Origin of the sequence: Streptomyces cucumeris, assembly GCF_024295805.1 — a bacterium.
GTDB lineage: Bacteria > Actinomycetota > Actinomycetes > Streptomycetales > Streptomycetaceae > Streptomyces > Streptomyces cucumeris.
Genome location: NZ_JANCLX010000042.1, coordinates 1 through 57,671, shown reverse-complemented (window position 1 = coordinate 57,671; position 57,671 = coordinate 1). Strand labels below are relative to the sequence as shown.

50 protein-coding genes (1 of these 50 running past the window's edge) are annotated in these 57,671 nt (G+C 70.9%); 29 read left to right on the top strand and 21 right to left on the bottom strand.

The genetic code is table 11. The features are described 5' to 3' along the window. The 4 genes from NMK44_RS37070 to NMK44_RS37055 form a co-directional block, all read left to right on the top strand. A protein-coding gene (locus NMK44_RS37070) for an isocitrate/isopropylmalate family dehydrogenase (protein WP_254751693.1) crosses the window boundary here: on the top strand, positions 1–712 show its final stretch. 1,502 nt of this gene lie to the left of the window's left edge; the window shows 712 of its 2,214 coding nt (coding positions 1,503–2,214); its start codon lies beyond the left edge, outside the window; the stop codon is at positions 710–712. Then, positions 709–1,437 carry an RraA family protein gene (locus tag NMK44_RS37065; protein ID WP_254751691.1) on the top strand — a complete coding sequence of 243 codons (729 nt, stop codon included), beginning with the start codon at positions 709–711 and terminating at the stop codon, positions 1,435–1,437. Before NMK44_RS37070 ends, NMK44_RS37065 begins: the two co-directional genes overlap by 4 nt. Next, a complete protein-coding gene (locus tag NMK44_RS37060; RefSeq protein ID WP_254751689.1) occupies positions 1,424–2,314 on the top strand; it encodes a DUF6282 family protein in 891 nt (296 codons plus the stop codon). The genes NMK44_RS37065 and NMK44_RS37060 overlap by 14 nt, the downstream gene beginning before the upstream one ends. Before the next feature lie 216 nt (positions 2,315–2,530). Next, entirely contained in the window at positions 2,531–2,824 is a 294-nt protein-coding gene (locus NMK44_RS37055) for a hypothetical protein (RefSeq protein WP_254751687.1), read from the top strand. A gap of 82 nt (positions 2,825–2,906) precedes the next feature. Here NMK44_RS37055 and NMK44_RS37050 read toward each other — a convergent pair whose 3' ends face one another. From NMK44_RS37050 to NMK44_RS37040, 3 genes are all read right to left on the bottom strand, one after another. Next, positions 2,907–4,019: a prenyltransferase gene (locus NMK44_RS37050; RefSeq protein WP_254751685.1), complete on the bottom strand. Its 1,113-nt coding sequence runs from the start codon at positions 4,017–4,019 to the stop codon at positions 2,907–2,909. Then, a complete protein-coding gene (locus NMK44_RS37045) occupies positions 4,019–4,768 on the bottom strand; it encodes a class I SAM-dependent methyltransferase (protein WP_254751683.1) in 750 nt (249 codons plus the stop codon). The genes NMK44_RS37050 and NMK44_RS37045 overlap by 1 nt, the downstream gene beginning before the upstream one ends. Positions 4,769–4,867: 99 nt before the next feature. Then, a complete protein-coding gene (locus tag NMK44_RS37040; RefSeq protein ID WP_254751681.1) occupies positions 4,868–6,208 on the bottom strand; it encodes a glycosyltransferase family 4 protein in 1,341 nt (446 codons plus the stop codon). 483 nt (positions 6,209–6,691) lie between these two features. On the opposite strand from NMK44_RS37040, the gene NMK44_RS37035 reads away from it, so the two are divergent. After that, positions 6,692–7,309: a TetR family transcriptional regulator gene (locus tag NMK44_RS37035; protein ID WP_254751679.1), complete on the top strand. Its 618-nt coding sequence runs from the start codon at positions 6,692–6,694 to the stop codon at positions 7,307–7,309. A 269-nt stretch (positions 7,310–7,578) separates the two neighbouring features. Further along, on the top strand, positions 7,579–8,199 hold the full coding sequence (locus NMK44_RS37030; protein ID WP_254751677.1) for a LuxR C-terminal-related transcriptional regulator: 621 nt from the start codon (positions 7,579–7,581) through the stop codon (positions 8,197–8,199). A gap of 86 nt (positions 8,200–8,285) precedes the next feature. Here the strand turns inward: NMK44_RS37030 and NMK44_RS37025 are convergent, their stop codons facing one another. Beyond that, positions 8,286–8,522, bottom strand: coding sequence for a ferredoxin (locus tag NMK44_RS37025; protein ID WP_254751675.1), 237 nt, complete (start codon positions 8,520–8,522; stop codon positions 8,286–8,288). Next, entirely contained in the window at positions 8,522–9,988 is a 1,467-nt protein-coding gene (locus NMK44_RS37020; protein WP_254751673.1) for an aldehyde dehydrogenase, read from the bottom strand. Before NMK44_RS37020 ends, NMK44_RS37025 begins: the two co-directional genes overlap by 1 nt. A gap of 112 nt (positions 9,989–10,100) precedes the next feature. Here NMK44_RS37020 and NMK44_RS37015 point away from each other — a divergent pair, with 112 nt between their 5' ends. The 7 genes from NMK44_RS37015 (at position 10,101) to NMK44_RS36985 (ending at position 18,066) form a co-directional block, all read left to right on the top strand. Beyond that, complete coding sequence (locus NMK44_RS37015; RefSeq protein ID WP_254751671.1) at positions 10,101–11,183, top strand: Strvi_7410 family MBL fold metallo-hydrolase; 1,083 nt, start codon at positions 10,101–10,103, stop codon at positions 11,181–11,183. A gap of 186 nt (positions 11,184–11,369) precedes the next feature. After that, on the top strand, positions 11,370–11,783 hold the full coding sequence (locus NMK44_RS37010; RefSeq protein ID WP_254751669.1) for a hypothetical protein: 414 nt from the start codon (positions 11,370–11,372) through the stop codon (positions 11,781–11,783). A 419-nt stretch (positions 11,784–12,202) separates the two neighbouring features. After that, complete coding sequence (locus NMK44_RS37005) at positions 12,203–13,468, top strand: SCO2321 family membrane protein (protein WP_254751667.1); 1,266 nt, start codon at positions 12,203–12,205, stop codon at positions 13,466–13,468. A 119-nt stretch (positions 13,469–13,587) separates the two neighbouring features. Then, the gene (locus tag NMK44_RS37000) at positions 13,588–14,253 is read left to right on the top strand and encodes an SCO2322 family protein (RefSeq protein ID WP_254751717.1); all 666 of its coding nucleotides are present in this window, start codon (positions 13,588–13,590) and stop codon (positions 14,251–14,253) included. Continuing rightward, on the top strand, positions 14,250–15,524 hold the full coding sequence (locus tag NMK44_RS36995; protein ID WP_254751665.1) for an energy-coupling factor transporter transmembrane component T: 1,275 nt from the start codon (positions 14,250–14,252) through the stop codon (positions 15,522–15,524). The genes NMK44_RS37000 and NMK44_RS36995 overlap by 4 nt, the downstream gene beginning before the upstream one ends. Continuing rightward, a complete protein-coding gene (locus tag NMK44_RS36990) occupies positions 15,521–17,149 on the top strand; it encodes an ABC transporter ATP-binding protein (RefSeq protein ID WP_254751663.1) in 1,629 nt (542 codons plus the stop codon). The genes NMK44_RS36995 and NMK44_RS36990 overlap by 4 nt, the downstream gene beginning before the upstream one ends. After that, entirely contained in the window at positions 17,146–18,066 is a 921-nt protein-coding gene (locus NMK44_RS36985; protein ID WP_254751661.1) for an ECF transporter S component, read from the top strand. Before NMK44_RS36990 ends, NMK44_RS36985 begins: the two co-directional genes overlap by 4 nt. A 103-nt stretch (positions 18,067–18,169) precedes the next feature. Here the strand turns inward: NMK44_RS36985 and NMK44_RS36980 are convergent, their stop codons facing one another. The 6 genes from NMK44_RS36980 to NMK44_RS36955 form a co-directional block, all read right to left on the bottom strand. Continuing rightward, a complete protein-coding gene (locus NMK44_RS36980; protein WP_254751659.1) occupies positions 18,170–18,634 on the bottom strand; it encodes a hypothetical protein in 465 nt (154 codons plus the stop codon). A gap of 165 nt (positions 18,635–18,799) precedes the next feature. Beyond that, positions 18,800–19,546, bottom strand: a complete 747-nt coding sequence (locus NMK44_RS36975) for a barstar family protein (protein ID WP_254751657.1) — start codon at positions 19,544–19,546, stop codon at positions 18,800–18,802. Between the two features lie 7 nt (positions 19,547–19,553). Further along, positions 19,554–23,966: a DUF6531 domain-containing protein gene (locus NMK44_RS36970; protein WP_254751655.1), complete on the bottom strand. Its 4,413-nt coding sequence runs from the start codon at positions 23,964–23,966 to the stop codon at positions 19,554–19,556. After that, positions 23,963–24,520, bottom strand: a complete 558-nt coding sequence (locus tag NMK44_RS36965) for a hypothetical protein (protein ID WP_254751653.1) — start codon at positions 24,518–24,520, stop codon at positions 23,963–23,965. Before NMK44_RS36965 ends, NMK44_RS36970 begins: the two co-directional genes overlap by 4 nt. Continuing rightward, positions 24,510–24,842 (bottom strand): SseB family protein, encoded by a 333-nt coding sequence (locus NMK44_RS36960; protein WP_254751651.1) that lies wholly within the window; start codon positions 24,840–24,842, stop codon positions 24,510–24,512. Before NMK44_RS36960 ends, NMK44_RS36965 begins: the two co-directional genes overlap by 11 nt. Positions 24,843–25,189: 347 nt before the next feature. Then, positions 25,190–26,359 carry a steroid 3-ketoacyl-CoA thiolase gene (locus NMK44_RS36955; RefSeq protein ID WP_254751649.1) on the bottom strand — a complete coding sequence of 390 codons (1,170 nt, stop codon included), beginning with the start codon at positions 26,357–26,359 and terminating at the stop codon, positions 25,190–25,192. A gap of 240 nt (positions 26,360–26,599) precedes the next feature. Here NMK44_RS36955 and NMK44_RS36950 point away from each other — a divergent pair, with 240 nt between their 5' ends. Next, complete coding sequence (locus NMK44_RS36950; protein WP_254751647.1) at positions 26,600–27,832, top strand: cytochrome P450; 1,233 nt, start codon at positions 26,600–26,602, stop codon at positions 27,830–27,832. Between the two features lie 180 nt (positions 27,833–28,012). Here the strand turns inward: NMK44_RS36950 and NMK44_RS36945 are convergent, their stop codons facing one another. From NMK44_RS36945 to NMK44_RS36935, 3 genes are all read right to left on the bottom strand, one after another. After that, positions 28,013–28,648, bottom strand: coding sequence for a superoxide dismutase family protein (locus NMK44_RS36945; protein ID WP_254751645.1), 636 nt, complete (start codon positions 28,646–28,648; stop codon positions 28,013–28,015). Positions 28,649–28,744: 96 nt separating this feature from the next. Beyond that, a complete protein-coding gene (locus NMK44_RS36940) occupies positions 28,745–30,826 on the bottom strand; it encodes a bifunctional glycosyltransferase 87/phosphatase PAP2 family protein (protein ID WP_254751715.1) in 2,082 nt (693 codons plus the stop codon). Positions 30,827–31,127: 301 nt separating this feature from the next. Then, positions 31,128–31,931: an AraC family transcriptional regulator gene (locus NMK44_RS36935; RefSeq protein WP_254751713.1), complete on the bottom strand. Its 804-nt coding sequence runs from the start codon at positions 31,929–31,931 to the stop codon at positions 31,128–31,130. A 155-nt stretch (positions 31,932–32,086) separates the two neighbouring features. Between NMK44_RS36935 and NMK44_RS36930 the strand changes: the two genes are divergently transcribed. After that, positions 32,087–32,497, top strand: coding sequence for a DUF2000 domain-containing protein (locus NMK44_RS36930; protein WP_254751643.1), 411 nt, complete (start codon positions 32,087–32,089; stop codon positions 32,495–32,497). Positions 32,498–32,627: 130 nt separating this feature from the next. Here NMK44_RS36930 and NMK44_RS36925 read toward each other — a convergent pair whose 3' ends face one another. Further along, positions 32,628–35,999, bottom strand: a complete 3,372-nt coding sequence (locus NMK44_RS36925; RefSeq protein ID WP_254751641.1) for an outer membrane protein assembly factor BamB family protein — start codon at positions 35,997–35,999, stop codon at positions 32,628–32,630. 186 nt (positions 36,000–36,185) lie between these two features. On the opposite strand from NMK44_RS36925, the gene NMK44_RS36920 reads away from it, so the two are divergent. The 3 genes from NMK44_RS36920 (at position 36,186) to NMK44_RS36910 (ending at position 39,311) form a co-directional block, all read left to right on the top strand. Next, a complete protein-coding gene (locus tag NMK44_RS36920) occupies positions 36,186–36,515 on the top strand; it encodes an antibiotic biosynthesis monooxygenase family protein (RefSeq protein ID WP_254751639.1) in 330 nt (109 codons plus the stop codon). Between the two features lie 573 nt (positions 36,516–37,088). Beyond that, positions 37,089–38,282, top strand: a complete 1,194-nt coding sequence (locus tag NMK44_RS36915; RefSeq protein WP_254751637.1) for a helix-turn-helix domain-containing protein — start codon at positions 37,089–37,091, stop codon at positions 38,280–38,282. A 99-nt stretch (positions 38,283–38,381) separates the two neighbouring features. Next, complete coding sequence (locus NMK44_RS36910; RefSeq protein WP_254751635.1) at positions 38,382–39,311, top strand: NAD(P)H-binding protein; 930 nt, start codon at positions 38,382–38,384, stop codon at positions 39,309–39,311. A gap of 18 nt (positions 39,312–39,329) precedes the next feature. Here NMK44_RS36910 and NMK44_RS36905 read toward each other — a convergent pair whose 3' ends face one another. The 3 genes from NMK44_RS36905 to NMK44_RS36895 form a co-directional block, all read right to left on the bottom strand. After that, complete coding sequence (locus NMK44_RS36905; protein WP_254751633.1) at positions 39,330–39,647, bottom strand: hypothetical protein; 318 nt, start codon at positions 39,645–39,647, stop codon at positions 39,330–39,332. A gap of 175 nt (positions 39,648–39,822) precedes the next feature. Further along, on the bottom strand, positions 39,823–40,290 hold the full coding sequence (locus NMK44_RS36900; RefSeq protein WP_254751631.1) for a hypothetical protein: 468 nt from the start codon (positions 40,288–40,290) through the stop codon (positions 39,823–39,825). Next, positions 40,287–40,949 (bottom strand): hypothetical protein, encoded by a 663-nt coding sequence (locus tag NMK44_RS36895; RefSeq protein ID WP_254751629.1) that lies wholly within the window; start codon positions 40,947–40,949, stop codon positions 40,287–40,289. The genes NMK44_RS36900 and NMK44_RS36895 overlap by 4 nt, the downstream gene beginning before the upstream one ends. A 129-nt stretch (positions 40,950–41,078) precedes the next feature. Between NMK44_RS36895 and NMK44_RS36890 the strand changes: the two genes are divergently transcribed. Continuing rightward, positions 41,079–41,612, top strand: coding sequence for a GNAT family N-acetyltransferase (locus NMK44_RS36890; protein WP_254751627.1), 534 nt, complete (start codon positions 41,079–41,081; stop codon positions 41,610–41,612). 36 nt (positions 41,613–41,648) lie between these two features. Here the strand turns inward: NMK44_RS36890 and NMK44_RS36885 are convergent, their stop codons facing one another. Further along, positions 41,649–43,760 (bottom strand): MDR family MFS transporter, encoded by a 2,112-nt coding sequence (locus tag NMK44_RS36885; protein WP_254751625.1) that lies wholly within the window; start codon positions 43,758–43,760, stop codon positions 41,649–41,651. Between the two features lie 167 nt (positions 43,761–43,927). Between NMK44_RS36885 and NMK44_RS36880 the strand changes: the two genes are divergently transcribed. Further along, positions 43,928–44,869 (top strand): peptidoglycan-binding domain-containing protein, encoded by a 942-nt coding sequence (locus tag NMK44_RS36880; protein WP_254751623.1) that lies wholly within the window; start codon positions 43,928–43,930, stop codon positions 44,867–44,869. A 195-nt stretch (positions 44,870–45,064) separates the two neighbouring features. Next, complete coding sequence (locus tag NMK44_RS36875; RefSeq protein WP_254751621.1) at positions 45,065–45,727, top strand: HAD-IA family hydrolase; 663 nt, start codon at positions 45,065–45,067, stop codon at positions 45,725–45,727. 349 nt (positions 45,728–46,076) lie between these two features. On the opposite strand, the gene NMK44_RS36870 is transcribed toward NMK44_RS36875, so the two are convergent. Further along, a complete protein-coding gene (locus tag NMK44_RS36870) occupies positions 46,077–46,658 on the bottom strand; it encodes a TMEM165/GDT1 family protein (protein WP_254751619.1) in 582 nt (193 codons plus the stop codon). Positions 46,659–47,113: 455 nt separating this feature from the next. On the opposite strand from NMK44_RS36870, the gene NMK44_RS36865 reads away from it, so the two are divergent. The 6 genes from NMK44_RS36865 (at position 47,114) to NMK44_RS36840 (ending at position 54,113) form a co-directional block, all read left to right on the top strand. Next, positions 47,114–47,782, top strand: coding sequence for an HNH endonuclease family protein (locus tag NMK44_RS36865; RefSeq protein WP_254751617.1), 669 nt, complete (start codon positions 47,114–47,116; stop codon positions 47,780–47,782). Positions 47,783–47,887: 105 nt separating this feature from the next. Continuing rightward, positions 47,888–49,588, top strand: coding sequence for an alkaline phosphatase D family protein (locus tag NMK44_RS36860; protein WP_254751615.1), 1,701 nt, complete (start codon positions 47,888–47,890; stop codon positions 49,586–49,588). A 137-nt stretch (positions 49,589–49,725) separates the two neighbouring features. Continuing rightward, positions 49,726–51,696, top strand: a complete 1,971-nt coding sequence (locus NMK44_RS36855) for an FAD/NAD(P)-binding protein (RefSeq protein WP_254751711.1) — start codon at positions 49,726–49,728, stop codon at positions 51,694–51,696. 155 nt (positions 51,697–51,851) lie between these two features. After that, on the top strand, positions 51,852–52,331 hold the full coding sequence (locus NMK44_RS36850; protein WP_254751613.1) for a DoxX family protein: 480 nt from the start codon (positions 51,852–51,854) through the stop codon (positions 52,329–52,331). Positions 52,332–52,527: 196 nt separating this feature from the next. Next, positions 52,528–53,208: a DedA family protein gene (locus tag NMK44_RS36845; protein ID WP_254751611.1), complete on the top strand. Its 681-nt coding sequence runs from the start codon at positions 52,528–52,530 to the stop codon at positions 53,206–53,208. Positions 53,209–53,378: 170 nt separating this feature from the next. Then, positions 53,379–54,113, top strand: a complete 735-nt coding sequence (locus tag NMK44_RS36840; RefSeq protein ID WP_254751609.1) for a lytic transglycosylase domain-containing protein — start codon at positions 53,379–53,381, stop codon at positions 54,111–54,113. Here the strand turns inward: NMK44_RS36840 and NMK44_RS36835 are convergent. Beyond that, positions 54,094–54,876 (bottom strand): alpha/beta fold hydrolase, encoded by a 783-nt coding sequence (locus NMK44_RS36835; protein ID WP_254751602.1) that lies wholly within the window; start codon positions 54,874–54,876, stop codon positions 54,094–54,096. The two genes, NMK44_RS36840 and NMK44_RS36835, sit on opposite strands and share 20 nt — an antisense overlap. 493 nt (positions 54,877–55,369) lie before the next feature. Between NMK44_RS36835 and NMK44_RS36830 the strand changes: the two genes are divergently transcribed. Continuing rightward, positions 55,370–56,380: an MASE1 domain-containing protein gene (locus NMK44_RS36830; protein ID WP_254751596.1), complete on the top strand. Its 1,011-nt coding sequence runs from the start codon at positions 55,370–55,372 to the stop codon at positions 56,378–56,380. A 394-nt stretch (positions 56,381–56,774) separates the two neighbouring features. Then, positions 56,775–57,410 (top strand): histidine phosphatase family protein, encoded by a 636-nt coding sequence (locus NMK44_RS36825; RefSeq protein ID WP_254751594.1) that lies wholly within the window; start codon positions 56,775–56,777, stop codon positions 57,408–57,410. Positions 57,411–57,671: the final 261 nt, after the last annotated feature.

Sequence of the window (57,671 nt, the reverse complement as noted above, 5' to 3'; positions counted from 1 at the left end):
TGGCACTGCGTGGGGCTGCCGTGCCGAGGCCCAGGGCAGCACCGTGATCATGCTTCCCGGCCCGCCCCGCGAATGTCTGCCGATGCTGGAGAACGTGCTGCGCGACGGGCTGGTCCATATCCCCGGGCCGCCTGAGGTCACCACCGTCTTCCGCCGTACGCTCGGCATCATCGAGGCGGACGCCGCGGCCCTGGTCGACGAGCTGGTGCGAGAGAGCGGCGCAGCGGTCAAGCCCGCGTACCGCTGGCACTACCCCTACGTCGACATCCGGCTCGGCTGCCCGCCTCACGCCGCCGACGAACTCGCCAAGCGGCTGGACACGGCGCTGGCCGACTACATCGTCACGGCGCAGGACCGCACCGCTGTACAGGAGTTGGCGATGGTGCTGGACGAGCGCGGCCTCGTCCTGGACGTCGACGACCGGCTCACCGAGGGGGTCTTCAGCGCCGAGCTGGCCCGCGAACGCGTCACCGTCGGGACCGAGCGCCCGCTGAGCGTCACCCTCTCGGGGACCTGGGCAGGCGGGGACCGCACCAGCTACACCGGCACCGTCGCCCTCACCTGCACCGTGCGGGACGGGGCGGGTGAACACACCGGCACGCTGACCGTCCCCAACCGAGGGGCGGAAGTCACCACCTACTTCGCCCAGTTCGCCGCCTGGTCCCTCACCCGGCACCTCACGGGGCGCCACTCCACGGAGGAATCCGCATGACCACCACGACCGGCACCCCCGCGGCCGACCGCGACACATGCACCGAATCGCTGCATGAACGGCTGTCCCGCCTGGACACCGCCGCCCTCTCCGACGCCATGGACAGCCTGCGCACTCCGCCCTGCGTGCTGCCCGGCATCCGGTCCCGCACCGCTGGCTCCGTGGCCTGCGGACCTGCCTTCACCGTTCGCTACCGTGCCATCGACGACAGCACCACCTTTCACAACGCTGCCAACTACATCGACGACGTACCCGCCGGATCGGTCGTCGTCGTGGACAACGGCGGCAGCCGCACCTGCACCAACTGGGGTTCCCTGCTCAGCGCCGTCGCCCTGCACCGCCATATCGCCGGCACGGTCGTGCACGGCTCGGTGCGGGATGTGAAGGAGAGCCGCACCGCCGGATATCCGCTGTTCAGCACCGACGTGACGATGGTCAGCGGCAAGAACCGGGTGGCGTTGGACCGTACCGGCGTCGAGGTCGACATCTCCGGTACGCCCGTCGCCCCCGGCGACTGGATCTTCGCCGACGACAACGGCGCGCTGCGCATCCCCGCCGACCTCGTCGAGGAGGTCGTCCGGCGTGCGGAGGCCGTGGAGCGTACCGAGGGCCGTATCCGGGAAGCCGCGCTCGGCGGCAGCCGACTGGACGAGGCCCGCGCCCGCTTCGGCTACGCGCGCCCCTGGGAGGACGAGAAGGGTGGCGACGACCATGGCAGCGACTGAACTCACTGTGCAGTCCACGACACCGCCACCGCAGGACGCCCGCTTCATCGACGTCCACTATCACGTCGGCCCGGACGCCTACGTACGCCGGCACACCGCCGCCACCGCCGGTGCGGTCTACGCCGAGCACGGTGGCTGGGTCGTCCTGAAGAACCACCTCGGCTCGACCGCCGCTCAGGCGTGGGAAGCCCGTCAACAGGGACTGCCGGTCTCCGGCTCGATCGTTCTCAACGACCTGGCCGGCGGCTTCGACCCCCGGGCGGTGGAACAGGCCGTCATCCAGCACGGCGAGGACAGCGGACTGCGGCTGATCGTCCACCTTCCCACCGTCACCGGCCGCCCCCACCGCAGCCGGCTCACCCGCACCCCCGCTCATCCGCTCCTCGGCAACGGGCTCCGGCCGCTCACGGTCACCGATGACCGCCGCGTGCTGCGCACCGATGTGCGCGAACTGCTGCGCGTCGCACGGGATCTGCCGGTGGTGATCTCCACCGGCCACGCGAACGGCCACGAGGTGCGGCTGCTGGTGGACGAGGCCGTACGGATGGACCTGCCGAGGCTGATGCTCAATCAGCCGGCCAACCCCATGACCGGTCTGACCTGCAAGGACCTCATCGAGCTGGCCGATGTCGAGCAGGTCTGGACCGAACAGACCGCCCTCACCCATCTCCTTGAATACCAGGACTGGACGGACTTCGCCGATGTGCTGTCCGGCCTGCCCAGGGTCGTCTACAGCTCCGACCTCGGCCAGCCGTCCCAGATGGATATCGGGGCATGGCTGACGTGGAATCAAAGCATCTTCCATCGCCTCGGACTGACCGCCGAGCGGATCGCCGAGGTCACTCACACCGCGCCCCTGGAGATGCTGAGCCTGTGACCGCGCCTTCGGTCCGGACACCTCGACGTGTGACTGGACCTCCTCGGCCCCTCCCGGACCCGCCGCCATCCCTGATCCGGCACGGATCAGGGATGGCGGGAAACGGAGAAAGGTCACGGGCCGGCCAACTGGGCATCACGCCCGGCTGGCCGCCGTCGCGCGCCCTGCGGGCGCGGGTGGGGTTTGACTCCGGCCGGAGCGGCAATCCGACTCCGCATGTCGCGAAGCTACCGCTCCAGAAGCAATCAGGCCGCGACCGTCTTGGCGGTCGTCGCGGATATCACCGCGGTGATACTCGGCCTGTGGATCCTGTTCGCCCTCCTCGACGCCAACCGAGCCAACGATCTCGTCGACGTCGTCCATGATGCCGCCCAGTGGCTGGCAGGCTGGTCGCACGACCTGTTCACCATGGACACCGACTGGCTGCGGACCGTCCTCAACTACGGTCTCCCGGCCCTGGTCTACCTGTTCATCGGGCACACCCTGGCCGCCCGTATGCGCCGCGGCTGACCGCCGCGGCCGTCCCCCCGCGGGCGACCGACGCGACGCGGCCGGGGCTCCCCTGATCAGCCCCGGCGCCCGCGCCGCGCACTCAGCGGCAGCAGTCGGAGTCCAGCCCCCTGGGCAGTGACTCCCCGCCGAACACGGCCGTCGTCGCCTCGTCCCCGCCCAGCGCCGCCACGGCCAGCACCAGGGACCCGGCGGTCCAGGTGGTGCGCTCCTCGGGCCAGACGGCGTCGTCCTCGAAGACATAGCCGGTCCAGTACATCCCGTCCTCGGCGCGCAGCCGGGGATGGATCCACCGCAGGATGTCCACCGCGCGGTCGGACTCGCCCATCGCCCACAGGGCGAGCGCGAGTTCACAGCTCTCGCCGCCGGTGATCCAGGGGTTGGGGTGCACACAGCGCACCCCGAGCCCGGGCACCACGAAGCGGTCCCAGTCGCCCTCGATGCGCTCCTTGGCCGCCGCGCCGGTGAGCGCACCGCCGAGGACCGGGTAGTACCAGTCCATCGAGTAGCGGTTCTTGTCCAGGAACCGTTCGGGGTGGTGGCGTATGGCGTGGCCCAGCATCCCGGCCGACAGTTCCCAGTCCGGCTGGGGTTCCTCGCGGTGTTCCGCGATGGCCAGGGCGCAGCGCAGCGCCTGGTAGACGGAGGAGGAGCCGGTCAGCAGGGCGTCGGTGTCCGCGCTGCCGTCCTCGTTCCGGCGCCAGCCGATCTGGCCGCCGCTCTGCTGGAGGCCGAGCACGAACTCGACGGCCCGGAAGACGGTGGGCCACATCCGGTCGAGGAACACATCGTCGCCGGTGGTCAGGTAGTGGTGCCAGACGCCGACGGCCACGTAGGCGCAGAAGTTGCTCTCCCGGCCGCGGTCGGTGGGCGCGGTGGCGGCCACGCCGTCGGGGGTGTCGGGGTAGGCGGCGTACCAGGAGCCGTCCGTGTTCTGGTGGTCGGCGAGCCATCGGTAGGCGGCCTCGGCGCGGTCGTGCTCACCCGCCACGTCCAGGGCCATCGCGGCCTCGATGTGGTCCCACGGGTCGAGGTGATGGCCGCGGAACCACGGTATGGCGCCGTCGGCGCGCTGTACGTCGGCGATGGCGCGGACGGTGTGCAGCGTCTCCTCGGCGGTCAGCACACCGGGCAGCGCGAGCCGTTCGGTCCGGGGGCCGGGACGCGGGCCGCCGGAACGGGAGCCGTGTGCCATCACGCCCCCTCGATCGGGGTGCCCGCGTCGCCGGGGGTGTGCGGCTTGGTCGCGTACGCCACGAAGCTCTTGCCGATGAGCGGGTTCAGCGCGCGTTCGGCGGCCCGGGTGGCCAGCGGCTTCTTCATGATGTCCCACACCAGCAGCTTGTGGTACGCCCGCACCGGCAGCGCCTTGTCGTTGTCCACGCCGAAGGCGCACTTGAGCCACCAGTAGGGGCTGTGCAGGGCGTGGGCGTGGTGGGTGCCGTACGGCCGCAGCCCGGCCTCGCGCATCCGCTCCAGGAGCTGGTCGGCGCGGTAGATACGGATGTGGCCGCCCTCGACCTCGTGGTACGCGTCCGACAGCGCCCAGCACACCTTCTCGGGGCCGTAGCGCGGGACGGTCACGGCGATCCGGCCGCCGGGGCGCAGTACCCGCACCATCTCGGCGAGCACACCCTTGTCGTCCGGGATGTGCTCCATGACCTCGGAGATGATGACGACGTCGAAGCTGTCGTCGGGGAACGGCAGGGCGAGCGCGTCACCCTCCATGGCGGTCGCGGTGGCGCCGGCCGGGGCCTCTCCGGCCTCCTTCATGGCGGCGAACCACTTGGCGACCTCGCGTATCTCATCGGCGTTGCGGTCCAGCGCGACAACCCGCGCACCGCGCCGGTAACACTCGAAGGCGTGCCGTCCTGCGCCACAGCCCAGGTCGAGGACTCGGTCGCCTGGGGCGAGCGGGAAGCGGGAGAAGTCGACGGTCAGCACGGGGGTCTGCTTTCGTCCGGCGGGTTCACGGGCTTACGGGGGTCACGGCTTCGGGTGGTCGGCGTCGGGTGGTCGGCGTCGGCTGGTGAGTGGCGGGGGTCAGCGCCGGGCGCGGGCGGCGGAGGTGCGCGCGCCGATGGCCGCGCGGTAGTGCTCGGCGGTGCCGCGGGCGGCCTGTTCCCAGGTGAACCGGCGCAGCACCCGCTCACGTCCGGCCGTGCCGAGCCGGAGTCTGAGGTCGGCGTCGCCCAGCAGCCGGACCAGGGAGGCGGCAAGCGCTCCGGCGTCACCGGGCGGTACGGCCAGACAGGTCTCCCCGTCGGCTCCCGCGACCTCGGGGATCGCGCCGCCGGTGGTGGCGATCAGCGGGGTGCCGGTGGCCATGGCCTCGGCCGCGGGCAGCGAGAACCCCTCGTAGAGCGAGGGCACACAGGCGACCTGGGCACCGCGCACCAGGTCCACCAGTTCGGCGTCGCTGATGCCCTTGACGAACTCCACGGCGCCCTCGAGTCCGTAGCGGGCCATGGCGGCGGCCACCGGTCCCCGCTCGGGGCGTTTGCCGACGACCACCAGATGCGCTTCGGGGTGCTCGGTGCGGACCTTGGCGAGGGCCTCGACCAGGTAGACGAGTCCCTTGAGCGGGACGTCCGCGCTGGAGGTGGTGACGATGCGCCCGGGGACCACCGGGACCGCCGGGTCGGGCGAGAACAGCTCGGTGTCGGCGCCGATGTGCACCACATGGACCCGGCCCGGGTTCACCCCGAGGTGCTCGACGATCTCGCGGCGGGAGGAGCCGGAGACGGTGAGCACCGACGGCAGCCGCCGGGCCACCCGCTTCTGCATCCGGGTGAAGCCGTACCAGCGGCGCACCGACGCGCGGCGCTTCCAGCCCTCGGCGGCGTCCAGTTCCAGTTGGCGGTCCACGGTGATGGGGTGGTGGATGGTGGTCACCAGGGGGACACCGATCCGCTCCAGGCCCAGCAGTCCGTAGCCGAGGGTCTGGTTGTCGTGGACGACGTCGAAGTGGCCGCGGCGGGCGGCCAGATGGCGGCGGGCGCGCAGACTGAAGGTGAGCGGCTCAGGGAAGCCGCCGGTCCACATGGTGGAGACCTCCAGGGCGTCGATCCAGTCGCGGTACTCGGCGAGCGCCGGGGTGCGGAACGGATCGGGCTGGCGGTAGAGGTCCAGGCTCGGCAGCTCGGTGAGGGTCACGCCCTCCTGGGTGTCCACCACGGGGTAGGGCTGGGCGCCGATGACCTCGACGGTGTGGCCGAGCCGGGCCAGCTCCCGGGAGAGGTGGCGGACGTAGACGCCCTGGCCACCACAGAAGGGATTGCCCTTGTAGCTGAGCAGCGCGATGCGCAGCGGCCGGTCGGTGGCGGTGCGGGGATCCGCTCGAAGCGGGTCGGGCCCGATCTCCTGCGCGGCCTCTGCGGTCACTCGCGCCCCCTCCTAGGTGCAGTTCAGCGGGAGCGTAGCCGCTTCCGATTATCTAGAACAAGTTTCACTATCGGATCGCCCGAGAAGTCTCGAAGATACCTGGCTCCCGCGACTCCACCAGAGCCGGAACAGGTGATTCCTACCACTCGGTAACCGAGGGTACGGACCGTCTGTGCGGCGACCCGGTCGATACCGCCGCGAGCAGGACAAATACCCCCGCTCCTGGGAGGGGTCCACGGGAGGCACCCCGGCCCCGCGGAGCGCGGCGCGGCACACCCGGACGGCCCGCGCGCGACGGACACCACCCGGGCGGCAGCAACCTGCCTCAACTGCGCGGACACCGGCACGGCTGCCGCTCACCGCGCTAGCCTAGAACGAGTTCCAGTGAGGGTTCCGGTGGCTCGCAGTCCCGGGCCGGGCCTGCCATCATGCTCGGGTCCGGTTGGCCCCGACCCGCAGACGCAACACACCGAAGTGGGACATATGACCGCAGAAGTCAAGCCGGCCCCTCTGCAGCTGACCGAGCGGCAGGAGGCGCGCCGCCGCCGCATCCTGCACGCCAGTGCCCGGCTGGCCAGCCGCGGCGGCTTCGATGCGGTCCAGATGCGCGAGGTGGCCGAAAACTCCAGCGTCGCGCTCGGCACCCTCTACCGCTACTTCCCCTCCAAGGTCCATCTGCTGGTCGCGACCATGCAGGATCAGCTCCAGCACATGCACGAGGCACTGCGCAAGCGCCCCCCGACCGATCAGGACGCGGCGGCCCGGGTCGCCCAGACGCTGATGCGCGCCTTCCGGGCGCTCCAGCGCGAACCCCATCTGGCGGACGCCATGGTGCGGGCGCTCACCTTCGCCGACCGTTCGGTGAGCCCGGAAGTGGACACGGTCTCGCGGCTGACCACCGCAATCATCCTGGATGCCATGGGACTTGAGGGCCCGCCGACACCCGAGCAGCTCTCCGCGGTCCGGGTCATCGAGCACACCTGGCACTCGGCGCTGATCACCTGGCTGTCCGGACGGGCCTCGATCGCCCAGGTGAAGATCGACATCGAAACGGTGTGCCGTCTGATCGATCTCACGGCCCCCACTCCGTCATCCCGCTGATCCATCCCCACTCCCCCCATCTGCCTCGCATAGCACGTCAGAGCACTTCCGCACACCCTCGGTCCGCTTTCGCCACCGCGCGCCAGGGGCGCACGCCTGGCCTTTCGCGCCCCGGCGAGCTCCAGGGCGGTTGTTTGTGCGCCCGCGCGCTCCCCGTTGGCGCAAAACCTGCGTTCACGGCCCAGGCAATCCCGGTATTCATGAACGGCGCGCGACAGAGCGACAACGGCGCGCGACGAGAGCACATTTCACTGGGGGTGGAGAAGTCCGTGATCCGGGTACTTCTGGTGCATGAGTCCTGCCTGCTTCGATCCGCGCTGGCGGTACTGATACGGGCGGAACCAGACATCGAGGTCGCCGCGTCGAGCTGGCGTGACGCGCGCAGCAGAGCGCGTTCCTTACAGCCTCATGTCTGCGTGGTGGACACCGACTGCACCGGATCCGGCGCGGCGGCGCGCAAGGGCGAGATGAAGAACATCCTCGGCGCCGCCTCCGGTGAGGACGGTGCGTGCGAACTGCTGGTCCTGGCCAGCGCGGGGCGCCCGGGACCGCTGCGGCGCGCCCATGAGGCGCACGCCCTCGGCTACATCAACAAGAACGCCCCGCCGCAGCGGCTGCTGGACGGCCTCCGCCATGTGGCCAACAAACAGCGGTTCATCGACGACTCGCTCGGCTACGGCTTCCTCCAGGCGGCCGAGATCCCGCTGACCCAGCGCGAGCTGGGGGTCCTCTCGCTCGCCGCCGACGGTGCCTCGATCGCCGAGATCGCCCGGACCCTCCATCTGTCCAACGGGACGATCCGCAACTACCTGGCCGCCATCACGCGGAAGACCGGGGCGCGCAACCGCGTGGACGCCATCCGTATCTCGCACGCCGAGGGCTGGGTCTGAGGATCCCGGCCACGGCAACGGGCCGGATCCCGGTGGATCCGGCCCGCGCACTCCCCGCGCACGCCCCCCGCGGCTACTCGCCCGGGCTACTCGTCCGGAGGGAAGACCTGTTCACCGCCGTCGCGCTGCAGCCGGATGGCGATGGCCTCGACCGGACAGCCCTCGGCCGCCGCGAGCACCGCCTCGGACGCGTCGGCCTCCGCCGCCACCGGATGCGACTGCCGTGCCGTGTCCAGCCGGAAGCCGTCGGGCGCGGTGCTCGCACACAGCCCGGAGCCGATGCAGACCCCGCGGTCCACCTCGATCCGCCAGCGGTCGCCCATCAGACCGGCTCCCCGTCCCAGCCCTGCGGCAGGTGGATCATCTTGTGCTCCAGATAGGCGGCATAGCCCTCGGGCCCGAACTCCCGCCCCAGACCGGAGTTCTTGTAGCCGCCGAACGGGCCCAGCATGTCCAGGCTGAAGGTGTTGACGGAGTAGGTGCCGGTGCGGATCCGCCGGGCGAACGCGACCCCGCGGGCGGGGTCGGCCGTCCACACACTGCCCGACAGCCCGTAGTCGGAGTCATCGGCGATCCGGGCCGCCTCCTCCTCGTCCCCGTACGGCAGCAGACAGATCACCGGGCCGAAGATCTCCTCACGGGCGATCCGCATGGAGTTGGTGACGTCGCCGAAGAGGGTCGGCTCCACGTACCAGCCGGTCTTGTGCCCGGCCGGACGGCCGCCGCCGGTCAGCACCTTGGCGCCCTCGCGCTGGCCGAGCGCGATGTAGTCCAGCGAGCGCTGCCGCTGCCGCCGGGTGACCAGCGGGCCGATCTGGGTGGCGGGGTCCAGCGGATCACCGACGGCCAGGGCGGAGGCGGCCGCGGTGAGGCGTTCGGCGATCTCGTCGTAGTGGGCGCGCGGGGCGAGGATCCGGGTCTGGGCCACACACGCCTGGCCGTTGTTCATCCAGGCGTTGGGGACGATCCCGGCGACCGCCGCCTCGAGATCGGCGTCCGGCAGGATCACCGCCGCCGACTTGCCGCCCAGCTCCAGGGTCACCCGGGTCAGATGGCGTGCGGCCACCTCCATCACCCGCTTGCCCGCCGCCACCGATCCGGTGAACGACACCTTGTCCACGCCCGGATGCCCGACCAGGTACTCACTGACCTCGCGGTCCGCGGGGAGGATCGAGACCACTCCCTCGGGCACCCCCGCCTCGGTGAGGATCTCCGCCAGGACATAGGAGTCCAGCGGGGTCTCCGGTGAGGGCTTGAGGACGACCGCGCACCCGGCGAGCAGCGCCGGGGCCAGTTTCGCCGCCGCCACGAACTGCGGGACGTTCCACGGCACCACGGCCGCCACCACCCCGACCGGTTCGCGCCGTACCAGCAGCGGTCCCAGGCAGCCGTCCCGCCGTTCCTCGTGCACGGCGCCGCGCGCCACGGTGATCGCGGAGTCCCACACCATCATCGCGCCGAGCGCCTGGGCCAGCACGCTCCAGGAATAGGGGGAGCCGTTCTGGGAGCTGATGATCCGGGCCAGTTCCTCATGGCGCACCGCGATGGCGTCCTTGATCCGAGTGACCACCGCGATCCGTTCGTCGAGGGTCATCCGGGGCCATGGCCCCTCGTCGAAGGCGGTGCGCGCCGCGGCCACCGCCCGGTCCACATCCGCCCGCGAAGCGTGCGGCACCCGCCCGATGACCCGTTCGGTGTGCGGGGAGACCACCTCGATGGTCTCCGTGCCCGCCGGGTCGACCGGCGTCCCGCCGATGAAGAGCTGTCCGTGCTCGATGAGGTCGCCCATCGCTGCTGCCTCCCGCGGAACCGATCCGACCCGGTCTGACGATGCCTGCTCGATGCGTATTCTCGATCTGACGATGCATCAGAACTGATACCAGTTCTCGTTATAGTGGGCAATGGACGACGACGGGGGGACGCTCATGACGGCGCGGACGACCGGACCGGTGCGGGTCACCGACCACGGCGGCGGGGTCCACAGCATCGCGGTGCCCATCCCCGACAACCCCCTCGGCCACACCCTGGTCCACCTCCTGGACACCGACCGCGGTCCGGTCCTCATCGACACCGGCTGGGACGATCCGACCGCCTGGGACACCCTCACCGCCGGGCTGGCCGCATGCGGCACCTCCGTCACCGAGCTGCACGGCGTGCTGATCACCCACCACCACCCCGATCACCACGGGCTCTCCGCCCGGGTCCGGGAGGCGTCCGGCGCCTGGATCGCCATGCATCCGGCCGACGCCACGGTGGTACGCCGCACCCGCGACGCCGAACCCGCCCGCTGGCTGGACTACCTGGCCGCGAAGCTGGCCGCGGCCGGCGCCCCCGAGGACCACCTCGCCCCGCTGCGCGCCGCCCGTTCCTCCGGCCGCGCCACCACCTTCCCCGGCGAGCGGGCCGCCCTGCCCGACCGCGAGATCACCCCCGGCGCCCTCCTCGACCTGCCCGGCCGCCGGCTGCGCGCCGTGTGGACCCCGGGCCACACCCCCGGCCATGTCTGTCTGCACCTGGAGGAGCGGCACCCCGCGGGCACCCCGGGCCACGGGCGGCTGTTCTCCGGTGACCACCTGCTGCCCGGGATCAGTCCGCACATCGGCCTCTACGAGGATCCCGACGACGCCACGGTCACCGATCCCCTGGGCGACTACCTCATCTCGCTGAGGCGCGTCGCCGCCCTGGAACCGGCCGAGGTGCTCCCCGCCCACCAGCACCCCTTCACCGACGCCCCGGCCCGGGTGCGCGCCCTCCTCGACCACCACGAGGAGCGCCTCGCGGGCCTGCTCGCGCTGCTGAGCACCCCGCGCACCCCGTGGCAGCTCGCCGAGGTCATGGAGTGGAACCGCCCCTGGGCCGAGATCCCGTACACCTCCCGCAACATCGCCGTCTCCGAGGTCGAGGCCCATCTGCGCCATCTGGTCACCCGGGGCCGGGCCGAACCCGTCCCGGGCACCGACCCGGTGGGCTACCGGGCCGTATGAGAACCGGCACGTCCGCCCACCGGGTCAACACCCGCACTTCGGCCAGGAGTTGCCCGTGTCCGATGGGATCCGGCCAGAACGCCCGGTTCCTCCTCAGATGTTGCTCAATTCCCTGGGCCTCCGGATCGAAGCCGGAAAGGCTCGTTTCCGCACCCTCGACCGCCCCGACGACAGAGGAGAACGCACATGCCCCCGGCAGCGGAAGTGCTGGCCGTGGCCGTCCTGGTCGCCGAGGTCGTACTGATCGCCGTGGCCTGGTGCGCGGGGTCCCGCCGGGTGGCCGACCACGCCGCGAAACAGGGCCCCCGGCCCCATGTGCACGACCATCCGGCCCAGGCCGGGGCAGTGATGCTGGGCATCGCCACCCTGTCCACCGCCGTCGCGGCCGCGGTCCGGCTCGGCTCCTGGGAGACGACCTGGAGCAATCTGACCGATCTGCTCCTCCTCGGCATCGTCGCCGGGGGTATGGCCGGTCACTCGGTCATGGTGCTGGCCACCCGCGGCCAGCCGGACAGCGACAAACCGTGCTGGGCGCTCGCCGTCGCCACCGTGGTCGCCACCCTCGGCGGCGCCGTCTCGCCCGCCTGGGTCGTGGCCTGAACCGTCCGCACCGGCTCGCGCGCGGACGGACGCGGGCCCCGGCGCGGACGGACCGGACCGGAGATCCGGATTCCGGACAGCCCGGGGAAAGGGGGGCCGACCGGGCGGTTAAGGTATGCGGGAAAACTTCATGCGCGTCCGTTCGGGGGAAGCCGGTGGGAATCCGGCGCTGACCCGCAACCGTGACCGTACGGCGCCGCCTCGCGCGCGCCGTGCCCAGCCGGAGTACCTGGCCGGACGCACCGCAGGCTCCCGCCGCCGGACCACCGGCGGCGGCACCGTCGAGGTATGCGGAGCTGAGCCCGGTGCCGACGCGTCGCGGAGTGTCCGCGCGTGGCGGACGGCCGTGCGCGGCAGCGCGTACGCCGTCGTCCCCCACCTCGCCCCAGCGGCGACACTCACCGAGAGGCACCACAGCCATGATCGTACGCCGCAGCGTCGCGGCTCTGGCCGTCTCCGCCGCCCTGTGCGCGGCCGCCGCCCCCGCCGCGCTCGCCGATGGCAAGCCCTCCCCGAAGGCGTCCGGCGCCAAGCTGCCCGAAGGGCTGTACGGGACGGCGGACCCCAAGTTCGACGGGGTGTGGCGGCAGTCGCTCGCGCTGCTCGCGCAGGACGCGGTGGATGTCACCCCGGCGAAGTCGGCGGTGGACTGGCTGGCCGGGCAGCAGTGCGAGGACGGCGGCTTCGCCGCGTACCGGGCGGACACCGGCAAGGCGTGCGACCCGAAGAAGGGTGAGTTCGGCGACGCCACCGCCGCTGCCGTACAGGCGCTGGCTGCGGTGGGCGGACGCGCCAAGGCCGTCGAGAAGGGCATCGGCTGGCTGAAGCGCAACCAGAACGAGGACGGCGGCTGGGGTATGAACCCCGGCGCCCCCAGCGACGCCAACTCCACCTCCGCCGCGGTCGGTGCCTTCGCCGCCACCAGCGTGGACCCCGCCGAGGTCACCTCCGCGGAGAGCGGCAAGACCCCCTACGACGCGCTGATCGGCCTGCAGCTCGGCTGTGACGCCAAGGCGGACGAGCGCGGGGCGTTCACATACCAGAAGGCCAAGGGCGGCCCGGCCGTCAACGACCTGGCCACCGCGAGCGCGGCGCTGGCCGTGCGCGGCAGCGGGCTCGTCCCCGACGCCGAGGGCAAGGGCAAGGGCGGTGAGCCCGAGCCGCTGAGCTGCGGTGGCGACGCCAAGGACCGCACTCCGGAGCAGGCCGCCGAGGGCGCCGCGGCGTATCTCGCGAAGGCCATGGCCGGACACGGTGGCCACCTGATGTCCTCGATGCCCGGCGCCAAGGACCAGCCGGACTTCGGTGCCACCGCCGACGCGATCGTGGCGCTCTCCGCGGGCGGCCACCGCGCCTCCGCCGCCAAGCCGCTGACCTGGCTCCAGAGCAAGGACGGCGGAGCGGTGGCCTGGGCCAAGGGCAACCCGGGCGCGCTCGGCAAGCTGGTGCTCGCGGCCCACGCCGCCGGGGGCGACCCGCGCGACTTCAGCGGCACCGATGTGGTCCGGCAGCTCAACGCCACCGGGCCGAAGCCGCAGGCCGCGTCCGGTCCGGAGGCGTCCGCGAAGAGCGAGGACGAGAAGGACGACGGCGGCAACGGCGTCTGGTGGGTCGTGGGCGTCTGCGCGGTGGCCGGTATGGGCATCGGCTTCCTGCTCAGCGGCCGGAAGAAGCAGCGGGTCTGATGCGGATGCCGCCGTTCGCCACCCCGCCGTTCGCCGCCGCACGGTCCGGCGGCCGGACCGCCCGGGGCACGGGCCACCCGTCGGCCGCGCGGGGCACGGCCCACGCCCTCCCGCGCGTCATGGTGGCCGTCCTGGCAGGACTGCTGGTGGCGCTCGGGGCGGCTCCGGCGCAGGCCGGGGCCGGGTACCGGTACTGGTCGTTCTGGGAGCGCGCGTCAGGCGCGAAGAGCTGGACGTACGCCACGCAGGGCCCATCGGTGGCACGGCCGGGCGACGGCGAGACGATCGGCTTCCGCTTCGCCGTCAGCGAGGACTCCGCGAACGCCGTCCAGCCGCGCGGCACCGCCGACTTCGGCACGATCTGCGCCGGCACCCCCGCCAAGGCCGGCGACAAGCGGGTCGCGGTGGTCATCGACTTCGGCACGGCCGCGGACGCATCCGGCGGTGACACCCCGAAGAAGACCCGTACGCACTGTGCCCGGGTCGACGAAGGGGCCACCGCCGGGGAGGCGCTGGCCGCCGTGGCGAAGCCGCTGCGCTACAACTCCGCGGCGCTGCTGTGCGCCATCGCCGGATACCCCTCCTCGGGCTGCGGCGAGAAGACCGGGAAGAACGGCGCGGAGCCGGACACCGGGGCCGCGGGCGACGGCGACGGCGACGGCGAGGACAAGAGTGCGGGCAGGAGTGACGACGGCGGTCCGTCGGCCGGGCTGATCGGCGGGATCGCCGCGGTCGTCGTCCTCGGGGCCGCGGCCGTCTGGCAGGCGCGACGCCGCCGCGTATGAGCACCACGCCGCCCCGCAGCACCACGGCCGGACCGCCCACGCGGCTGACCGCCCGGCTGCGCGCGCCCGTCGCCACCCGCGGTGGCGCGCTGCACGCGGGCGCCTGGTGGCTGTGGGCGCTGGGGCTGGCCACGGCCGCGTCCCGCACCACCAACCCGCTGCTGCTCGGACTGCTGGTCGCGGTCGCGGGCTATGTGGTCGCTGCCCGTCGCACCGACGCGCCCTGGGCCCGTTCGTACGGCGCGTTCCTCAAGCTGGGACTGCTGGTGCTGGCGATCCGGCTGTTCTTCGCGGTGTTCCTGGGCTCACCGATTCCCGGCACCCGGGTGCTGTTCACCCTCCCCGAGGTCCCGCTGCCGGAGTGGGCGCAGGGGGTACGGCTCGGTGGCCGGGTCACCGCCGAGGGGCTGGTGTTCGCCCTGTACGACGGCCTCAAACTGGCCACCCTGCTGATCTGCGTCGGCGCGGCGAACGCCCTGGCCAGTCCGGCCCGGCTGCTGAAGTCCCTGCCCGGCGCGCTCTACGAGGCCGGGGTGGCGATCGTGGTGGCGATGACCTTCGCGCCCCAACTGGTCTCCGACGTCCAGCGGCTGCGCGCCGCCCGCCGGCTGCGCGGCCGCCCCGACCGCGGGTTCCGCGCCCTGCTCCAGGTCGGGCTCCCGGTCCTGGAGGGCGCGCTGGAGCGGTCGGTGGCCCTGGCGGCGGCGATGGACGCGCGCGGCTACGGCCGCACCGCGCAGGTCCCTGTGGCCGTGCGCCGGGTCACCACGGCACTGACCCTGGGCGGATTGCTCGGGGTGTGCTGCGGGACCTACGGGCTGCTGACGGCCGAAGGCGGGGGCTACGGCCTGCCGTTGCTGCTCGCCGGAGTGGCCGCGGCGCTCGGCGGACTGTGGCTGGGCGGCCGCCGCTCGGTGCGCACCCGCTACCGGCCGGACCGCTGGGGCGTACGGGCATGGCTGGTGTCCGGCTCGGGCGCGGCGGTCGCGGCGGTGATGGTCTGGGCCGCCTCGTACGCACCGCAGGCGCTGCAACCGCCGGCCGTCCCGCTCACCGCACCGACCCTGCCGCTGTGGCCCGCGGCGGGGGTGCTGCTCGGGCTGCTCCCCGCGTTCGCCGCCCCGGCACCCCCGCGCCCCGCACCGCAACCGGCTCCGACCCCGGCTCCGGCTCCGGCTCCGGCTCCGCGGGCAGAAGGACCACGGGGTGCGGTACCCGGGCAGCGCCCCGGCGGACGATCCGGCACAGACTCCGAGGAGGCCACCCAGTGATCCGCTTCGAGCAGGTGTCCGTCGCTTACGAGGGCGCGGCCCGGCCCGCCCTGAGCGGGGTGGACCTGACCGTTCCCGAGGGGGAGCTGTGTCTGCTGGTCGGCCCGTCCGGATCGGGCAAGTCCACGCTGCTGGGCGCCGTCTCCGGTCTGGTGCCGCATTTCACCGGTGGCACCCTGCGCGGCCGGGTGACCGTCGCGGGCCGGGACACCCGTACCCACAAACCACGCGAACTCGCGGATGTGGTGGGCACGGTGGGACAGGATCCGATGGCCCATTTCGTGACCGACACCGTCGAGGACGAACTCGCCTACGGCATGGAGTCGCTGGGCGTCCCGCCGGACACCATGCGCCGCCGGGTCGAGGAGACGCTCGACCTGCTGGGCCTGGCCGAGCTGCGCGACCGTCCCATCGCCTCCCTCTCCGGCGGCCAGCGGCAGCGGGTGGCCATCGGTTCGGTGCTCACCACCCACCCCCGGGTGCTGGTCCTGGACGAGCCCACCTCGGCGCTCGACCCGGCCGCCGCCGAAGAGGTGCTGGCCGTGCTGCAACGGCTGGTGCACGACCTCGGCACCACCGTGCTGATGGCGGAACACCGCCTGGAGCGGGTGGTGCAGTACGCGGACCAGGTGATCCTGCTGCCCTCCCCCGGCACCGCCCCGCTGGTCGGCGAACCGGCCGAGATCATGCCGGTCTCCCCCGTCCAGCCGCCGGTGGTGGCCCTCGGCGGGCTCGCCGGATGGTCACCCGTACCGCTGTCGGTGCGCGACGCGCGCCGCAAGGCCGGGCCACTGCGGGAGCGGCTGGCGGACGCCGCGCCGCGCGCGGTGTCCCGGCCCGCGCCGGGCGCGCCGGTGGCCGAGGTGTCCCGGCTGGTGGTACGCCACGGACGGGTCGAGGCGCTGCGCGGAGCCGGTCTGGTGGTGCGGCCCGGTGAGACGGTGGCGCTGATGGGCCGCAACGGCGCGGGCAAGTCCACCCTGCTGGCGAGTCTGGTCGGGATGCACCAGCCCGCCTCCGGATCCGTCCGGGTGGGCGGCACCGAGGGCGACGGGGTGGTCCCGCACCGCACCCGCCCCGCCGAACTCCTGCGCCATGTCGGCCTCGTACCGCAGGAACCCCGCGATCTGCTCTACGCCGACACGGTCGCCGCCGAATGCGCGGCGGCCGACCGGGACGCGGACGCGGCCCCGGGCACCTGCCGCGCGCTGGTCGCCCGGCTGCTGCCGGACGTGGCGGACACCACCCATCCCCGCGATCTGTCGGAGGGCCAGCGGCTGGCGCTCGCCCTGTCGGTCGTCCTGACCGCGCGGCCCCCGCTGCTCCTGCTCGACGAGCCGACCCGCGGCCTCGACTACGCGGCGAAGGCGCGGCTGGTGGAGGTGGTGCGGGAGCTGACCGCGGACGGCCATGCCACGGTGCTGGCCACGCACGATGTGGAACTCGCGGCCGAACTCGCCCACCGCGTGGTCATCCTGGCCGAGGGCGAGGTGGTGGCGGACGGGCCGATGGCCGAGGTCGTCGTCTCCTCCCCCGCGTTCGCGCCGCAGGTGGCGAAGGTCCTGGCACCGCTGCCGTGGCTGACCGTGCCGCAGGTACGCGAGGCGCTGGAGACGACGCCGTGAGCGCGCCCGGCGCCGTGGGCAAGGGGACGGCTGCGGAACGGCGGGTGCGGCCGGTACGGCTGGGGCCGCGCTCGGTGGCCGCGCTGGCGCTGGTCTCCGCGGTCGGCGTGGCGGCCTTCGGCTGGCCGCTGTTCGCACCGGGCGACTCCGGGGTCACCACCCATGCCGCGGACGCCCCCTGGCTCTTCGCCGCGCTGCTGCCACTGCTGATCGCCGTGGTGGTGGCGACCATCGCCGACACCGGTCTGGACGCGAAGGCCATCGCGATGATCGGAGTGCTGGCGGCGGCCGGTGCGGCCCTGCGCCCGCTGGGCGCGGGCACAGCCGGGATCGAGCCGATGTTCTTCCTGATGGTGCTGTCCGGACGGGCCCTGGGACCCGGGTTCGGCTTCGTGCTGGGCTCGGTGTCGATGTTCGCGTCCGCGCTGCTCACCGGCGGGGTGGGCCCGTGGATGCCGTTCCAGATGCTGGCGATGGGCTGGGTCTCGATGGGCGCGGGACTGCTCCCCGGCCCCTCCCGGCTGCGCGGCCGCGCCGAACTGGCGCTGCTCGCGGCGTACGGGGCGGTGGCGTCGGTGCTCTACGGCACGGTGATGAACCTCCAGGGCTGGACACTGATGCAGGGCATGGCCACCGGGATCAGCTATGTGCCGGGCGACCCGGTCGGCGAGAACCTGGCCCGGTTCGTGGCCTACTGCCTGGCCACCTCACTGGGCTGGGACCTGCCGCGCGCGGTGGTGACGGTGCTGCTGACCCTCGCCCTGGGCGGCACCGTCCTCAAGGCCCTCCGCCGCGCCACCCGCCGGGCGGCCTTCGACGCGACGGCCGTGTTCGAGGATCCGGCCGCAACCGGAGAGCCCTGGCCGCAATCCGAAGAATCGCAGTCAGCGAGCGCATCCCGGCCAGAGCAGCGGTGAACATCCGCTCGGTACCACGACTTCATGGCACGGAAGGCGGGTCGGCAGAACCACCTGCGTTCCGCCGGTGGCCCCGCCCTGGCCGTCGCCGTACGGCGACGCGTCACTCCGTGAGGCGGCCGCGGATCGCATCGATTTCCCGGCGGATTGGGCCGCTGACAGGCACTCGTTCCCACCACCACTCCGAGCCCACGGTGATGGAGTCGTCTACGATCTCCATGATCCGGGAATCATCCTTCTCCGTGTAAGCGAGAAACTCTTCGTCGGCAATGCCGGTAGCACGCCCCGCGGTCTCGGCCAGACCGGCTTCGAGCTGCCCGGTTCCCCGCTCCACGAAGTCGCGTAGCGACAGTGCGGCGAGGAGATCGTGGACGCCCCAGACCGACCGGTCCTCATCGGGCAGCGGAAGGTCCGCCCGCATTTTTCTGACGTGCTGATACCACCCGGCAATGAGGGTGTAAAGATCCAATTCACGGCTGTCCGACACCTGGACCCGCGCCTGTCGCAGTTCCGCCTTCTCCGAAGCGCCTACCAGACCGTCAAGCCACTCCTGGGGGGTGATCTCCACGAACCTCATTCCCTTTCCGGACGACCCTGACCCCACAGCCCCCGCTCACCGTGGGCGGTAGATTACTGCGAGAGCAGCACGTCCTGGCAGGTGTTGTGGCTGTTCGTTCACGCCCTCATCGACCCAAGGCCTGAACTTGGCCGACCGCCAACACCCTGCTGCTCCTCAGCCAAGGCCAGTGGGGGGATATTCGATATCTACCCCGTAGTCTCGCATCACTTCGAGGGCCCAATTGAGTTCATCTCGGTCGATGTTCCGCCGCGAGACGTCAATGTCATGCCATGTGAGATGAAAGGCTTCCGGACGCTTTCCGCGGCTGCTGGAGAGGCAATCAGCAAGCCCACTGGGGGTGGATCCGAGGTACCCACCCGGCCCGTTCACGGCCTCACCCAGAGCGCAGTAGAAGCTATGAATGTTGGCCAGGTCAGCTCCAGCGATCTCGTAATGTGTCGCATCGCCATAGATCATCGCCCGGTGCCCTGAAGTGAACCATACTTGCTGGACGACGTGCAGCCAGCTTTCATGCGCCTCGGCAGGAAGGCCTTTCCATACTCCAGAGTTGACCGGTGGACCATGGGACCAAGTGCGCCAGATCTCTCCCGCATAGGGATATGGCAGGGTGTATCCACCCAGTGAGATCGTCAGATCGATGCGACCCTGGCTTCCTTCGCCATACCGCGCACCGATTACGTCAATCCTTCCCACATAGTAGGATCCAATTTCTTGCCCCTGGACGTCTCTGACCTGAAACTCCACGTCCTCGAAGGAAATGGGGAGTTTCTCCGGCCTCAGCGATGCTCCGATGGCAATGACCGAGCCTGATTCTCCCGCTGAGGGGTCAGCGAAGAATCCACACAAGTCAGTTGCCGTCAGGATTTCCTGTTGCGTCTCATCTTCAACCAGTCGATACATGTTCACATCAATGCCAGCCGCTATCCGGGAAGTGGGGGGCCGTGAAGGGATGGATGGTCTTGTAGTGGTCGGTGCTCCATCCCATCACCTTACGTCCGTCAGCAAGTGTCTTTACGAGGATCCGCGCCTTGTCGGGGTTCTTGGCGCCCGGTACTTCGTACTCCGTGGCCCCGCTCCATGGGCGCTCGTGGGATTTCCTACCTTCGAATATCTTGGGATGTCCGTTGTCATCCCGTCGTGGGACACCGTTGCCCGCCCTGATGTCGTCGTATGCCTCGACGAATTTCTTCGGCAGACCTCTCGGCAGGTCGTCGGAGAGGCGTGGAGGCTTCTTGTCCTTGCAGCCTTCGAGGCCGAGGGGGTCCTGCCAGGTGTGTGGGTTGAGGACGTATGCGTGTTGGCTGGGTGCCGGGGCGAGGCCGAGTGGGTCGGGGGTGAGGTAGCGGGCGGTTTCGGGGTCGTAGTAGCGGTGGTGGTTGTAGTGGAGACCGGTCTCGAGGTCTTCGTACTGGCCAGGGAACCGGAGGGGACAGGTGGCAGTGTCAGGTGGAGCCGAGAGCGGGGTACCCCAGAGGGTGGTGCGGTGCTGCCATGCCACATGGCCGTCAGGGGTGACGAGTTCGGTGGGTGTTCCGATGGCATCGCTGACCACGGCATGGAAGCGGGTGGAGCCCGGTTCGCGCTCGGTCTGGGTGAGCGGCTGGTGGGTGCCGGGGTCGTGGTCCCAGGTGATGGTCAGGCCATCGCCGGTGGACTGTTCGGCCAGGAGGATCGAATCCCAGGTGAAGGTGACAGGGGCTTCGTCCGGGCCGGTCTTGGACAGGCGGCGGCCGAGAGGGTCGTAGACGTAGCTCCACTCCTGGCCGTCAGGGGTGGTTGCTTTGACGAGACGGTCTTCGGCGTTCCAGGTGTAGGTCCACGTGCGGGTCTGGCCGTTGAGGAGTTTGCGGGTCTTGCGGGTCAGGCGGCCGACGGCATCGTGTTCGTAGGTGGTCCGGCCCGCATGGCGGATGAGCGTGCCGTTGTAGGTGCGGTCGCCGTCGGCGGGATGGTCGGGAGCGGCGGCATGGGTCTGGTTGCCCATGGCGTCGTAGGCGTATTTCTCCGTCCAGCCGTGGGCCTGGACGCCTGTGACGCGTCCCATACGGTTCAGCGTGAAGTTCCGTGTTCCTGAAGTGAGTTCACGTATCTCAGTGATGTAGCCGTCGGGGCGATGAACGTAGGAACGGTGCTGAAGTACTTCGTCCGCTGCGGCATGATGGCTGGTGGTGAGGGTCTGGCCGGTGAGCCGGTGTGCGGCGTTCCAGGTCTGAGTGAGGGTGACCGCCCCCATGGCGCGCCGTGTTTGGTTGCCCGCTGCATCGTGGGTGAACGTCATGGTGTGGTCGGCTGTGGTGAGGGTGGACGGCAGGCCCATGGGGTCGTAGGTCCAGGTTGAGATCAGGCCCGAGGGTGTGGTGCGGTGGGTGCGGTTGCCCGTGGCGTCGTACGCGTTGGTTGTTGTGCGGCCGTTCACCGTCTCGGCCACCACACGGCCGAGCGGGTCTCGTTCGAGGGTCAGGGCCGCGTGGGCGTTTCTCGCCTCGGAGAGGGCGCCGTCCGCTTGGTAGCCATAGGTCGTCTGCTCGCCCGTGGTCTCGTCGTGCTGTGTGGTGACGCGCCCGGCGGTGTCACGCGTATAGCGCAGGGTTTCGCCCAATGCGTTGGTCTGAGCGACCAGGTGGCCTGCGGCATCGCGGGTGTAGGTGCGGGCGGCTCCGTTGAAGTCGGTTTCCGTGATCAGACGGCCAGCGGCGTCATGGGTGTACTGCCACTGCTGACCCTGGGGATTGGTGACGGCGCTGAGGCGGAGTTCGGTGTCGTAGGTGAAGGTGTAGTGGGCGCCGTCGGGGTCGGTGCGGGTGGCAGGCAGGTCGAAGTGCGTGTGGGTGTAGGTGGTGGTGTGTCCGGCTTGATCGATATGGCGGGCGAGATTGCCTTCGGTGTCCCACTGCCACACCTCACGGGTTCCGTCTGGTCCCTCACGCCAGGCGGGCTCGCCATCGACGGTCCAACCGTGTCGGGTGGTCTCGCCCAGCGGGTCGGTGACAGCGGTGACCTGACCGTGTGGTCCTCGGCGGATATGTGTGGTTCCGCCCATAGGGTCCGTGATGGCGACCGGAAGCCCCGTCCCATCCGGGGTGATCTCGGTGGTGTGACGCAGCGGGTCCGTGATCGAGGTGAGATGGCCCAGTGCGTTGTAGGTGTAATGGGTGGTGGCGCCATCGGGATCGGTGGTCGACACACGGTCACCCCGATCGTTGTAGGCATGGCGCCAGACGGCGCCGCTCGCCTCACGGATCTCCAGAGGCAGCCCCTCGTCATCATGAACGGTTTCGGTGACCGCGCCGTCGGGGCGTTCGATGGCGATCAGGCGGTCGAGATCGTCGTAGCGGTAGCGGGTGGTGTGTCCCAACGGGTCGGTGACCGCGACGCGATGGCGGTTGGCGGGGTCCCATTCGGTGTGGGTGGTGTTGCCCAGCGGGTCGGTCTCCGCGATGACCCGGTACGCCTCGTTGCAGACGTAGGTGGTGGTGTTGCCCTGGGAGTCGGTGTAGCGGTTGGTGCGGCTCTGGGGGTCGTAGTGCATACGGCCGGAGAGGATGCCGTCAGGGCCGATGCCCCGCAGGACACGGCCACGATGGTCATAGACATACGCATAGGTCGTGCCGTTGCGATCCGTCCACGAGGTGATGCGGCGTGCGTCGTCGTACTGGAAACGCAGCGGCAGTCCGGTGGAGTTGATGACCTCACTCAGGTCTCCGGCTTCGCTGTAGCCGTATGAGATCAGCGTGGTGCTGTGCTGATGCTCCGCACCGTGGAGCAGCCGTAGGGCGGTGATGCGCAGCAGCTCCGGATCGGTGTCGATGGCGATGCGGTAGCCGCCGGAATGGGTGATCTCCGTCGGCGCGCCTTGCGCGTCGTAGGTGATGGTGATGCGGTCGCCGTCGCCGGTGCGGTCGGTGATCGCTGTGAGGGCGAGTTCGCGGCCGGCTGCCGGGAGTGGTGCGAAGTGGAGGGTGCGGTTGTGTTCGGGGGTGGTGATGGTGAAGGTGCCGTCCGGTTTGCCGTCCCAGCACAGGGGCCAGCGGGGACCGGCGGCGGGAAGGGTGGGGACGTCGGGTTCTGGGACCGGGTAGGCGAGGATCATGCCGTCGTCGGTGATGTAGACGACGCCCTCGTCGTCGATCTCCAGGCGTTGGTCGAGGGTGCCGGTCCAGGTGCGGCCGAACCAGCCGCCGCACGGGTGCCCGGAGACGTAATGCCGCTCCAGCACCAGAGGCAGCACACCGGGAAGGGTGACGTCGGTGGCGGACATGACCATCTCACCGGTGGCCACATCGATCGGCTCGCCCTTCTTGGGCCGCTCGCCGTTGGGGTTGTTGTTGCCCTCCGGGTCTTCGCTCTTCCGCTTACGGGCGCTGCCGTCGCGGCCGAGCGCGCGTTCACGGTTGAGCAGGCGCTGTGCGGCGGTCTTCGCCACCTTGCTGCCGTACCGGAAGGTGCCGGTGGCGCCGCCGGTGGCCAGTGCCAGCAGCAGCCCAGCGGTGAGCTGTCCGGATGCCCGGGCCGGGTTCCGCTGCCATTCCTCCCAGTTGATGGCGGCCTTGGCGAACTCCTTGGGATGGGCCGCGGCGTAGGCGGCGCCATCAGCGATGTTTGCCAGCTGCAGCCCCGCGCCTCCGACGCCGTCGTGCATCAGGTCGTCGAGGTCTTCGTACCGGTCGTAGAGGAAGTCTCCGGCTCCGTCACCGAAATCCCCGAGCTTCTGCTTGAACCAGCCCAGGCCCTCGGGGGTCGCGGGCTTGTCCGGAGCCTTCTCCCTGGCGGTGTCGAGTTTGCGCTTGGCGGTTTCGACGACGATCTTGAGTTCTGCCTCGAGCTTGTCGAGACGCTTGTAGCAGCCCTCCAGCGCGGCCATCCCCGGATCGTCCTCCGGAGGCTTCTCCGGCAGCGGATCGTCCTTACGGTCCGACGCCTCGCTGTAGTCCTTCCAGCTCTGCCAATGGCGCTTCGACGCCGCCCGCGCGTCATCGGCATCGTCGATGATCGGCTTGACGCGCTTCTGTGCCGACCGCAGCTTCGCCGCATAGGAGTCCAGCGCGCTCGCGGCCGAGGTGAAGTACTTCTTGGCCGAGCCCAGTTCTTTGGGCAGCTTCTCCGTCGCACCCTGGAAGTTCTCCGACGCCGCGCCGGTCCAGTTCATCAGGGACAGGACATCGAGCTGGTCCACTCCGTCCTGGAACGCGCCTGCGTAGGCGCGGAGTTTGACCGCCAGGTCCTCGACTTTGCGGGGACTGCCGGGGATGACGTCGGAGGGTTTGGCGTTGAGGGGTATGCGCTCGGTCGTGCCGCCCTCGGTCGCGTCCTTCTGGGTCACGCGGTGACTCCCTTGGATCCGCCGTCGACTTCCCACCCGCCGTCGTAACGCAACCGCGGGTTGGTGGGCACATCTCCGGTGTAGGTGCCGTCGTCATCGTCGTCGAGCCACGGCTCCTTGTAGATCTCCGGAGGTGGGTCGAACTTCGGCCGGTAGCCTTCCTTCCACGCCTTCAGGCCCTGTTCCCCGAAGGGGAGCTTGGCCATGTTGTCCTCAGTCGGCGCGAAGTCCTTGATACGCAGCAGGTCGGCCAGCATGTAGGAGGCGATCACCTGCTGAAGGGTCTGCACCACCACGCCGGCGTGGTCGGCCACCCGCCCCATGCCGAAGCCCCAGGAATGGAGCATTTTCTCCGAGGAGTCACAGATGTCGAAGTCGGCCGAGTTCCCGATGCCATCGGCCAGTGCCTTCCAGTCCTTCTTGATCTTGCGTGCGGCGACGACCGACTCCTCCAGCGGAGCCAACACCTTCTTCACCGAAGCGATCTCGATCCGGTAGCCGTCACCTGGCTTCGGACCATCCGCCGCCGAACCACCCTTGTCATCACCCGACATCGGATCGCTCCCCCCGCTCCCCGTTCACCTGCAAGGACTCCACATCCAGAAGAAATGTCCGTGGCCCCAGCGGATCCACCACCGCCTGTGTCCCCTCGGGCAGTAGCTCCACCAGATCCTCGGCCGTCGTCGACGCCCAGGAGCACACACCCGCGAACAGAGCCAGCCGCTCCACAGAAGTGAAGACCGGCACCACCGGGCCCGACTCCGTCTCGGAGACCAGAAAGCCCGGCTCATCCGGCCGTTGGAAGTACAGACGCACGGAACGCAACGCCGCCAGCTTCTCGCCTTCCGACATCTGCGTCGCGGCTTCCTGACGCACAAAGTCGGCCAGCCTCGGCCTGTCATCGCACCTCAGTGAACCCAAGATGTCCCCCCTGAACATGACAGCAAGTTTTCCATGGCTGAGCGACACTCTGCGCCAGCGACACGGGGCGGGGGAAATGGATACTCCGAAACGGGACATAGCACGGCCCGCTTTAGCGGACGAGAGGAATTTAGCGTCCCAGCAGACCGTCACCACTTGACTGTTGAGAGATGCACTGCCGAACAAACGAGATCATTTTTCGCAATAGGCCCTGAGATGCCGCCGACCCGGGTGGCCCCTGCATGCAGGTCGAGGCAGGCGAAACGGCATTCAGTACATTCTGGTCACGGCACAGACAGCGGTCACAGCCGCTGGATGATGGTCCCCGTCGCCAGTCCGCCGCCCGCGCACATCGTGATGAGCGCGAACTCGCGGTCGGCGCGCTCGAGCTCATGCAGGGCGGTGGTGATCAGCCGGGCTCCGGTGGCGCCCACCGGATGACCCAGTGCGATCGCGCCACCGTTGACGTTCACCTTCTCCAGGTCCTGTTCGAAGACCTGCGCCCAGGACAGCACCACGGAGGCGAACGCCTCGTTGATCTCCACCACATCGATGTCCTTGAGTGACATCCCCGCCTTGCCCAGCACCGCACGGGTGGCGTCGATCGGACCGTCGAGGTGGTAGTGCGGATTGGCACCGACCAGCGCCTGGGCCACGATCCGGGCGCGGGGCCTGAGCTTGAGGGCGCGGGCCATCCGCTTGGACGCCCACATCACCGCGCACGCACCGTCGGAGATCTGCGAGGAGTTGCCCGCGGTGTGCACGGCGGTCGGCATGATGGGCTTCAGCCGGGACAGCGCCTCCATGCTGGTGTCGCGCAGCCCCTCGTCCCGGTCGACCAGCCGCCACATGCCCTGTCCGGCCGCCTGCTCCTCCTCGGTGGTGGGCACCTGGACGGCGAACGTCTCGTGTTTGAAGCGCTCCTCGGCCCATGCCTGCCCCGCCCGCTCCTGGGAGAGCAGTCCGAGCGCGTCCACCCGCTCCCGGGTCAGCCCGCGGTGGCGGGCGATCCGCTCCGCCGCCTCGAACTGGTTGGGCAGGTCCACGTTCCACTCGTCCGGGAACGGTTTGCCCGGGCCGTGTTTGGAGCCGCTGCCCAGCGGCACCCGGGACATGGCCTCGACACCGCAGCCGATGCCGATGTCGATGACCCCGGTGGCGACCATGTTGGCCACCATGTGGTTCGCTTGCTGGGAGGAGCCGCACTGACAGTCCACCGTGGTCGCCGCGGTCTCGTACGGCAGGCCCATCGCCAGCCAGGCGGTGCGGGCGGGGTTCATCGACTGCTCCCCCGCGTGGGTCACCGTGCCGCCGACGATCTGCTCGACGCAGTCGGGCTGGATGCCGGTGCGGGCGAGGAGTTCGCGGTAGGTCTCGCCGAGCAGATAGGCGGGGTGGAGATTGGCGAGCGCGCCACCGCGCTTGCCGATGGGCGTGCGTACGGCTTCGACGATGACGGGTTCCGCGGCCATGTCTCGTCCTCTCCTCATCCACGCCGCAACTAGTACGTGTTCTAGTTGTGCCCTCAGTCTGCTGACGCCCGCCCCGGCGGCGCAAGGGTTGTGCAGAGCCCGAGTCGGGCCGTTCAGGGCAACAATGGCCGCCATATCTCTTGCCACTTGTAGAACCCGTTACTACGTTGCGGACACTTCTGATGAGCCGTCAGATCCGTCCGTCAGATCCGCGAGCGGGTCTGGAACCTGGAGTGGCCGATGTCGTGTCCCGCGCTCCCCGAGGGCTTCGATCTCACCGACCCCGACCTCCACCAGCACCGGGTACCGCTCCCGGAGCTCGCCCTGCTGCGCCGCACCGCCCCGGTCTGGTGGGTCGCCCAGCCGCACGGTATCGCCGGTTTCCAGGACGACGGGTACTGGGCGGTCACCCGGCACGGGGATGTGAAGGAGGTGTCCACCCGGCCCGAGATCTTCTCCTCGCACCGGAACACCGCCATCATCCGCTTCAACGAGAGCATCCAGCGCGAGCAGATCGACGTCCAGAAGCTGATCATGCTCAATATGGATCCGCCCGAGCACACCCGGGTCCGCCAGATCGTCCAGCGCGGTTTCACCCCCCGCGCCATCCGCGCGCTGGAGGGGGCCCTGCACGACCGCGCCGTCCGTATCGTGGCGGAGGCGAAGACCAGCGGCACCGGGGACTTCGTCACCGACATCGCCTGCGAACTGCCGCTCCAGGCCATCGCCGAGCTGATCGGCGTCCCCCAGCGGGACCGCTCCAAGATCTTCGACTGGTCCAACAAGATGGTGGCGTACGACGATCCGGAACTCGCCATCACCGAGGAGATCGGCGCCGAGTCGGCCATGGAGCTGATCTCCTACGCGATGAACCTGGCCGTGGACCGCAAGGAGTGTCCCGCCCAGGACATCGTCAGCAGGCTGGTGGCCGCCGAGGACGAGGGCAACCTCCAGTCCGATGAGTTCGGCTTCTTCGTACTGCTGCTGGCCGTGGCCGGGAACGAGACCACCCGCAACGCCATCAGCCACGGGATGCACGCCTTCCTCACCCACCCCGACCAGTGGGAGCTGTTCAAACGCGAACGCCCGGCCACCGCCGCGGACGAGATCGTCCGCTGGGCCACCCCCGTGATGTCCTTCCAGCGCACCGCCACCCGGGACACCGAACTGGGCGGTCAGCGGATCCGCGCGGGCCAGCGGGTCGGGGTGTTCTACTCCTCCGCCAACAACGACCCGGAGGTCTTCGACCGCCCCGAGGTCTTCGACATCACCCGTGACCCCAACCCCCACCTCGGCTTCGGCGGCGGCGGACCGCACTTCTGCCTCGGCAAGAGCCTCGCGGAGCTGGAGATCCGGCTGATCTTCAACGCCATCGCGGACGCCGTCCCGGACATCCACCTCACCGGCGCCCCCCGGCGGCTGCGCTCGGCCTGGCTCAACGGGATCAAGGAGCTACGGGTCGCCTACGCCTAGGCCCTGTCCTGCCGATCTTCGTGGGCCCGCGACGCCTGGCACCGCACCTCGCCGCGTTGTCGGGATCATCCGAGTACGCCCAGTACAAGGACGACCCTCCGCCTTGCGAGCTACGGCACCAGACGCCGCGGCCTGATCCACGAAGATCGACAGGACAGGACCTAGCCGTTGGCGCGTGGGTCACTTGAACGGGACGTTCACACAGGCCAGCCGGTCCCCGGCCATCCCCGCCTTCCCCTCCTTGGTGCTGGTCGCATGCTCGTGGATCACCACCGAGCGCGCCTCACCGGCCCGGAAGTGCCACTTCACCCACGACTTGGCCCAGCCCTTGCCGGCCTTGTTGGTGGTGAGGTCGAGCCACACCTCGTTGCGCGGGTTGGCATACGTGGGGTTGGTCGAGGGCTGCTTCGGGTCCTGTTTGTTCTGGTAGTGCGGGCCCGAGGAGTCGGGCTTGGTGCCACACGGCTTCGTATGGACATGGATCCCGAAGTGGTGGCCGGGCGCGAGACCGCGCAGACTGATGAACACGAACGTTCCGTGGGGCACCATGCGGTGGCCGTTCTCGTGGCCGTCCGCACCCTCGTGGTACTTCATGCCCTTGCCGCCCACCCGCGTCTCCGCGATGAACACGCTCGCGGACGTCGGCACCACCGACTTGTCGTAGGTCACCGCACCGGCGCTCTGCGCCTGTGACGCAGGCTGGAATCGGTCGTGGACGAAGACAAAGGGGTGTGGTGGCGCGGCGACCGCGGGTGTCGCGATGGCTATCGAGGCGCCTATGGCGACCGTCGCGGTCACGGCCTTCACCAGCAACATCCTTGATCCCTCCTCGGTCGGGGTCCCCGGTCCCCATTTCGATTCCCAGGTCCCCCTACAACCTGCTTTCGCACCTTTCCACCCCTTTTCACCACGCTAGACCCGCTGGTCATGCCGCTCAACGCGAGGATCACCCCCCTTTGGGGGTCCGTCCGCGGCGGACTGGGGCTCCTCGACGCTCCCGGCATCGTCATGCCGTCCGCTGCGCTGTCTCACCAGTCCGGGTACCAGCCCACGGGCCCGCGCGACCGCGGCGCCCATCGTCGCCGACAGCGGTGGCGCCTCCTCGTGTGGCCGCCCGCCCACCCCGAGCAGCAGGTACTGGAGGCCGAACCCGGCCGCCACGACAACGACGCCGCCGACCGCGTCCAGGACGTAGTGGTTCGCGGTGCCGACGATCACAGCCGTGGTCAGCAGCGGATACAGCGCGCCGAGCACCTTCGCCCAGACGTGCGGCGCCACGATCGCGATCACCACACCGCACCACAGCGACCACCCCACATGCAGCGAGGGCATCGCGGCGTACTGGTTGGACAGCTTGGTCAGGGCGCCGAAGTCCGGGTGCGCCAAGTCCTGTGGACCGTGCGCGGTGTCCACGTAGCCCAGTCCCATCAGCCGTGGCGGGGCGAGCGGGTAGAGCCAGAAGCCCGCGAGCGCCAGCACGGTGGCGAACGCCAGCGGGGTGCGGGCCCACCGGTAGGCGGCCGGGCGGCGCAGATACAGCCAGCCCAGCAGCGACAGCGGGACGAGGAAGTGGAAGGTGGTGTAGTACCAGTTTATTCCGTGCCGCAGCCACGCGGTGTCGGCCACCAACGCGTTGAACCCGTACTCGATATCGAGGTGCAGCAGGCGCTCCAGCACGAGCACCTGGTGTCCGTGCCCCTCGGCCGGGCCGCGTTCATCGGGCGCGTGGCCGCGGATCCATGAGTACGCGAAGTAGCCGATGCGGATCAGCACCAGTTCGAGCACCAGGTTGGGGCGGGACAGCGGCCGCCGCGGCAGGCGCAGCAGCGGCACCCAGGAGTACCGTCCCTTCGTCGGCAGCGCCGCCGGAGTCGGGACCGGGTCGTCCCACAGCGGCGAGGAGCGGAAGAGGAACGGCACCCCGCAGGCGGCGGCGAGCGCGGCCAACAGCGGTGCGTTGTCCCCGATATGGCCGAGGAGATCGATGTCCGGCAGCAGTGCGGTACGGCTGAGCGACATCGCCAGCACCACCAGCACCGGCCACACCAGCCGGTCCGCGGCGCGCCTGCCGACCCGGCCGACCACGGCGAGCAGGATCCACAGTTGCTGGTGCTGCCAGGAGGTGGGCGAGACCGCCAGCGCCACACAGCCGGTGATCGCGGTGGCCAGCAACAACTGACCGTCCCGCGCATAGCGCACCGCGCGCCGCAGACCGGCCACCGCGACCGTCACGGCCGGCGGCGCGAGCAGCGCCAGTTCGGCCGGGCCCGCCACACCGGCGCGCAGCAGCAGTCCGTGCAAGGACTGGTTGCCCACGCTGTCGGCGGACGCGCCGAGTCCGGCACCGCCGATGTGGTGCGCCCAGTACGTCCAGGAGTCGTGCGGCATCAACGCCGCGGCCAGCGCGGTGCAGACGGCGAACGTCGTCCCCGCGAGCACGGCCGGCCGGCGCCGTCCGACCAGCCAGGCCAGGACGGCGAACAGCAGCAGCGCGGGCTGGAGCGCCGCGGCCACGCCGATGAGCACCCCCGCCTGCCGCCCCGAGGTGCTGGGCAGCACGGTGAGCACGATCAGCAGCACCGGGATGATGCTGGTCTGGCCGAGGGTGAAGGTGTTGCGCACCGGGAGCGAGAGCACCAGCAGACAGATGCCGCACGGCGCGGCCAGCAGCGAGGTGCGCCGCGAGACCGGACCGGGCAGGGCACGGGCGGCGACGAGGCCGAGGACGACGACGAGCAGCAGGGTGCCGAAGGTCCAGGCGACCCCGAGGCTCTGCTCGGCGGCGCGGGCCAGCGGTTTGAGCACCAGCCCGGCGAACGGGGTGCCGGTGAACGCGTCGCCCGCGTAGAGCGAACCACTCAAATGAAGGACACCGCGGTCGCCGATCCAGGTCTCCAGGTCGGTCAGCCGCTGGTCCGGTGGCCGCCGCAGCACCGCCGCGGCCTGACGGACGGCCAGCAGTCCGGCCAGCAGCCACAGGGCACCCAGCGCCATGCCGGTCCGGGCCGTCCGCGCCGCCCGCGCCCCCGTGGCGCCGAGCCCGGGCCCGGTCCCCGGGGTGGTGACCGGTCCATTCCACTCCGCTTTCGCCACGCTCCGCTGTCCCCCAGTCGCTTTGTGTATCGATCCGGCGAGAACAGACCCTACTGAGCCGACTGCGGCGGATGCGGAACGCTCCTCCTTCGCCCGACTGTCGTTCGACCGGCGTTCGACCACAGCTCGACGCCGTCCGAACATCTGTCAGGAAGACCGGGCGGGAAGACGGGCAGAGACGGGCGGAGACGGGCGGAGACCGTCAGGAAGCAGGCCGGAAGGCCGGGCCCGCGGCCCGCTGGAACGTCCCCGGGGTGACCCCGAAGCAGCGCACGAACCACCGGTGGAAGTGGCTCTGGTCGGCGAACCCCGCCTCCGCGGCGGCCTCTGCCGCGCTGCACCCGGCGACCAGCAGCCCGCGGGCGCGGCGCAGCCGTAGCTGCCGCTGGAAGTCGCTGGGCGCCATGCCGTACTCGGCACGGAACGCCCGGTAGAGCGCGAACCGGCTGCATCCGGCCGCCGCCGCGAGCCGGTCGGCCGGGATCTCCAGCGCGTACTCCTCCTCCAGCAGCGCCCGCGCACGCCGGGCGGCCCCCGTCTGCGCACCGCCCGCCGGAAGGGTGCGGGCGCGCACCGGCCGGGTGGCCGTGCGCCGCACCATCGCGCTGACGGTGGCGGTCAGCCACTCATCGCGCACCAGCGGACCCGCGCCCCCGACGAGAGCGGTGTGCAGCCCCAGCAGGGCGCGGCGCAGCACCGGGTCGGACAGGACGGGTTCGTCGAAGAGCGGCAGGGCCACCCGGTCCCGGTCGACCGTTCCCACGTCGGAGAGCACGTCCCGCACCACGTCCGGACCGATGTGCATGATCCGGTACTTGTAGCCGAGGTCGGCGGCGGCCTCCCCGTCGTGCGGATCGTCGGGGTTGAAGGCCATCACCATCCCCGCGCCGCTGGTGCGCGTCGCACCCCGGCAGCGGAAGCGCTGGGCACCGGCCTCGGTGACGGCGAAGGAGTACGCGTCATGGCTGTGGGGGTGGAACCGGTGGCTGAAGAAGTGCGCGTGCATGGCTTCGACCGGCCGGTCCGGGTCGCGCCAGTAGCGGGCCCAGTCGCCGGAGCCGCCGTTCCGCTCGCCACCTGGGGTCACCCCTCCATTGTGCAGCCGACCGCCGCGCACCAGCGTTCAAGACCACATACCGGGACGCGGGGGAGGGTCGTCCCATGCGTTGTGACACCAAGATCGCGGTCATCGTCCGGGACGACCTGGCCGACTGGCAGAAGCTCAATGTGACCGCCTTCCTCTCCAGCGGGCTCGCCCACGCCACCGACGAGATGGTCGGCAAGGCGTACGAGGACGCCTCGGGCAACACCTACCTCCCGATGTTCCGCGAGCCGGTCCTCGTCTACGCCGCCGACTCCCCCGGCCTCACCCGCACCCGTTCCCGTGCCCTCTCCCGTGGCCTGGCCACCGCCGTGTACACCGAGGAGCTGTTCAGCACCGGCAACGAGGACGACAACCGCGCGGCGGTACGGGCGGTGGCGGCCGATGACCTCCGTCTGGTGGGCCTCGCGGTGTACGGACCGCGCAACGCGGTGGACAAGGTGACCAAGGGACTGCGGCTGCACGGCTGAACGGCTCGCCGCGAACATGCCGGTCCGCCTGCGCCGTCCCCGCGCTGCCGGACAGCGGCGCGGGGACGGCGGACAGCAGGAGCGGCACCCCGGTGCGGAAGTGACCGCACGGGCGGTGCTTCCCCTGCGTTCAGTCGCGGTGTGCGGCCAACGCGTGGACCGTGCCGTCGTCCGTGAGGGCGAAGACCCAGTCGCCGCTGACGGAGAGGGCCGAGGCCACTCCCGCGCCGAGGTTGTACGAGGCGACCCGGGTGCCGGTGGCACGGTCCAGGACGACGAGCCGTCCGTCCCAGGTCCCCACATACACATGGGTTCTCGTGACCAGGGGATGCATGGTCGGCGACCCGCTTCCGGCTGCCGAACAGCCCTTGGCGACCCGCCACTTGTCATCCAGCGGGCTCTCCCCCGGCAGATAGCCGGACTTCCACTCCCACACCGGCTTCGACGGGTCGGTCGCCGCCGTGTCGTAGGCGCGTACGACACCGTCCCGGCCCGCGACATAGGCGGTGTCGCCCCACACGGCCGGACTGGTGAGCGGGGCTCGGCCCGGCTCGCAGACGCTGCCGCCGCCCAGCCTCGACTCCCAGGTCACCGCTCCCGTCTTCGGATCGTGCCCGCGGGTGCCGTACGCCGTGAACGTCACCAGCTCCGCCTCACCCGTCACCGGGTCGGTGAGCACGGGTGAGGAGTGGCTGTCGATATCGCCCGCCGTGTCCTTCGTCCACTGCTGCTTGCAGCTCGTGAGGTCCATGGCGATGACGGTGTTGCTCGACGAGGAGTGCAGATAGGCGGTGTCGGAACCGGGTTCGCGGATCACCGTGCTGTGGGACTGGCCCCATGAGAAAGCGGCCTCGAATCCACCGGGCAGCAGCCCGCCCGTCGCCGCGTCACGGCAGCGGATCATGTTCGCGTCCTGGTAGACGGCGACCGTACGGTCGTGCTCGCCGGTGAGGGCGAAGACACTGACCGGGCCGCCGGCGCGGCCGTAGCGGCGCACGGTGTCGCCGTGGGCCTCCTCGCGGTCGATCGACTGCCAGGCGATGCGGCCGGTCCCGGCGTCCAGGGCGTAGATCCGTCCGACACCGGTGGTCAGATAGACCCTGCCGCCGTGGAGAGTCGGCGCCGACTCGGCGTCGCCGTCCAGGTACGTACGCCAGAGCTCACGGCCGGTGGCGATGTCGTACGCGAGCATCATGCTGTACGGCGAGTCGAACGCGCGGGACGAGACGATCAGCCTGCCGTCCGCCAGCACCGAGCCGTTGAGGTTGAACTGCTCGCCGGTCTGCCGGGCCCACTTCAGGTCGAGCTTCGCGCCCGGCTGGTCGCCGCTCGCGGACCGTCCGGCCTCGCTGCCGCCCTGCCGCAGCCAGTCCTGCCCGGTACGCGGCTTCGCGAGTCCGCGGTCCCGAACGATCTTGAAGGCGTTCCTGACCACGGGGAACTTCCCGCCCCGGGTGTCGTACGGGACGGACTCGGCGGTGTACCTGCCGGGCGGCAGCCCGTGCAGCCTGCCGCTCGCCCGGGTCCACGCACCGCGTGCGTCGGGGCAGGGTTCGGGGTCACCGCCGGGCGGGGTGTAGCAGTTCTCGATGCCGGGCTTTCCCACTCCCCTGCCGAAGCGGACCGTGGTCCGCTTCACCACATGGCCCCGGCCGTTCCGCACGGTGAGCGTTGCCTTCGCGGGCGTACGGCCGTCGTCCTCCGCGTAGATCTCGACGGGGACGCCGGCCTTCGCTCCGTGGACACTGTCCTGCGCGGGGCTGACCAGGGCGGCGTCGTCGTCGATCTCGAACTGCCGGTGGATACCCGTCACATGGCCGGTGTCCTCGTCGCGACGGGTACGCGGATTGTCCGTGATGGCGCTGAAGTCGAGGACCTTGTAGTCGGGGCGGGCCCCGTCGATGCCGTATGTGCCCTGGTTGTTGACCTCGACCGAGCGTTTGAAGGCGCCGCGCCGGAATTCGGACTGCTGGTTGTGGCCCGTGGCGACCATCCGTACGTCGTATTTGGCGAGTTCGTCGATCGTCGGCTGCATACCGGCGCCCGGACCCCACTGGGTGAACAGCGAGCGGTGCGCGAAGACGAAGACCTGCTTGCCGACCGCGTGGCGGGCGAGATCCTCGCGCAGCCACTCAAGCTGCGGTTCGAGTCCGCTCGCGTCGTAGTTGTCCTCCAGGACGACGACATGGCGGCCGTTGCGGTCGAAGCTGTACCACTCGGGGGCGAGGTTGCGGCGGTAGTACTCCAGGCTGCCGGCATAGCCCTGGGAGGTCTGCGTACCGCCGAAGTCGTGGTTGCCCATCACCGGGTAGAACGGGTGGCCGAGCCGCCCCTCCTCCAGGCCCTTGCTGAACAGGTCGTATCCGCCCTGGCGGCGCGGCTCGGCCGCGTAGTCCGTGACCGTCAGATCACCCGTCGCGATCTGCATCGTCGCGCCGTCGACCTCGGACATCGCCTGGACCTGGCCCGTCCACTGGGGCAGGGCCCTCTTGGCCTCGGCGTCGTCGCGGTTACCGACCTCGGTGTCGGAGTTCATGACCCACTTCTCGGTCGGGTTCGAGGCGTTGCGGTCGGGCACGAGGGCGAAGTCGATGCCCGTGCCGCCGGCCTCGGGGACCCTGTGGGAGAACCGCGGGATGTAGTCCTTGCGCAGGGCGGGCGTGTAACCGTCGGGCGAGACGATGCTGACGAGGTCGGTCTCGCGGCGCGTCGGGTCGGTCGCCAGGCGATACGAGCCGTCCGCCCCGGTCGTGGTCCAGACGGCGCCGTCGGTGACGTCGACGCCGGACATGGGCGGCTCCCCCGCGTCGCGCCGTCCATTGCCGTCGCGGTCCTTGAAGACGGTGCCCTCGACGGTGACGGTGGCCGCCGCCGGTTCGGCGGGCTCGGCGAAGGCCGCCTGGGGCGTGAGGAAGGAGAGCGCGACGGCGCACCCGGTCGCGAGCCGGATCCGGCGCCGGCCACGGCGCACCACACGCACCAGGGACGGCAGTCTCCAGACGGCGATCAGCAGCAGCACACCCGCGCCGGTGCCGCCTATGACGGTGAACCAGGGGAAGGCGGGCAGCGCGTGCGCGCCCCGGACGTCGACGACCGGGGTGACGGCTGAGGCATCGACCGCGGTACCGCCGAACTCGACGACGACCCGGGCCAGTCCGCCCTCCTCGATGAGCCGGCTCAGGTCGAGCGCGTCGACGTGACAGCTCCACACCAGCTCGACGACGACACCACCGGGCACTCCACCGCTGTCGCCGGGCACGCCCGAGCCGGTGGCCGGGCAGGGGGCGGACAGCAGCCCGGCCGCCCAGTCCCCCGCCCGCTCCGGGGCCACGACGGCGTTGTGCACGATGAGGCGACCGCTGCTGACGTCGTCTCCGGGCGCGACCACGAGTTCGGCGTGCTCGCGCGAGACATGTGCGAACGCGGGCTGGGTGCCTATGCCCAGCACGAGAAACAGCAGCGCGAGGGCGAGCCCGGCCACTGTGGTACGTCTATAAGTCATGCGACCGGACGTTAGAGTCCCCTTGTGTGGTTTCCGGTCGGTAGCAGGCGACTTTTCATCACCTCATCCTCGAATGTTCAGCACACACCCGGCCGCGCACAGGTCCGACTGTCCGATGTAGGAGACTGCGCACACAGAGTCGAGGTCAGGGCGCCGGCCTGGCGACCGCTACATGAGAGGTGTCATGTGCCCAGTATCGTGAAAATCAATGTGCTGACCGTGCCCGAGGAGCAGCGCGAGGTGCTGGAGAAGCGCTTCGCCTCGCGCGCCGGATCCGTGGAGAACTCCGACGGCTTCGAGTGGTTCGAGCTCCTGCGCCCGGTCGAGGGCACCGACCAGTACCTCGTCTACACGCGCTGGCGCGACGAGGAGTCCTTCCAGGCGTGGATGGAGGGCCCCATGAAGGCGGCCCACCAGCGCGGTGGCGACGACGCCCCACAGCAGAAGCCCGCCGCCGCCGGCTCCACCCTCTGGTCCTTCGAGGTCGTCCAGCAGGCAGCCCCCCAGCAGGGCTGACCCACGGGCCGCACACATCGGCCATCAGCGCGGCTGCCGCGCCGACGCACATCGTGCGCACCGGCACGGCGGCCACGCCGACGTCTCCACCGGACTCAGCGGTTCGGTGGACCTGACCACGCGCACCGGCCCGTAGGTCTTCCCGCCGTCCCGGGACACCCGCAGCGTCATCATGGGGCGGCGCCTCACCGGTCCGTGTCCTTGTGCAGCGGCCCCTCATGGTGTCGCTGGAGTGCCACCAGGCAATCCACCGCCTTGGAATAGTCCCCGACGGCGTTCCAGTGCGCCTGCTGTCGCAGCAGAGCGCGGCACACATCGCACCGCACGGGTGATTGCCCGGCCGGAAGAACGAGCCGGCAGACGGGGCATTCCGACGGAATGCCCGTGTGGACGTTCCTCGGGCCGGTCAGACCTTGACCGGGCCATGTCGCCCGTAACCCGGGGGACTTGTTCTCTTCCACGTTGGCGCTCCTGTGCGGCGTCGGTTGATCTACGCCTAGACAACCGCGCCGGTGGAGTCCCGGTTGGTGACTGGCTGGTGACTGCTCGGTGACACCCCGTACTCTGGTCACCATGAACGGCGGGGAGTTCAGCCAGAGAGTCCGCGACCTGCTGCGCGATCGGGGCATGAGCGTCCGGGCGGTCGCCCGCCGCCTGAACTACGACCACGCCTATCTGTCCCGTGTGCTCTGCGGAAAGCAGCAGCCGTCGATTCAACTCGTCGCGGGTCTGGACCAGTTGCTCAGCACCGATGGCGAACTCGTCGACATCGCGACGCGAATGGCAGCGCCTTTGGATTCGGTGGGCACCGCCTCACCGTCCACCCCCGACCGGATCCTCAGACTCCATGAGGCGCGTGGCGCCGACTTCGCGGAAGCCATCCGGGAGACCTCCCGTCGGCTCATCGTCCTGGACAATGAACTCGACGGGGTGTCCATCGCCGAACCCGCGGCCCGCGCGTTCAAGGTCGTTCATCAACGGCTGGGAAACGGAGACTACGAATCCCGCTATGAGCGCGACATCCAGTCGGCCGCCGCGGAACTCGCCGAAGTCGCTGGCTGGGCACTGTGGGACGCGGAAAAGGAAGACGCCGCCAGGCGCTTCAACCATGAGGCACTGTTCCTCGCGAATCTCTCGGGGGACCGCTCCATCGCGCTGCTGACGTTGCAGAACATGGCCATGCAGAGTGAATGGTGCGGACGGAACCAGGAGGCCCTGTCCACCGCCCGGTCGGTTCTCCACCGCGGACGGTTGTCCCCCCGCGTCGAGGCGATGTTCCGCATCCGCGAGGCCAAGGCACTGGTCGGTACGGGACGTACGTCGGACGCGGACGAATCGCTCGGACGCGCCCGCTCGCTCATCGAGGGCGGTGACACCGTCGGTGAGCCGGAATGGGCGTGGTGGGTGACTGGTGGGGAGATCGATCGCCAGTGGGGTCACGCGCTTCACATCGCAGGTGATGCGGAGAAGGCGATCGAGCTACTACTGCGGTCCGTAGAGCCCGGACGCGATGTCACGACGGGCTACTCAAGCGAGCGCGTTGCACGACTCGCGCTGTGCCTGCTCGAGGTCAATGCCTGGCGCGACGCGGAAGACGTAGCCCGGTCCTTGTTCACCGCTACGCCCGGCATCTCTTCTGGGCGGACTCTCCGCCTCATCGGTCATGTCGCCGAGCGGCGCGAAGGGCTGAACGGTGCACCGACGAGCCTCAAAGACACTCTGGAGCATTTGTCAGTAAGGCTCGACGAGGATCCGTTCACCCTCTGACCTGATGGGCTGATACGCTCCCCGGCCTCGATCCGCAGCCGTGGTCCCCGGAGCCGGACCCGGTGCAAGATCTCCGCCCACGCGTTGAAAGGTCTTGCTGTGGACAGGTTCGAGCGCTTCCTGCTGACCGCCGTCAGCCCGCGCAAGGATGAAGGCAACAGCCCGACCGGGATCGTCGGCCGGTGCCTGGCCCGGCAACTGCTCGCCATGGGGCGGCGGGTGCGGGTGTTGGCCGAGCCGGACCAGTGCGGCGGCTGGCCCGAGACGGTCGAGGTGGTGGAAGGGTCCGTCACCCGGCCGCTGGAGCGTGCCCGAGCCTTCGACGGCGTCGAGGCCCTCTTCCTCGCCGGTGCCCATCCGGCAACGGTGGGGGATGTCCTCACCCTGGCCCGCAACGCCCGCGTCGGCAAAGTCGTTCTGCTGTCGTCTCACGGGCCCGAGTACGAAGCGGTCCATCCGCCGGAAACCTGGTTCTGGCTGGCGATCGAGAAGGCGGTGGAGCGCTCGGGCATGGCCTGGACGCACATCCGGCCGTCGGCCGTGATGGGTGCCGTCATCGAGGGCACCTACCCGGCGACGGGGTCGGACTGGCCTGACACCGTGCGCGCCGACGGCGTGGTCCGGGAAGCCCTCCTCGGCCAGGGCCACTACCCCTTCATCCACGAGGAGGACCTCGCCGCGGTCGTGGCCGCCGCCCTGGTCGGCGATGACCACACCGGGGCGGTCGTCGAGGCCGTGGGCCCACCGCTGAGCACCCGTTCACGGATACGGAGCATCGCCACCGCCCTCGGCCGCGACCTCGACACGGTCGATCTGACGGCGGATGAGAGCCGGGCCATCTGGCGACGCCGTGGCTGGCCCGAGGGTGCGATCGACGTGACGCTGTACGCACTCGAGGAGTACGGCGCCCGCTTCGACGAACTCGTCCAGTGGACCGCCGACCAGCGGCCGTCCGTGCGGGACATCATCGGCCGCCCGCCGCGGACCTACGACGACTGGGTGAGCGAGAACGTCGACTCGTTTCGCTGATCGAGAGGGCAAGACCGGTCAGCGGTCCTTGGTGCCCCACCACACATGCTCCAGGTAGTCAGCGCTCTCGGTGCCGTCCCGCCGCGCCAGCTCGACCAGTTCCGCGGCCCGGAGTTCGCCCTCTCCGATGGTCATGACGTCCCGGACCGCGTCCGACATCGTCAGCATCTCCGGAGAAAGCGATAACACCTCCGGGGCCTCCACTTCCTCCGCGAAGCGACGGAAGTGGAGGACCACGGCGGCCAGCGCCACGTCCCTGGGCTCGATGTGCACGGCGTCCCTGAGCCTGGCTACCTCCCCCGCGATATCCAGAATTTCGCGCGCGCCGGCCGTCATAGGTCTCATCGCTTCCCCTATAGCGTCAGCGCACGGCCGGAAACACACATCGCGGCCGGGCGCCCCCAATTCCTGACCATCCCAAACGTATGACCGCGCCAGAAGCACCACAAGGAGTTACCGAAGAAACCGCCCCCGGCCGGGGAGGCCGGGGGCGGTTTGCGGTATCGCGCGTTCAGACGGTGAGCAGGCGCTCCAGGACGTTGCGGTAGCCGCGCATGGCCAGCCGCAGTTCCTCCGTCTGAGAGGCGTCCGTGCCGTCGGCGTGCCAGGCGGAGCGGAGGGTGTCGCGGCGGTCGGCGAGCAGGGCGGCGATACGGGCCGTCAGTTCGTCGAAGAGGGCGTCCGCCTCCTCGACCGCGCCGCGCGGGGAATCCACGAAACCGCTCACCGCGTGCCGCAGCCGTTCCTCCAGCGCGTCGTGCTCACTGACCGGCAGCACCGGGAAGCTGGGGCCGCCGGGGGTCCGGGCCGGGCTCGGCTCGGACTCGGGCGGCTTGCCCACCGTCCGCAGCCGCCGTGTCTCGTGGCGTTCGCCGCTCAGCCGGTTGACGCGCCTGAGGCGCTGGGTGTCGTGCCCCGGGGTGTGCGGGGCGATCGGGTCTTCCATCGCGACCGGGTGTTCCGTCCTCGGGTCCGTCACCAGGCTCCGCCCTTCTTCGTCTGACCGAGGCCGAGCGCCCACCGGCCGCCGCGGCCGGAGCGGTGTGCGGTCGGTGCCGGAGCGGGGGTGGCGGCCTGGTGCGTGTCGCCGTGGTGCGGCGGCTTCACCAGGTCCTCGAAGAACGGCCGGGCGTGCACCACGGCCTCCCGCAGCTCCTCGGTGTCCGTCAGTCCCTCACGTGTCCGCGCCGCGGCGTTGTGGATCTGCCGGTAGCCCTGCACACAGTGCGAGTGGTGCACGGACAGCGCAGCGACCTGCTCCGCGTAGCTTTCGGACGGGTAGCCGCGGTCCCGGGCGAGGCGCGCCAGGAGCTCGTCGGCGATGGCCACCGTGCGCTCGGGCGAGTCGATGAACTGCTCCTGCGCACCGGCCCACTCGGCCACGTACCGCTCGCGCAGCTCACCGGAGAGCGGTTCGGTCCGCAGGTCCCGGTAGCGCGCGAGCCGTTCGTCCAGGTCCCGGTGGGCGGCTGCGGTGTCGCCCGCGTGCTCCGCCACACTGAGTTCGTATTCCGGTCCGAAGTGGCGTCGCAGTACGCGCTCTCTGCGCCCCGCACCGCCCCGCGCGAACCGGACGGCGAGCGCGGCCGCGACGACGACCGCAACGACAACCACGGAGATGATGGCGCCAGTTGACATGGTCTGCTTCTGCCCTTCCCGCCAGTCGCCCCCGACGGATCCGGGAGCGCCCTACCTATGCGGGTAGCCCGAGCGCCCGGCCTCAAACTGAGTCGCGTCATGTGGGCCGCCGCTGCGAGGATGCGCGCCATGTCCGGCACCCCGCTCCGCACACCCCGCCCCGCCGCCTCCTGGACGGTGTCCGCGCTGCCCGTCGACGACCCCGTGGCGGTCGGCCTGTTGCGCGCGTACCTGGTCGATGTGGCCGATCGCTACTACCGGTTGCACGAGGGCCGGGACGCCACCGCCGCCGAGATCGAACGCGCGCTGTCGGAGATGAACAGCGATGACCTCGCCCCGCCGGACGGAGTGTTCCTGATGGCCCGGCGCGACGGTGCGGGCGGACCGGCCGGATGCGCCGGGCTGCGGCGGCGGGACGCGCACACCGTCGAGCTGAAACGGGTGTACATCGAACCCGGCAGCCGCGGCCTCGGCGGGGGCGCTGCGCTGCTCGCCGCCGTGGAGGCGGCGGCGAGCGGACTGGGTGCCCGGCGGATCGTGCTGGACACCCGGCTGGACCTGGTGGAGGCGCGGGCGCTGTACGCCCGGCACGGCTACCGGGACGTCGCGCCGTTCGGCGACGGAACGTACGCAGAGGTGTGGATGGCCAAGGAGCTGGGGTGAGGGGCAGGGTCCGGGGCGGGGCGCCTCATCCGGCGCTCACCTCGCCCACGGCGGCTCCGGCCCCTGCCACTGGCCAGCACCGCCCCGGCCACCCCGCGCGCCTCCGTTCCGCGGCCGTTCCGCGTCCGAACCGCACATCTCCCGCGACAGCTCGTCCACCAGCTCCATCAGGTCCGTGGGCCGCGTCGGTGACCACCAGTCGCCCAGCAGCTCGGCCAGCGACGCCTCCCGGGCCCGGTACAGCCGGTCCGCCGCCTCCTGCCCCCGTGGGGTCAGCGACAGGTCCAGTCCGTACCGCCGCCCCAGCCCGCGCTCCTCGATCTGCCGGGACGCCTCGGTGATGACCCGCAGCGGGATCGGGCTGCGCTCGGCCAGCATCGCGGGCTCGACCGACCCCTGGTGGCTGATGCGCAGCAGCATCCAGCTCGCGGCCGGTTTGAGGTCGAGCCCGGCCCGTTCGGTGATGTCGGTGTAGATCTGCCGGCGGCCCTCCCGGCTGCCCAGCAGCGACAGCGCCCGTGCGCACTCGTCGCGCGAGGAGCGCTCGACCGGGTTGCTGGCCAGGACCTCGCTCGCGTCCGGTGCGGTGACGCTCCCCCGCAGCGGCTCCTCGCGCAGGTACCAGGCCAGCACGAACGCGATCAGCACCACCGGCACCGCATAGAGGAAGACATCGGTGATGGAGACGGAGTACGCGTGCAGCACCGCCGAGCGCTGTTCGTCCGGCAGCCGTCCGATGGCCCGGGGATCCGCGGTCAGGGTGCCGATGTCGATCCCCGCGGGCAGCCGCTGCCCGGCGAGCGCCTCGGTGATGTGCGGACCGAGGTTGTTGGCGAAGATCGTGCCGAAGACGGAGACGCCGAAGGAGGCGCCGATCGAGCGGAAGAAGGTGTTGCCGGAAGTGGCCACGCCCAGGTCCTCGTAACCCACCGAGTTCTGCACGATCAGCACCAGCACCTGCATGACCAGGCCGAGACCGGTGCCGAAGACGAAGAAGTACGCGCTGGTCTCCACCACCCCGCTGGTCTCCTGAAGCTGGTGCAGGAGCAGCAGCCCGATGGCGGTGACGGCGGTGCCCAGGATCGGGAAGACCTTGTAGCGGCCGGTGACGCTGACCAGGTGTCCGGAGAGGGTCGAGGCGATCAGCATGCCGACGACCATCGGGAGCATATGGACACCGGAGACGGTCGGTGAGACGCCCTGGACGACCTGGAGGAAGGTCGGCAGATAGGTCATGCTGCCGAACATCGCGAAGCCCACGACGAAGCCGATGACCGCGCACAGGGTGAAGGTGCGGCTGCGGAACAGCTTCAGCGGCAGCACCGGTTCCGCGGCCCGCGCCTCCGCCCGGACGAAGACGACGAGCAGCAGCCCGCCGACCACCGCGAGCCCGACGATCTGCCAGGAGCCCCAGCCGAAGGTGACCCCGCCGAGCGAGGCCATCAGCACCAGGGCGGCGGCCATCGCGGCGATCAGGGCGGTGCCCAGGTAGTCGATGGTGTGCCGGGTGCGGCGGGCCGGGATGTGCAGCGCGGCGGCGATGACGAGCAGGGCCACGATGCCCACCGGGACGTTGATGTAGAACACCCAGCGCCAGCTGAGCTGGTCGACGAACACTCCGCCGAGCAGCGGGCCGAGCACACTCGTGGTGCCGAAGACACCGCCGAAGAGGCCCTGGTAGCGGCCGCGTTCACGGGGCGGGACGATATCGCCGACGATGGCCATCGACAGCACGATCAGCCCGCCGCCGCCCAGTCCCTGGAGCGCGCGGAAGGCGATCAGCTCACCCATGTTCTGGGCGAGGCCGCACAGCGCCGAGCCGATCAGGAAGAGGACGATCGCGCCCTGGTAGAGCCGCTTCCGCCCGTACTGGTCGCCCAGCTTGCCCCACAGCGGGGTGGCGGCGGTGGAGGCGAGCAGATACGCGGTGACCACCCAGGACAGATGCTCCAGACCGCCGAGGTCGCCGACGATCGTCGGCAGCGCGGTGGAGACGATCGTGCTGTCGAGCGCCGCGAGCAGCAGTCCCAGCAGCAGCGCGCCGATGGCCACCAGGACGGTACGCGGTGGACGTCCCTCCCAGGGGGCGGGTGCCACGGGACCCGGCGCGCCCGGCGCCGGAGTCGGGTGGCCGGCGTCCTGCGCCATGGCGACTCCTCGGCTGCTGGGGTTCCCATCGTGACCCCATCCTCACCTTTATGCCCCGTTACGGCCCGCCGAGCGGGTCCACGCAGTTGTCCACCCATCGAACGAACACCTGCACGGAAGCCGGTCGGATGCGCATAATCGCTGCCAATCCAGGGAGGGAAAGACTCGTGACGGCAGAATCCTGCCCGCACTGCTTGGCCCCGGCGCGTGCCAACGGCCGCCCCGGGTGCGCCTGCGCGGCGCGCGCGGCCACCACCACCTCGGCGGCGGGCCACACCGGCGACACCGGCGACACCATGAGGCAGGCGCGGCCCGACTCCGGTTCCGGACCGTCGGAGACGGAGCCGGGACCGGAGCCGGGCGCCGACGCCGACCGGACGCAGGCGACCGCGGCGGACGCGGACACCACGGCCGGGGACACCACGCCCGGGGACGCCGCCGCGTCCGGCCGCCGCCGCAAGCCCGTCGCGCTCGCGCTCGCGGGTGCCGCCGCCGTGGCCGTCGCCGGAGCGCTCGTCCTCGGCACCGGCCTGCTGGGCGGTGACGGCGAGGACGACGGCGGCGGAAAGGAACGGCACGCGCTCACGACCAGCCGCCCGAGCACCCCGGCCGACCCCGGTGACGGCCGGGGAACCGGAAGCGGCGACGCCTCCGGCGGACCCGCCGCGCCCGCCGCCCCCGACCGCGCCGGACCGTCCGCCGCGGACGACTCCGGCGCCCCGCACACGGACTCCGGTTCCGGCTCCGGCTCCGGCCCGCGCGGCGACGACGCACCCGCGCCGCCGCGCGCCGCCGCCTCCGCGACACCCACCGGGGCGGAACCGGAGCCGACCGGGCCGGGCGATCCGGACTCCACCCCGCCTACGACCCCGGAGCCGACCGGTCCGCCCGTACTGGGCGAGGGCGACAGCGGGGACGAGGTCCGCGAGCTCCAGAAGAGGCTGACGCAGTTGCTGATGTACCTCGGCGCCGCCGACGGCGAGTACGACGAGGGGCTCAAGGACGCGGTCTCCGGCTACCAGGACCGCTATGACGTGGCGGGCGACCCGGACGGGACCTACGGCGAGCAGACCCGCCGTGACCTGGAGTCCAGGACCGACGAGCCGTGATCGTGCGGCCCGCCGGGACAGGCGGACGGCACGGGGATCACCAGGGGGACTGGCGTCGGGGCGGAGCTATTTGTATGGTGGAGGAACAAAGTGGTTCCGCCCGCACTCCCTGACCGGCGGGCGGAGCCACTTGTTTTCTTTTCCGGGGAGTCCGCCCTTCTCCAGGGGAGTCCACCCTTTCTGAGGAGTCCGCCGATGCCGGCCACCGCCACACTCACCGCCCGCGCCCTGCTCCTCGACATGGACGGCACCCTGGTGAACTCGGACGCCGTCGTCGAGCGCTACTGGCGGCTGTGGGCCGCCGACCACGGACTCGACGAGGCGAGCGTGCTCAAGGTCGTCCACGGACGGCAGGCACACGCCACCATGGCGGTGCTGCTGCCGGACCGGCCCGCCGCGCAGAACCTGGCCGACAACCAGTGGATGCTGGAGCGCGAGAGCACCGATCTCGACGGTGTCGTACCGGTGCCCGGCGCCCCCGCCTTCATGGCCGCACTGGCCGGGCTTCCGCACGCCCTGGTGACCTCCGCCGACGAACGCCTCGCCCGCGCCCGGATGGACGCGGCCGGACTGCCGATACCCGAGGTGCGGGTGACCGCGGAGCGGGTCGGCGTGAGCAAGCCGGACCCGGAGGGCTTCCTCAAGGGCGCCGCCGAACTGGGCTTCGCGCCCGGGGACTGCGTGGTCTTCGAGGACTCCGAGGTGGGCATCGCGGCCGGACGGGCCGCCGGGATGCGGGTGGTCGGCGTCGGCCCGCGCGCCGCGGCCCACGCCCCGGACGCCCATGTCCCGGACCTGGAGCGGATCCGCATCGAGCCCCGCCCCGACGGCACCCTCCGGCTCCACGTCCCGGCCTGAGACTCGGCCCGAGCCACACCCTCGCCGCCCGACCCGCGGCACGACCCGGGTCATCACACTCCGAACCGGGCCGTCGTGGCCGCCGCCACCAGCGCCGCGGCGCGCGCCGCAGGGCGACAGCCGCCCCGGGGACCACGCGACCCCGAGACGGGCACCGCGCCCCGGTTCAGAACAGCGCGGCCCGAGCCACACCACCGCTTCCCGAGCGAGCACATCGCGGCCCCGGCCGGGCCGTTCCCGGAGCAGGACCGAGCCGAATCGAGGGTGGCCCGCCGGGCCATGCCGAACCGGTGCGGGCCGGGGCCCGAAGCCCCCGCCCCGCACCGGCCCCGCCATGGGCCCCGCAGGGTCAGCCCGACACCGCCTCGTAGACGCTGAAGGCGCCCAGCGCCAGCATCACCAGGGCCGCGACCTTCGTGATCAGCCGGAGCGGTACGTACTTCATCAGCGTGCGGCCGCCCAGGATGCCCAGGCCCGCCACCGCCCACAGCGCCAGTACCGCGCCGACGCCGACCGAGAGCGGATCGTCGTAGCGGGCGGCGAGGTTGGCGGTCATGATCTGCGTCAGATCGCCGAACTCCGCGACCAGGATCAGCATGAAGCCCGCCCCGGAGACCTTCCAGAAGCTCTGGTCGGCGGGCTTGCGGATCTCCTCCTCGTCCTCGTCCTTCTTGAGGAGCAGCATCGCCGCGCCACCGAGGAAGAGCACACCCACGATGGCCGAGAGCAACCGCTGCGGAAGCAGGGTGAGCACACTGCCCGCCGCGAGGGCGAGGCCGACATGGAGGGCGAAGGCGGCGGCGACACCGGCGAAGACGTACAACGCGCGGTAGCGGGCGCCGAGCATCAGACCGGCCAGCGCGGTCTTGTCGGGCAGCTCGGCGAGGAAGACGACGCCGAAGACGACGGCGGCGACGGTGAAGCTGAACACAGGCTGGATACCTCATCGGGTCGGGCCGCGCCGAGGGGCCCCGGGGGAGGGATCGCTTCGGCACGGCAGTGTCGGACACTGCGGCCGAAGGTCTCGCTGGCGTACGGACGAGCACGCCGTGCGATGTGACGGCGGTCTCACTTTCGTACGCTCCGGGCGCCGGCCCGCACCTCGAGGGGCGGGCAGTATGTCGACGGTCCGGCGAGGAGCTACTCCCCTTCTGCTGCCCCCAGGATACGGGACGCCCCGGCGATCTCCGGCGGCCGGGTGACCGGGCGGATAACGGCCGCTCACCACGCGGGTGGTACGCACGGACGGCACACCCGATTCCAGAAGCCCCTTGCGTTGACATGGTCGCGTCGCCACCCTGTTACCTGGCGCCAACCCCACGGCAATACGGCGCCGACACGATGGCCGGGCACCGGCCAACGACCCCCCACATCAAGGGAGTACGCATGTCCTCAATGCGCATCCACTCCACCCGGCGCAGCGTCTACGCGCGTCGAATATCCGTCTTCGGTGGATTCGCGGCCCTGTTGGGCACTCTCGTCCTGAACGGGCCGAATGCCCAGGCCGAGCCCCCCGCGCCGCCGAGCGCCGAGACCGCCCGTGGCTACCTGGGCGAGCTGACGGTGAAGACGGAGGGGTCGATGGACGGTTACAGCCGCGAGAAGTTCCCGCACTGGATCACCCAGAGCGGGAGCTGCAACACCCGCGAGGAAGTCCTCAAGCGCGACGGCAGCAACGTCCAGACCGACTCCAGTTGCGCCGCCAAGAGCGGCACCTGGAAGTCCCCCTACGACGACGGAAGCTGGACCGACCCGGCCGACGTGGACATCGACCATGTCGTCCCGCTGGCCGAGGCATGGACCTCCGGCGCGAGCTCCTGGACCGACGACCAGCGCCAGGGCTTCGCCAACGACCTCACCCACTCGCAGCTCGTGGCCGTCACGGACAATGTGAACCAGGCCAAGAGCGACCGGGACCCGGCCGAGTGGCTCCCGCCGAAGGCGTCCTACCACTGCATGTACGCCCGGATGTGGGTCTCGGTGAAGCACGAGTACAAGCTGTCGGTCGACGACGCCGAGAAGTCCAAGCTGAACGAGATCCTCGGCGGCTGCTGACCCGCCCCAGCGCGGCGGCGGCGACACGAAACACGCGCCGGAACCTCCTCACCCTCCTCCGTCGTTCCGTACCGTACGCATACGGCAACGACGGAGGAGGGCCGGATGGCCGGGCTGCGCCTGGGACCACTGCTGCGGCAGGTCGACTGGGAGACCGGTACGAGCGCGACGGTCTGGGTCGAGACCGACCGGCCCTGCGAGGCCGAGGTGCGCTGTGCCGACGGGGCCGGCGGAACGGCCGCCACCTGGCAGGTCGCCGGACATCACTACGCCATGGTCCGGGTCACCGGACTGCGTCCTGGCGGTGAGACGGCCTACCGGGTGCTGCTGGACGGTGAGCAGGTCTGGCCGCTGCCCGGTGCGGACTTCCCGGACAGCACGATCCGCACCCCCGCGCCCGCCACCGCAGGGAGCGACCAGGCGCCCGTACGCGTCGCGTTCGGCTCCTGCCGCTGGGCCGCACCGCCCTCGGACGCCTCGCACGACCCGATCGGGCCCGACGCCCTGGACACGCTGGCCGCCACCCTGGCGCGCACCCCCGACGCCCCGCGCCCCGATGTCCTGGTGCTGCTGGGCGACCAGGTGTACGCGGACGAGACCTCCGAGGGGATCCGCGGCCGCATCGCCGGCCGCCGCGAGCTGTCCGAGCCACCGGGCGAGCAGGTCGCGGACTACGAGGAGTACACCTGGCTCTACTACGAATCGTGGCTGGACCCGGAGGTGCGCTGGCTGCTCTCCACCGTCCCGAGCTGCATGATCTTCGACGACCACGACGTCATAGACGACTGGAACACCAGCGAGGCGTGGCTGAGCCGGATGCGCGCCACTCCGTGGTGGCAGGAGCGGATCGTCAGCGGTCTGATGTCGTACTGGGTCTATCAGCACCTGGGCAACCTCTCCCCCGCCGAACTGGCCGCCGATCCGCTGTACACGACGGTGAGCGGGGCGGCCGACGGGACGGAGGCGCTGCGGGAGTTCGCCTCCCACGCCGACGCCGACCCGGTGTACACGCGCTGGAGCTACCGCCGTGACTTCGGACCGGTGCGGCTGCTGATGGTGGACACCCGGGGCGCCCGGGTGCTGAGCGAACACGAGCGGGCGATGCTCCACGACGAGGAGCTCGCCTGGGTCCGTGAACAGGCGCTGGAGGGCACCGGTGCGGGGTCCGCCGCCGGGCAGGCTTATGACCACCTGCTGATCGGCAGCTCGCTGCCCTGGCTGCTCCCCCACTTCGTGCATGACGTCGAGAGCTGGAACGCCTCGGTGTGCGCGGGGCGCCGCGGGGCGCGCTGGGCCCGGATCGGCGAGGACCTGCGGCAGCGGGGCGACTTGGAGCACTGGGGCGCGTTCCCCGAGTCCTTCGACGCCCTGACCGGCCTGATCGCGCAGGTGGGTGCCGCGCCGTCGGCCCCGGCCACGATCAGTGTGCTGTCGGGCGATGTCCACCACGCCTATATCGCCGAACCGGACTGGTCGCGCTGGCCGGAACGGCCGCGCAGCCAGGTGCGCCAGTTGACCTGTTCCCCGGTGCACAACAGCATCCATGCCTCGATCCGGGCGGGCTTCCGCTTCGGCTGGAGCAGGGCGGGGCGGGCGGTCGGCCGTCTCTTCGCCCGCCACGGCCGGGTGCCGCGCTCCCGGCTGAGCTGGCGCAAAACCGGCGGTCCATGGTTCGGCAATCAGTTGATGACCCTGATCCTGCATGGTCGTACCGCGGGGCTGCGGATGGACCAGGCGCGGGGCGGTCCGTCGGGCGGCCCGGCCCGGCTGACCTCGGCGTTGGAGACGGAGTGGACCGGCCCCTGACCGGAGGGCCGTCCTCCGCGCACTGACCCCGCATAACGGGCGGGTGGGATGACTCACACCGCGGCGCACGTGATCCGCCCCACACCGGAGGAATCAGTTCCGGCCAGCGGCTCGATTCTCCGGGGGCGACCGGCATGATGGGCGCGCGCCCCCTGCGTCCAGCTGCCCCGGGAGACACCACCTTGGCCGGAGACCCCCACGCCATAGCCGTCGTCGGAGCCGGTCCGCGCGGCACCAGCGTGCTGGAGCGACTGTGCGCCTCGGCCCCGGAACTGGCCCCCGGCGCCCGGCTGACGGTGCATGTGGTGGATCCGTACCCGCCCGGCCCCGGACGGGTGTGGCGCACCGCGCAGCCGGGCGAACTGCTGATGAACACGGTGGCCTCGCAGGTGACCCTGTTCACCGACGCGAGTGTGGTGTGCGACGGACCGGTACGGACCGGGCCGAGTCTGTACGAATGGGCCGCCGCGCGTGGCATCGCACCCGGACTCGGCCCGGACGACTACCCCAGCCGCGCGCTGTACGGCCGTTATCTGGAGTGGGTGTTCGCGGAGGTGGTGCGGGGCGCCCCGGAGCCGGTGACGGTCCGGGTGCACACCGCCCGCGCGGTACGGCTGGAGGACCGTGCGGACGGCGGGCAGGTACTCACCCTCGACGACGGCACCCGGCTGGCCGGGCTGCGCGCGGTGGTGCTGGCCCAGGGACATCTGGCGACGGCGGCCGACGCGACGGCGGCCCGGTTCGCGGCCCACGCCGGGCGGTTCGGACTGCGCTACTACCCGCCCGCCAACCCGGCCGATGTCGACCTGTCGCCCGTCGCGCCCGGCGAACCGGTGCTGCTGCGCGGTCTCGGCCTGAACTTCTTCGACCATGTGGCGCTGCTGACGCAGGGCCGTGGCGGCCGGTTCGTACCCGCCACCGGTCCGGACGGGCCCACGCTGGTCTACCGGCCCTCGGGGCGGGAGCCCCGGCTGTACGCGGGGTCCCGGCGCGGTATCCCGTACCAGGCGCGCGGGGACAACGCGAAGGGCCCGTACGGCCGTCACGTTCCGCTGCTGCTGACCCCCGATGTACTCGCCCAGTTCCGCAAGCGGGCGGAGGCGGGCGATCCGCCGGACTTCCTGGGCGAGATATGGCCGCTGGTGGCCAAGGAGGCCGAGACCGTCTACTACGAGGCGCTGCTGGCCCGGGACCCGGCTCCCGCCCCGGCCGCCCCCGCCTCCCGTTTCCGGCAGGCGTTCCTGGCCACCGCGCACGGCGGTCCCGAAGAGGCGGCGGTGCTCACGGAATTCGGTGTCCCGGCCGGGCGGCGCTGGTGCTGGGAGACGGTGTCCCGGCCGCACCGGGGGCGCGGTTTCACCGGCCGCGACGACTTCCGGCGCTGGCTGCTGGCGTATCTGCGCGAGGACGTGGCGCAGGCGCGGCAGGGCAATGTGGCCGGGCCGGTGAAGGCGGCCCTGGACGTCCTGCGCGACCTGCGCAACGAGCTGCGGCAGATCGTCGACCACGGCGGGCTGAGCGGCGCCTCGCGCGACGCCCACCTCGACGGCTGGTACACCCCGCTGAACGCGTTCCTCTCGATCGGCCCGCCGCGCCGCCGGATCGAGGAGATGGCCGCGCTGATCGAGGCGGGCGTCCTGGAGGTCCTGGGCCCGGGGCTCACGGTCTCCCCCGCGGCCGGGAGCGACGGCGCCGGTTTCCTGGGGCGGTCGGCGGAGGTGCCCGGTGAGCCGGTGCGGGCCACGACACTGATCGAGGCCCGGCTGCCGGAGCCCGATCTGCGCCGTACGGCGGATGAGTTGCTGCTGTGGCTGCTGCATACCGGGCAATGCCGTCCGCATGAGGTGGACGGCTATGAAACAGCCGGTATTGATATCACCCCATCGCCGTATCGGCTCATAGACGCCCAGGGTCGGCCGCACCCGCGTCGTTTCGCGGTCGGGGTGCCCACCGAGGGCGTCCACTGGGTGACGGCCGCCGGGGCGCGGCCCGGGGTGAACTCGGTCACGTTGTGCGATACGGACGCGATAGCGCGTGCGGTGCTGAGTGTGACCGTCTCGGGGGACCCCTGGCAGGAAGTTGTCCCCGTTTCGCGTATCCGTTCCTGAATCGCGCGTATCCGTTTCCAAGACACGAGGTCACGGCTCCATGAACCGGTGATCGCAGGCTCCGCATTGGCAGGAACTTGAACTTGCAACAAATGGTGAGGGTAACCTAACCTGGCGCGTTGTTTCCTGTCCCCGGAACAAGGAGCCCGTCCCCCATGTCTCCCTCGACCGCGCCACGCTCTCTCGGTGAACTGCTCGACAGCGCCAGACCGTACGTTCTGTCCCTTTTCCGCATCGTCGTCGGCCTGCTCTTCTTCTGCCACGGCGCGGCCTCCCTGCTGGGCTGGTTCGGCGGGCTGATGGGCACCGGCAAGACCGTCGACGCGGGCACCTGGCCCGGCTGGTACGCCGCGGTGATCCAGCTCGTCGGCGGCGGACTGGTGATGCTCGGACTCGGCACCCGCAGCGCGGCGTTCATAGCCTCCGGCTCGATGGCCTACGCCTACTTCGTGGAGCACCAGCCCGAGAAGCTGTGGCCCATCCAGAACGGCGGCGAGTCGTCCGCGATGTTCTGCTGGGCGCTGCTGCTCCTCGTCTTCACCGGCCCCGGCCCGCTGGCGCTGGAGCGCCTCTTCGGCTCCTCGCGCGCGGCGTCCGACCGGACCGAGCCGCGGCGCCAGCCCACCGCGGTGTAACGGGACAGCAGTTCAGAACTCGTCCCGCATCACGCCATGCGGGGTCATGTGCCCCGCATGGCGTGATTCGAACAACATCATCACCCCGTACCGCTATCCTCACCCGTCCTAGGCGTACGCTGTATGGCTGTACAGGCCGCGTCTGCCGCTTCCCGGCGGCAGACGCAGCGGGGGGAACGGGATCGGGAGAAGAACGGTGCTGGAACAATTGGGGTCGCTGACCAACACCCCATGGATCTACGCGTTGATCGCGCTGTCGGTACTGCTCGACGTCTTCCTGCCCGTTCTGCCCAGCGGGGTCCTCGTCATCACCGCGGCCACCGCGGCCGCCGGGACCACCGTCGACGCGGTCGGTGTGGTGCGCCGGGCGGACGCCGCCGACTTCCCCGCGATGCTGGCCCTGGTGCTCTGCGCCGCGACCGCTTCCGTCCTCGGCGATATGGTCGCCTATCGCCTGGCCTGGCGTGGCAGCGACCGACTGGATCGAGCCATTGCTCGTTCACGCCGACTCACCAACGCGCAGGAGAAGTTGGACACCGCTCTGATCCGGGGCGGCGGCCCGCTGGTGGTGATAGCCCGCTTCGCACCCGCCGGGCGCTCGGTCGTCAGCCTCGGCGCCGGTGCCGCCCACCGCAGGGTGAAGGAGTTCCTGCCCTGGTCCGCGGTGGCCGGGCTGGCATGGGCCGCCTACAGCGTGACCCTCGGCTACATCGGCGGCCAGTGGCTCGGCGCCACCTGGGCCGGGACCGCGGTCTCGGTGCTCGCCCTGTTCGGGGCGGGTGCGGGCGCGGCCTATGTGATGAGGCGCCCCGATGAGGACGAGCCGGGCCGGGTGCCGGTGGCGGCTGCGGCGGGTCAGCCGGTCCAGCAGCGGTGAGGCGGCGGCCGGACCCGCGCGGCTGAGGGGCCGGCCCGGGCCGGAGCCACGGCCGGATGGCCACCGGCGGTCCATCTGCGCATCGGCCGAGTGTCACCCGGCGATTACGGCTCGGCACCGGATTCCGGCTACCGTCCCCCTATGCGCATCCCTTCCCTGCCGGGTCCGGCATGCTGAGCCGTACCACCGGGATCGTCACGGCGTTCGTGGCCGGGCTCGCCCTGGTCGTCGCCGCGGTCCTCGTCGTGCGGCAGCTCACCGAGCCCTCGAAGCCCGAGCTGCCGGTGATCCCCGAGTCACGGCGTCCGGTGCTGGAGGCCGCGGCGCGGGTCTGCTCGCCCCTGAGCGTTCCGCTGCTGGCGGCGCAGATCGACGCGGAGAGCGGCTGGCGCGTGAACGCCGACTCCGGACAGGCCCAGGGCATTTCGCAGTTCGCCCCGCAGACCTGGAAGGAATGGGGCCGGGACGGCGACGGGGACGGCAGGGCCGACGTCTGGGAGCCCCGGGATGCCATCCCCTCACAGGCGCGCTATATGTGCCATCTGTACACCGTGGTCAAGGAGGTCCCCGGCGGCTCGACCCGGCGGGGATCCACCCGGCTCGCGCTGGCCGCGTACAACGCGGGGCCGAATGCGGTGCTCAGGGCCGGGGGCATGCCGAAGATGGATGAGACGCGCGGCTATGTGGACAAGATCGTGAACGATCTGCTGCCCAAGTACCGGCAGGCCGAGAAGAAGTACCAGGAGAACGAGGCGAAGCACGGCTCGAAGAAGCACGGCGCCGCCGCTTCCCCTTCCTCCTCTTCCTCCTCTTCTTCCCCGGCCCCTTCCTCTTCCTCGGCCACGGCCCTGCCGTCGACCGCCCCCGGCGCCACCGTGCCGTCCGCTAGCCGTCGGCAGCCATGAAGTCCTCCACGGCCCGGACCAGTTCCAGCGGGGTCTCATCGGCCGGGTAGTGCCCGGCGCACGGCAGCTCGACCAACTCGGCGTCGGCGTACCAGCGCAGCCAGGTCTGCCGCATCACCTCGGCCGTGAGCGCCGGGTCGTGCGCCCCGACCACCACCCGGACCGGGACCACGGTGCCGCTGATCTCCTCGTGGAAGTCCTCCAGGGCCCAGGAGTCCAGCCAGGCGCGGAACGCCTTGGCGTCGCTGCGCCGCAGCGAATGCCGCACCATCAGGTCCAGCCAGGCGGCTGGATGACGGTTGCCGGTGGTCATGTCGATGATCGCCCGCCGGTTCTCCGGACGCTCGGCGGCCGCCGCGAACAGCTCCCACTGCTCACCCTCCATCGGCACCCCGCTCGCGGGCACCGGCGCCACCCCGACCAGCCGGCGGACGCGGTGCGGAGCCGCCGCCACCACCCGCTGGACGACGGCGCCGCCCATCGAGTGTCCGATGAGCGAGAAGCGGTCCCAGCCGAGGTGGTGGGCGAGGGCGAGCAGATCCCGCCCCGCCTCCTCGGTGGTGAACGCGCCGGGGACATCGCGCGCATCCCCGTAGCCGCGCAGATCGGGCAGGACGTAGGTGAAGGCCCGCCGGTCGACGTGCGGCAGCATCGCGGCGTACGCGGAGCGGTCCGAGAACCAGCCGTGTACCGCCATGACATGGTGCGGACCGTCCCCGACGGTCTCATACGGTGGAACGAGGGGTGGAACGATGGGCCCCATGGCACCTCCGGTCCCAGTCGAATGCGGGCGCGCGGCCCCTGGCCGTGGGGGACAACGGTGACGTCTCCCGTGCAAGGGGGCAAGCCCGGTGCGCATATGCGCGCCCGTTGATGTGGTGGGAGTCCACATCGTGGACGTGGTGTGTTCTCCGTGCCGGGGGAGCTTAGGGGTGGTTCTTGAGGTTCGCCACATTCTTGCTTGATTTTGACGAACCGACCGATCGCACCGCGGTGCACGGTCCGGCAGCCGGCACCCACACCGGACCACGTCCGGCCCAACTGACCTTTACAGGCAGGCAAGTTGACGGGTCCGGACCGCCGTGGACAGGACGCTAGAACCCACGGATTACGGTGTCAATACGGCCTTGACGGGCACCCGGCCCCGCCCCGGGCGCCCGTCCGCGTCAGGCCCCGCCGCGCCGTTCCCCCGTACGGGCGGGGTCCCCGGGCCCGTCTGCGTGTCAGCCGTACCGCGCGGACGCGGGCGTAGTCAGATGGCGGCTGTGGCGCGCGACGAGGGGATCCGGCGATACGGTGCCATGGTTCTGCGGATCGCGGCCGTGGCCGCCCTCTACTACGCGGGCGCCAGGATCGGGCTGTTGCAGGAGCTGGTGCGCGGCCAGGTCACCCCGCTGTGGCCACCGACCGGGATCGCGCTGGCCTGTCTGCTGCTGCTCGGCCCCGCCGTCTGGCCGGGGATCGCGCTGGGCGCGCTCGCGGTCAACGCCCCCATCGGCCCGTCGCCGCTCGCCGTCACCGGCATCGTCGCGGGCAACACCCTCGCCCCGCTCTGCGCCTTCCTGCTGCTGCGGCGGGTGGGCTTCCGCATCTCCCTGGACCGGCTCCGGGACGCGCTGGCCCTGGTGTTCCTCGGCGCGCTGCTCGGGATGCTGATCAGCGCCACCGTCGGCACGACCGTACTCGTCCTGGCGGACGCGCTCGGGACGGACGGCTTCTGGCCGACCTGGTCGGTGTGGTGGACGGGTGACGCGATGGGGGTTCTGGTGATCACACCGCTGCTGCTCGCGCTGCGCGGGGCGCGTCCGCCACGCGGGGTCCGCCCCGCCCGCTGGCTGGAGGCGGTGGTCCTGCTGGCGGGCACCGCGGCCGTGACGCTCGTGGCCACCCGGAGCGTCGCCAGTCTGCTCTTCCTGGTCTTCCCGTTCCTGATCTGGGCGGCGCTGCGCTTCCAGTTGGCGGGCGCGGCACCGTGTTCGTTCATCGTCTCCGTCCTCGCGATCCACGCGACGGCCGTGGACGTCGGCCCGTTCGCCGGTGATTCGCTGCTGACCCAGATGGTGACGCTCCAGGCGTTCAACGGCACCACCGCGCTGACCGCGCTGCTGCTTTCGGCGATCATCGCCGAACGGAACAACACCCGGCGGCAGATCGAGCGGGTGTGCGCGGAGCTGGCGGACGTGGTCGTCCGGCTGGCACCGGACGAGACCCTGGGCACCTGGCCGTCCCGGCCGCATGACGGGGAACCGCCGGAAGAGCGGCCCTAGGGCCCGTCTTCAAAGGGGCCGCCCTGCTCCCGACGCCTGGCACGGCACCTCGCTGCGTTGTCGGAGTCGCCCAAGTACGCCCAGTACGAGGGCGATCCTCCGCCTTGCGAGCCGCCCCCAGCTACCGCTGGGAGGTGCCCCCTGCACCAGACGCCGGTCGCGGCCGGACGCCCCCTTTGAAGACGGACCCTAGCGGCGCGCGGGAACCCGCGCGGGTGCGACTCCGTCTGACAGGGCGTACGGAACATGGCGCGCGACGGGGGCGTACGCGTTCAGGGGCGCAGCGGAACGGGCGCACCCAGTGGGGGCGTACGCGAAGGGGCGCGCGTCTGGGCAAGCGCGCCCCGACCCGGTCCGACCGGGGAGCCGCGCGCCGACGGAACGACAGGGAACGATGACCGCCACCGCAGCCACCCGCTATCTGTATCTGACCCGGCACGGCGAGGCCACCGAGGACGAGAGCGAGCTGACGGCCGTGGGCCGCCGCCAGGCCGTACTGCTCGGCAAGCGGCTGCGGGGCGTACCCCTGTCGGCGGTCCACCACGGTCCGCTGCCCCGGACCGCCCAGACCGCGCGGCTGATCGGCGACCAGCTCGACGGCGTCCCCGCGCACCTCTGCGAAGCGGCCGGGGACTATGTCCCGCACACCCCCGAGCGTGCGGAACTGCCCGCCGACTCCGCCGACCACCTGCTCGACTTCGTCCATCGGTTCCCGGCGGCGGAGCGGGAGCGGGGCCCGCTGCTGGCCCGGCAGGCGGTGGAGCGCTTCACCGGTCCGGTGGAGGGCACCGAGGACCGCCATGAGCTGGTGGTGACCCACAACTTCCTGATCGGCTGGCTCGTGCGCGAGATACTCGGCGCCCCCGACTGGCGCTGGCTGGGCCTCAACCACGGCAACGCGGCGCTGACCGTCCTGCGCTATCCGGCGCCGGGCCGCCCGGCCTCGGTGGTGTTCTGGAACGACATGGCGCATCTGTCCTCGGAGCTGCGCTGGACGGGGCTGGGGCCGGAGCTGCGGGACATGCCGTGACCCTCCGCGGCGGCCCCGCCGGGGGCACGGCGAAGGCCGGACCCGCGCTGTCAGGTCCGGCCCCCGCCGTGTCCGAGTCGCATGCAGCCCAGCAAGCGTGAATAAGGACAGGACCCACCGTAGGACCGGGCACTGACATTTAGCTTTGGAGATGGCTCTCCGGGATCTTCGGGGGCTGCGTAGGGTGCGTCGGGTCCGGTTCTTCCGGCACGGCTGGATCACTGACCGAAGCGTCTGCTTGCAGGCGACTTCTCAACGTTG

Excerpts from the sequence above, each read along its gene's own strand:
- NMK44_RS37065 (WP_254751691.1), top strand. The coding sequence starts at position 709 with ATGACCACCACGACCGGCACCCCCGCGGCCGACCGCGACACATGCACC.
- NMK44_RS37060 (WP_254751689.1), top strand. The coding sequence starts at position 1,424 with ATGGCAGCGACTGAACTCACTGTGCAGTCCACGACACCGCCACCGCAG.
- NMK44_RS37055 (WP_254751687.1), top strand. The coding sequence starts at position 2,531 with ATGTCGCGAAGCTACCGCTCCAGAAGCAATCAGGCCGCGACCGTCTTG.
- NMK44_RS37050 (WP_254751685.1), bottom strand. The coding sequence starts at position 4,019 with ATGGCACACGGCTCCCGTTCCGGCGGCCCGCGTCCCGGCCCCCGGACC.
- NMK44_RS37035 (WP_254751679.1), top strand. The coding sequence starts at position 6,692 with ATGACCGCAGAAGTCAAGCCGGCCCCTCTGCAGCTGACCGAGCGGCAG.
- NMK44_RS37025 (WP_254751675.1), bottom strand. The coding sequence starts at position 8,522 with ATGGGCGACCGCTGGCGGATCGAGGTGGACCGCGGGGTCTGCATCGGC.
- NMK44_RS37020 (WP_254751673.1), bottom strand. The coding sequence starts at position 9,988 with ATGGGCGACCTCATCGAGCACGGACAGCTCTTCATCGGCGGGACGCCG.
- NMK44_RS37015 (WP_254751671.1), top strand. The coding sequence starts at position 10,101 with ATGGACGACGACGGGGGGACGCTCATGACGGCGCGGACGACCGGACCG.
- NMK44_RS37010 (WP_254751669.1), top strand. The coding sequence starts at position 11,370 with ATGCCCCCGGCAGCGGAAGTGCTGGCCGTGGCCGTCCTGGTCGCCGAG.
- NMK44_RS37005 (WP_254751667.1), top strand. The coding sequence starts at position 12,203 with ATGATCGTACGCCGCAGCGTCGCGGCTCTGGCCGTCTCCGCCGCCCTG.
- NMK44_RS37000 (WP_254751717.1), top strand. The coding sequence starts at position 13,588 with ATGGTGGCCGTCCTGGCAGGACTGCTGGTGGCGCTCGGGGCGGCTCCG.
- NMK44_RS36995 (WP_254751665.1), top strand. The coding sequence starts at position 14,250 with ATGAGCACCACGCCGCCCCGCAGCACCACGGCCGGACCGCCCACGCGG.
- NMK44_RS36975 (WP_254751657.1), bottom strand. The coding sequence starts at position 19,546 with ATGTATCGACTGGTTGAAGATGAGACGCAACAGGAAATCCTGACGGCA.
- NMK44_RS36965 (WP_254751653.1), bottom strand. The coding sequence starts at position 24,520 with ATGTCGGGTGATGACAAGGGTGGTTCGGCGGCGGATGGTCCGAAGCCA.
- NMK44_RS36955 (WP_254751649.1), bottom strand. The coding sequence starts at position 26,359 with ATGGCCGCGGAACCCGTCATCGTCGAAGCCGTACGCACGCCCATCGGC.
- NMK44_RS36950 (WP_254751647.1), top strand. The coding sequence starts at position 26,600 with ATGTCGTGTCCCGCGCTCCCCGAGGGCTTCGATCTCACCGACCCCGAC.
- NMK44_RS36945 (WP_254751645.1), bottom strand. The coding sequence starts at position 28,648 with ATGTTGCTGGTGAAGGCCGTGACCGCGACGGTCGCCATAGGCGCCTCG.
- NMK44_RS36940 (WP_254751715.1), bottom strand. The coding sequence starts at position 30,826 with ATGGCGCTGGGTGCCCTGTGGCTGCTGGCCGGACTGCTGGCCGTCCGT.
- NMK44_RS36935 (WP_254751713.1), bottom strand. The coding sequence starts at position 31,931 with ATGCACGCGCACTTCTTCAGCCACCGGTTCCACCCCCACAGCCATGAC.
- NMK44_RS36930 (WP_254751643.1), top strand. The coding sequence starts at position 32,087 with ATGCGTTGTGACACCAAGATCGCGGTCATCGTCCGGGACGACCTGGCC.
- NMK44_RS36925 (WP_254751641.1), bottom strand. The coding sequence starts at position 35,999 with ATGACTTATAGACGTACCACAGTGGCCGGGCTCGCCCTCGCGCTGCTG.
- NMK44_RS36915 (WP_254751637.1), top strand. The coding sequence starts at position 37,089 with ATGAACGGCGGGGAGTTCAGCCAGAGAGTCCGCGACCTGCTGCGCGAT.
- NMK44_RS36905 (WP_254751633.1), bottom strand. The coding sequence starts at position 39,647 with ATGACGGCCGGCGCGCGCGAAATTCTGGATATCGCGGGGGAGGTAGCC.
- NMK44_RS36895 (WP_254751629.1), bottom strand. The coding sequence starts at position 40,949 with ATGTCAACTGGCGCCATCATCTCCGTGGTTGTCGTTGCGGTCGTCGTC.
- NMK44_RS36890 (WP_254751627.1), top strand. The coding sequence starts at position 41,079 with ATGTCCGGCACCCCGCTCCGCACACCCCGCCCCGCCGCCTCCTGGACG.
- NMK44_RS36885 (WP_254751625.1), bottom strand. The coding sequence starts at position 43,760 with ATGGCGCAGGACGCCGGCCACCCGACTCCGGCGCCGGGCGCGCCGGGT.
- NMK44_RS36875 (WP_254751621.1), top strand. The coding sequence starts at position 45,065 with ATGCCGGCCACCGCCACACTCACCGCCCGCGCCCTGCTCCTCGACATG.
- NMK44_RS36865 (WP_254751617.1), top strand. The coding sequence starts at position 47,114 with ATGTCCTCAATGCGCATCCACTCCACCCGGCGCAGCGTCTACGCGCGT.
- NMK44_RS36860 (WP_254751615.1), top strand. The coding sequence starts at position 47,888 with ATGGCCGGGCTGCGCCTGGGACCACTGCTGCGGCAGGTCGACTGGGAG.
- NMK44_RS36855 (WP_254751711.1), top strand. The coding sequence starts at position 49,726 with ATGGGCGCGCGCCCCCTGCGTCCAGCTGCCCCGGGAGACACCACCTTG.
- NMK44_RS36850 (WP_254751613.1), top strand. The coding sequence starts at position 51,852 with ATGTCTCCCTCGACCGCGCCACGCTCTCTCGGTGAACTGCTCGACAGC.
- NMK44_RS36840 (WP_254751609.1), top strand. The coding sequence starts at position 53,379 with ATGCTGAGCCGTACCACCGGGATCGTCACGGCGTTCGTGGCCGGGCTC.
- NMK44_RS36835 (WP_254751602.1), bottom strand. The coding sequence starts at position 54,876 with ATGGGGCCCATCGTTCCACCCCTCGTTCCACCGTATGAGACCGTCGGG.
- NMK44_RS36830 (WP_254751596.1), top strand. The coding sequence starts at position 55,370 with ATGGCGGCTGTGGCGCGCGACGAGGGGATCCGGCGATACGGTGCCATG.
- NMK44_RS36825 (WP_254751594.1), top strand. The coding sequence starts at position 56,775 with ATGACCGCCACCGCAGCCACCCGCTATCTGTATCTGACCCGGCACGGC.